Raw genomic sequence first — 55,236 nt, 5'->3', positions numbered from 1 at the left:
CGTCTGGCGCGCTCCAGAAAAGCAGCTCCATCCTCCGTCACCGACAAACGCCGTGTGGTACGATGGAGCAATATCGTACCGACACTCCGCTCCAATTCTCCCAGGCGTTCGCTGACCACCGATTTCGACAGGCGCAGGCTGCGGGCCGCCTCGCTGATCGATCCGGCCTCTGCAACCGCAACGAAGCTTGCGATCCCGTCTAGTTTCATCGTTCGGAAATTCCGGAAGATAGAGCCAACATATGCAGGATACTCCGAACAGAATGATTGCGCCATATTCGCTCCATTCAAAGCATCTCCCATGAACGAGGAACTGCAATCATGAACAGACTCTCAGGCAAGCGTGCGCTCATTACCGGCGGCACCACCGGCATCGGTCTGGAAACCGCCCGCCAATTCCTGGCGGAAGGCGCCCGCGTCGCGGTGACCGGCACCAATCCTCAGACGCTGGAGGCCGCCCGCAAGGAACTGGGCGAAAACGCCCTGGTCATCCAGTCGGATGCCGCCGACGCCGCCGGCCAGAAAAGGCTCGCCGAGACCATCGCCGAAGCCTTCGGCGGGCTCGACATCCTCTTCGTCAATGCCGGCATCGCCCAGCTCAAGCCGCTGGCGGACTGGAGCGAGGCCGCGTTCGACAAGCTCTTCGACATCAATGTGAAGGGCCCTTATTTCCTGATCCAGGCCCTGCTGCCGATCCTGGCCAATCCGGCCTCGATCGTGCTCAACACCTCGGTCAACGCCCATATCGGCATGCCGAATTCCAGCGTCTACGCCGCGTCGAAAGCCGCGTTGCAGTCGCTGATCCGCACCCTGTCGGGCGAATTGATAGGCCGGGGCATCCGTCTGAACGCCGTCAGCCCCGGCCCGATTGCCACGCCGCTCTACGGCAAGCTCGGCTTTGCGGAACAGGACCTGAAGAACGTCGCCGATAGCATCAAGGGCCTGGTGCCCGCCGGCCGCTTCGGCGAGGCCAGCGAAATCGCCAAGGCCGTGGTGTTCCTGGCCTCCGACGAAGCAGCCTATACGGTCGGCAGCGAACTCATGATCGATGGCGGCATGGGCACGCTCTGAGCACCGGCGGCGATCCTATTCTTCCCGCCCGAGGCTCGCCGCCTCGTCTTCCGACAAGGCCGGGGGCTGGATGCCCTCGGCTTCGATGGAGACCGGCCTTCCGGAGCGCGCCGCCTCCAGGATGCCCTCCATGATCTCGAGCACATGCAGCGCAAGCTCGCCGGAAGCCCGGGGCCGCCGCCCTTCCTTGAGGCTGCGAGCGAGATCGGCCACTCCGAGCATGCGATAATTCGCTCGGTCGGGCGCGGCGTAGGGCCAGTTCAGGCCACCATAGGTCATGGCGGCCGTATCGATGTCCTGCCAGGGCTCGCCCTTGCGGCTGAGGGCAAGAGTGCCGCCGAACGTGTCCGGGTCGGGCAGGCTGAGCGAGCCCTCGCTGCCATGCAGTTCGATCGGCTGGTTGGAATGGCGGAAGACATCCCAGCTCATGCCGACATTGACGACAGCGCCGCCGGCGAATTCGACCAGGGCCATCAAGGTGGTGGGCGTACCCACGGCGAAACTCGTGCCTTGGTTGGGTCCGGGCGCGGTGATCAGCCGCTCCGCCTGCCCGGTCGTGGCCATCGCCGCGACCTGACGCGCCGGTCCCAGCAGATTGACCAGCATGGTCAGGTAATAGGGTCCCATGTCGAGGACGGGACCGCCGCCTGGCTGATAGTAGAACTGCGGGTTGGGATGCCAATGCTCCATGCCTCGCGTCATCATGAAGGCCGTGCCGGCAGTCGGGCGGCCGATCGCCCCTTCCGCCATCAGCCGGCGGGCCGTTCGTCCCGCGGCGCCGAGAAAGGTGTCGGGGGCGGAACCGATCGCCAGCTTGCGCCGGCTAGCCTCCTCGACCAGCTTCCGGCCCTCCGCCGCCGTGACGGCAAGCGGCTTTTCGGTAAAGACGTGCTTGCCGGCGGCAAGAGCCGCCATCGACACGTCGAAATGAACGGCCGGAATGGTCAGGTTGAGGACGAGGTCGACTTCGTCGTCGCCAAGCAGTTCCTCCACGCCGAGAGCCCGAATGCCGTATTCTTCAGCTCTGACCTTGGCGGCTTCCGTTGAGATATCGGCACAAGCCCGCAATTCGACGCCGGGAAAAAGCGCGGTGTTGCGCAAATAGGTCATCGAGATGTTGCCGCATCCGATCACGCCGATGCCGAGTTTACCCATGCGTCTCCTCCACCAGCCATTCCAGCTAGCTTGCTCATTTTTGCATTAATTTAGAAAGTAAACACGAGAAGCTTCGCGTTTGAATGAAATTTTTTGAACGAAAATGACAATTTATCCTTGACAGTCGCCAGCCTCAGGCCAAGCATGATCGAAAAATCAGGGTGGCCATTCACCCATGCAGGGAGGAACTGTGATGTCGGACGTTCAGTCACGCGCGACCCCGGCTGCCGGGGCTTCGCAATCCGGATCGGCAGCGCCGAGCCGGCGCAGTTTCCTGCAGGGAGCCGGCCTTACCGCAGGCGCCCTGGCGCTCGGCCTGCCCAAGCGCGCCCGCGCCGCGGACCGCACCGAGATCACCTTCGCCAGCGCCAAATTCTTCGGCAAGCAGACCATGGCACAGGTGGTGGACGCCTATAACCAGTCCCAGGGCAAGATCCACGTCACCTATGTCGAGCTGCCGCCGCCCAGTTCCTCCACCGAAGTGCACACGGCGCTGGTGCAGCAGCTCGCGCGCCGCACCGGCACGCCCGACGTCTTCACCCAGGATGTGGTCTGGATCGCCGAATTCGCGGGCGCCGGCTGGGCCCTGCCGCTCGACGAATATTTTAACGCCTCGGTGCAGAGCCAGTTCTTCCCTGGCCTGGTGGCGGCCTGTACCTACAACAACAAGCTCACCGCTTTGCCCTGGTATGTCGATTCAGGCATGCTGTTCTATCGCAAGGATCTCCTGGAAGGGATCGGCGCCAAGCCGCCGGAGACCTGGGACGAACTCGCTGCGGCCGCGCAGGAGATTCAGAAATCCGGCAAGGCCGATTTCGGCTATCTCTGGCAGGGCAAGCAGGCCGAAGTGCTGGTCTGCGATCTCGTGGAAGCCATCGCCTCCAATGGCGGCTCGATCCTCGCCCCCGACGGCAAGTCGTCGGCACTCAGCGACGACAAGGCGGTGGCAGCCGTCCAATTCCTCTACGACACCATCAACAAGACGAAGATCAGCCCCTCCGATGTGCTGAGCTGGGACGAGGAGCCTTCGCGCCAGCCCTTCACGGCCGGCCGCGCGCCCTTCCTGCGCAATTGGTCCTATGTCTATGCCATCGCCCAGGACAAGGCCGCCTCCTCGGTGGTCGACAAGGTCGGGGTGGTGCCGCTGCCCCATTTCGCCGGCGGCAAGAGCGCGGCCTGCCTCGGCGGCTATCAATATGGCGTCAATGCCAACACCAAGAACCGGGAAGCGGCGATCGAGTTCCTGACTTGGATGTCCTCGCCGGCCACCCAGCTCCAGTTCGCCCTGCAGCTCGGCATCGCTCCGACCCGCCCCGAAGTGTTCGAGGATGCCCAGCTCGGCAAGGAGCAGCCTTTCATGAAGCAGCTCAAATCGGTGTTCACCGGCGCGACGCCGCGCCCGGTCACGCCAAAATATGCGCAGGTCACCCTTGCCATCCAGTCCGGCGTGTCGAAGGCGCTGGTCAGCGGCAACATCAAGGCCGAGCTCGAGGCCGCCAGCGCCAAGATCAATGCGATCGTCGCGGGATGACGCAATGAGTGTGCAAGCCTCCGCGGCCAGCCCGCCCCTCGGGGCTGGCCTGCGGTCCCTGGACCTGGCGCCCTGGCTCTTGATCCTGCCGCTGCTGATCTCGCTCGGCTCGGTCTCGGTCTATCCCATCGTCAACGGGGTCTGGCTGTCACTGACCAACACCTCGCTGGTCACCCAGGAAGACGCTTTCGTCGGCCTGGCCAATTACCGCATGCTGCTGGGCGACGACGCCTTCTGGAATGCCTGGGGGCATACCGTGCTGTTCACGGCGGTGTCGACGGCGCTCGAAACCGTGCTCGGGCTTGGCATGGCCTTGCTGCTCTACGAGCCCTTCGTCGGCCGCTCGCTGGTGCGCGCCGCCATGCTGGTGCCCTGGGCCATGCCCACCGTGGTCACCTCCAAGATGTTCGGCTGGCTGTTCGACGGGCAGCACGGGCTGATCAACTACCTGCTCAAATCCGTCGGGCTGATCGACGGCAACGTCAACTGGTATGGTTCCGTCGACCACGCCCTCAACACCATCATCATCGCCGATGTCTGGAAGACCACGCCCTTCATGGCCCTGCTGTTGCTGGCCGGCCTGCAGACAGTGCCGCGCTCGCTGACGGAGGCTGCCAAGATGGACGGGGCCTCGGCCTGGCGCATCTTCTGGCATGTGCGCCTGCCGCTGTTGCTGCCGACATTGCTGATCGCAGGCATGTTCCGGGCCCTCGATGCCTTCCGCATCTTCGACCTCGTCTATGTCCTCACCGGCGGCGGTCCCGCCGACTCCACCGAAACCCTGTCGACCCTGAGCTACAAGGTGCTCTTCTCCACCCTGCAGTTCGGCTATGGCTCGGCGCTCTCCACCGCGATGTTCATCACCGAAACGCTGATCGCCATCGGCTTCGGCATCTTCATCGTGGCGCGTCTGAGGAGGCACGGATGAACGCTCGCGAGATCCTGCGCCTCGTCATCGTCTATACCGGGGCGGCCCTGCTCCTGGTCTGGTCGGCCGGGCCGTTCTTGTGGCAGTTCTCCACCTCGCTGCAGCTCGACAAGGCGCTGACCGATCCGGTGCCGAGCTTCTGGCCCTCGCCGGCCACTCTCGAACACTATGCCAATGTCTTCTTCGTCAAGAAATTCCAGCTCTACGTGCTGAACTCGGTGATCGTCGCCGGACTTACCACCTTGTTCTGCCTCGCCATCGGGGCGCTGGCCGCCTTCTCGCTGTCGCGGCTGGAGATCAAGGGGCGCTTCGGCATACTCGGAGTGGTGCTGTCGGTCTCGATGTTCCCGCAGATCGCCATCGTCGGCCCGCTCTATCTCACCGCCTCCAATTATGGCTTCCTCGACACCTATAGCGGCCTGGTCATCGTCTATCTGGCACTCGGCCTGCCGCTGGTGACCTGGGTGCTGTTCGGCTATTTCGACACGCTGCCGCGCGAGATCGACGAGGCCGCGCGCATGGACGGCGTCGGGGTCATCGGCCTGTTCCTGCGCATCATCCTGCCGATGTCCCTGCCCGGCCTCGTCACCACCGGCCTGCTCGCCTTCATCGCGGCCTGGAACGAATTCATGTTCGCCCTCGCCTTCACCTCGACCATCGAGCACCAGACGATCCCGGTCGGCATCGCCAATTTCACCAACCTCTATTACGTGCCCTGGGGCGACGTGGCCGCCGCCTCCGTGGTGGTCACCGTGCCGCTGATCGCGCTGGTGCTGTTCTTCCAGCGCCACATCATCGAGGGCCTGACACAAGGCGCCGTCAAGGAATGACATCATGAGCGAGACTGCCAAGCCGAAGGCCGGATGCCAGACCTTCACCTGGGAAATGCTGGGCAAGGCCTGGACCGGCAATGCCGATGACCTGCTCGCCGCCATCGCGACGGCAGGCTATGCCGGCATCGAGATCACCGACACCATGATCCCGCCCTATGCCGACCGCCCGCAGGACTTTGCCAGGGCGTTGGAAGCCCATGGCCTGACGCTGGTCGCCTTCGCCTGCGGCAGCTCTTCCGGCTTCACCGAAGCCGGCGCCGTCGAGGCCGACCTCGCCATGGTCGACCGCGCCTTGCGCTTCACCGCGCATTTCCCCGGCGCCATCCTGTCGCTGGGCAGCGCCACGATCATGAGCCCGGGCCCGCTCGACGACAAATTCGCCGTCGCCGGGCGCTTCTACAATTCAGCCGGCGAACTCGGCCGCGTCGTCGGCGTCGATGTCGCCGTGCATCCGAGCTCGCATCACGACACCCTCTTGAGCTCGCGGGCCGACTATGATCGCATCATGGCCCTGCTCGATCCCGCCCTAGTCGGCTGGGTACCCGACACCGGCCATATCCTGCGCGGCGGCCAGGATATCCTCGACACGCTGCGTACCTATCAGGACCGCATCCGCTATCTGCACCTGAAGGATGTCGATGCCGAGGGCCATTGGCGCATGCTGGGGCAGGGCATCTGCGACCTCAGGAGCGTGGTCGACATCGTTGCATCAGGGCCGAACTTCAATGGCTGGCTGGTGCTGGAGGAAGAATCCGACATCGCGGCCGCCGATCCCGCCGCCGCTGTCAGGGCCAATCGCGAAACGCTGCACCGCGCCGGCATCTGAGCTGCACGCCGGCAGCACGAAACCCGCAAAGGAGAACGCCGAGATGGCCACCGTCAATCTCAGGGGATTGCGCAAATCCTATGGCGCCGTCGAGGTCATCAAGGGCGTCGATCTCAAGGTCGAGGATCGCGAATTCGTGGTCTTCGTCGGCCCCTCCGGCTGCGGCAAGTCGACCCTGCTGCGCATGATCGCGGGGCTGGAGAAGATCACTGGCGGCGACCTCCTCATCGACGGCCGCCTTTCCAACGACATTGCGCCGGCCAAGCGCGGCCTCGCCATGGTGTTCCAGAGCTATGCGCTCTATCCGCACATGACCATCGCCGACAATATGGGCTTTGCCCTGCGCATCGAGGGCGTGCCGAAGGCCGAACGCGCGGCCAAGGTACAGGCTGCAGCTGAAACCCTCCAGCTCGGCCCCCTGTTGCAGCGCCGGCCCAAGGAGCTCTCCGGCGGCCAGCGCCAGCGCGTCGCCATCGGCCGCGCCATCGTGCGCAACCCCAAGGTCTTCCTGTTCGACGAACCTCTGTCCAATCTCGACGCGGCGCTGCGGGTGCAGATGCGCATCGAGCTGATGCGCCTGCACGAACAGCTCCAGGCCACGATGATCTACGTCACCCATGACCAGGTCGAAGCCATGACCATGGCGGACAAGATCGTGGTGCTCAATGGCGGGAAGATCGAGCAGATCGGAGCGCCACTCGAGCTCTACAATCACCCCCGCAACCTGTTCGTGGCGGGCTTCATCGGTTCGCCGCGCATGAATACGCTGCCGGCCCGGATCGTCGCAATCGATGCAGGAGGCCTCAGCCTGTCCCTGCCAGGCGGCAAACGCATCACCCTGCCCGTTGCGGCCGGTGGCCTCAAGGTGGGTTCCGAGGTCACTTTCGGCATCCGCCCCGAACACATCACGCTCCTGAACGGAACTGACGACGCAGGCGACGCCATCGCCGGCACGACCAGCATCGTCGAGCATCTGGGCGGGCTGACCGTGTTTCATACGGCCATCGCGGAGGGGCAGACATTGGTGGTGCAGACCGACGGCAAAAACCCGGTACGAGCCCATAGCGAGGTCAATTTACGGATCGATCGCGATTCAGCCCACGTCTTCGGGCCGGACGGCACAGCCTTGCCGTACCTGGCCGCAAATGCCGCCTGAAATGTCCGGGTCACAAAGGCGCAAAGGACCGCTGCGGACGGTGTAAAACGTCCGTGTCCTCTCCCTACGTCCTGGCCTGTCGCTCAGCCATGCAGCGAGTGGCTGCCACGCAATTCGGTAAGCGGAGCCGCTGTTATAGCGGGGCGTGGGTGCTGCACCATATGGAAGGCCATGCGCCCGGCGCCGATCAGTTCATAATAGCGCAGCATCGCATCCGCCGCCCGAGGCGCATGGCCCTCGAGATTGGCCCGGTGCTGTCCATCCTTGGGCACCACCTTGAAATCGCCATTGGCCGCCATCAGGCGGCGGGCACAAAGGCCTTCGATGATCGGACGGGTCTCTTCCGTCCATACATACCAGCCATAGTCATCGGCCTGCGTGCGCAGGAATTCCAGCTCCTCGACCGAGAAGACGGCGGCACGGCTTTCTTTCATGGCTCCACCCTATCGTTTCTGGCCCCGCTCGATTGAACGCGGCGAGGCACATATGGTTCCGTCAAGGCAGTGCAAAAACTATAGCGCGCATTCGCGTCATTACCTAGGTATAGAAATCGATTCATCTTTTAAATTTTATTCATTTACCTGGATTTCATCGCGTAAAAATTGAGCAAACAAGTCATAATTCGGGCAGAGTTGCATAAATCCGTCATATGGGCATTTTCCGGGCCGGCAGGTCAGCACGAAATTTTGCCGTCTTGAGTCGTCGTCATCCAACGGACAAATCCGTACATCACCGCCGGATCAGCACGCAAAAAGGCGAGTAATGACCTGACCTTGCCGTTCCCGGACGGGGGTCTTGGCCGGCATGATGACGAGAGTGTCGTTCCAACCGGAAAAGCTCTCATGCGCTGCCTTTCAATCGCCTTCGTAACGACCGTCCTGCTCGCGGGTTCGGCCACGGCCGAGACCTTCAAGGACTGGCAGGTGAGCTGCGATACCGGCCGCCAATGCCAGGCCATCGGCCTGGCCGCAGGCGACCCGGACGCGAGGGGCTATGTCAGCATTCGCCGCCACGTCTCGGCACCGATGGAGGTTCGCTTCGCGGTGACCGATCCGACCGGCGCCCTTGCCGGCCGGCCCCATGTCCTTCTGGCGGATGGCAAGCCCATCGGGCCCCTCTCAGGCCCGATCACCTTCTCGGCTCCCGAAGAAGAAGGCGGGCTGGTCGAGGCTACCCTCGTCGTCGATGCAAGGTCATCTCTGACCCAGAGCCTGCAGCATCACCATTCCTTGCAATTGCAAGCCCTGGACGGAAGCCTCGCGGTGAATGTCTCGCTTGCCGGCGCCGCTGCCGCCTGGTTCTACATGGATGAACGGCTCGGAAGGAATGCCCCTCCCGTCGAGCCTGCGATATGAACGGTGGATCGCGGGAGGGGGAACCTTGCGCCCGCCTCTACGCACGTATACTCCTGCGACCCCGAAATCATCGCAGGCGCGGGCATGGCCAGGAAGAAAGCACCCCCTCCCCCCCAATCGAGTCCGGCGCTCCAGGCCAAGCGTCCTCGCAATGCCGCGGCGACGCGCGAAGCCATCCTGCAATCGGCATTGATCGCCTTCTCGCGCGCGGGCTATGACGGCGTCGGCCTGCGCGAAATCGCTGGCGAAGCCGGCGTCACCGCCATCCTGGTGAATCGCTATTTCGGTTCGAAAGAAGAGATGTTCGCCGAGGCGGCCAAGATCGCCTGCGCCGACCCCGGCCTGTTCGAAGGCGATGCCACCACCCTTGCCGACCGCGTGGCGCAAGCGATGGTGGCCAATCCTCCCAGCGAAAGCGCTGGCGTCGATCCGTTCCGGCTGATGCTGCATTCGGCCTCCAACCCCAGGGCCGCCGAAATCCTGCGCGAGACCGTCACTGCGCAATTGGAGCGACCGCTTGCCGCCGGCCTGCCCGGAAAGGACCGGCCGGAACGCGCTGCCCTGTTCCTCGCGCTGATCGCCGGCGTCGCGCTGATGCGGGACGTAATCGCCAGTCCCGCCCTCGCCGAGGCCGACCCGTCGGCGCTGGCCAAGCGGCTCGCCCAGATGCTCAAGCCCCTGGTCGACGACAAGCCGGCCAAGAAAACCGACAAGCCCCAGCAGCTCAGCCTCGGGTTTTGAGACGGGCTCTAAGCGGTCGGCGCAACGGCCGCAAGCACGACCACGGCCGTCCCGACGGGAACGCGCCGATGAAGGTCGATGATGTCCTGATTGAGCAGGCGCACGCAGCCTGACGACACCATGGTGCCGATCGTCCAGGGCTCGATTGTGCCGTGAAGCCGGTACAGCGTGTCACGGCCATCCTTGTACAGATAGAGAGCACGCGGGCCGAGGGGATTACCGGGGCCGCCAGGCAAGCCGGCGGCATATTTGGCATAGCGTTCGGGCTGGCGCCGGATCATGTTGGCCGTCGGCGTCCAACGTGGCCATATGGCCTTGCGGGCTATGGTTGCGCGGCCTTGGAAATTGAAAGCCTCTTCCTTGCCGACACCGACGCCGTAGCGCAGGGCTCTACCACCCTCCAGCACGAGATAGGCATGACGCGCGGCAGGATCGACCACGATCGTGCCGGGCTGCTCCTGCGTCGTATAGGCAACCTCCCGGCGCAGATATTGCGGCTTCACGCGGCGCAGATCGACGGCAGGCACGGCGAAGGGCTCTGACTCGATGGCTCCGTAGAGCAGGGCTTGTTCCGGGTCGACCGGCACCTCCTGCATGCTTAGCTCGGGTTTGCGGTCCTGCGCACATCCAGCAGCCAAGAAAGGCAAACCAATCACAAAACTACGCCTGCTTATCATCATCACGCCTTCCGCAACGCCACTGACACGGCACGGAGGCCATTGAGCCCGATGACACCGCTCGCGTCCATATGTTATGATGCTATAATAATCATAACCAAGAGGCATGAATGGACATCGCGATCGCCTTGCGCGCTTTCGTCCGTACCGTCGAGCGCGCTTCGGTAACGGCGGCGGCGCGTGACCTTGCCGTCTCGCAGCCCGCCGTCACCAAACATCTGCGCAATCTCGAACGGCATGTCGGCGCGAGATTATTGGAACGGTCCTCGCGCATCGTACGCCCGACACCGCAGGGACAGGCCCTTTACGAAGCGAGCCGAGGCGCCCTCGCTACCATCGACGCGGCCCTGGAAGGCGTCCGGCATGACATGGGGACCATCGAAGGCCCGCTCCGGATGCATGCGCCCTCCTGCATCGGCGTCAGGCACCTGCATCCAATCGTCATGGCATTCCAGAAACGCCATCCCGCCGTTACGGTCGATCTCATCCTTGAGAACCGTGATATCGACCTTGTCTATGAAAACTTCGACTTGGCGGTGAGGTATGGACGCCCCGCCGGCCAGGAACTCATCATCCGCCGTCTCGGCTTGATCCGGCGTATCCTGGTCGCGGCGCCGGGTTTCCTCGCCCGGTTCGGGCCGATCGACACGCCGGAGCGACTGTCGGAAATCAGCATCGTCAGCAGTGCCAGGCTGCTTTCGCCGCGCGACACCCTGGCATTGCAGCATCGCGGCGGCGAAACCCTCGACCTGCCCGCCCAGCCTATCCTGCGAACCAATGACGCCGAAGTCATCACCGCTACGCTCTTGCAAGGGCACGCGGCCGGACCGGTCCAGCAATTGCTGGTTAATGGCGAGCTTGCCGAAGGACGTCTGATCCGGATCCTGCCCGACTACGTCGTCCGCCCGACGGAAGCCTTCCTGGCTTTCCCCTCGGTTCGCTATATGCGTCCCGTGGTACGCGCCTTCACCGACTTCACCATTGCAGCGCTGCGCCAGATCGACGGCATCGACTCGACAGAAAACGATGCATTCCAGCTCTCCTTTGGTCCCGATGCCACGATGCCGGCTCCCTGCGGCATAGAGACGACACTCTAAATACGGCTTGATTGCTATCGGTGTGTTTGCGCAGGGGCGATCGGACCTCTCCGACTGCAGGCGCCAAAAGAACATGAATTGTTCCGCCCCCTCATGTCGGGTACCTCTTGGTTCGTTCGTCCTTGGCTCAAGAGGAAGCAGACAATGCGATATACGATCCTTTGCTACAATTACGAAGACGTCGTCGGTGCCTGGACCAAGGAAGAGGACGACGCCGTGATGGCACGCCTGCAGAAGGTGCATGAAAAGGTCGCGGCTGCGGGCAAGCTTGGCCCGGTGGTGCGGCTGCTGCCGACCACCGCAGCCACCACTTTGCGCAAGACCGGCGGCGATCCCCTGGTGATCGACGGCCCCTTCGCCGAGACAAAGGAGCAATTGCTCGGCTTCTATGTGGTCGACTGCGAAAATCTCGAGGAAGCGCTCGATATCGCCCGTGATCTCGCCAAGGCCAATCCCAGCATCGGTTCCTATGAGATCCGCCCGCTTTCGATCTTCCAGCCCGGGGTACTCGGACAGAAGGCGCATGCAACATGACGGATGCGGCCTGGATCAACAGCGCGCTCGCCTCTGCCCGCCCACAGGCCATGGGAGCGCTGCTGCGCTATTTTCGTGACCTCGACACCGCCGAGGAAGCCTATCAGGAAGCCTGCCTGCGCGCGTTGAAGAGCTGGCCGAAAAACGGCCCGCCGCGCGATCCCACCGCCTGGCTGATCTTTGCCGGCCGCAATTCCGGCATCGACGCCAAGCGCCGCGAGAAGAAGCAGGAGGCCCTGCCGGACGAGGACCAGATTTCCGATCTCGGCGATGCGGAAGCCGAACTCGCCGAACGCCTCGACGGCCAGCATTATCGCGACGACATCCTGCGCCTGCTCTTCATCTGCTGCCACCCCGACCTGCCCGGCACCCAGCAGATCGCCCTTGCCTTGCGTATCGTCTGCGGGCTCAGCGTCAAGCAGATCGCTCGCGCCTTCCTGGTTGGCGAGGCGGCGATGGAACAGCGCATCACCCGGGCCAAGGCGCGCATCGCCAATGCCGACGTGCCTTTCGAGGCGCCGGGCGCGGTGGAGCGCTCGGAGCGCCTCGGTGCCGTGGCCGCCATGGTCTATCTGATCTTCAACGAGGGCTATTCGGCCGGTGTCGAGGATGACGGCAGCCGCGCCCAGCTCTGTGACGAGGCCATTCGCCTCGCCCGCCTGCTGCTGCGCCTGTTCCAGACCGAACCCGAGATCATGGGTTTGACGGCGCTGATGCTGCTCCAGCATGCGCGCTCGCCAGCCCGTTTCGACGCCGAGCGCCAGATCGTGCTGCTGGAAGATCAGGATAGGCGCCTATGGAACAGCCAGATGATCGCCGAAGGCCTCGCTTTGATCGACAAGGCCACCCGACACGGCAGCCCCGGCAGCTATCAACTCCAGGCCGCGCTCGCCGCGGTGCACGCCAGGGCAGCGACGCCCGAAGACACCAATTGGCGCCAGATCGATTTCCTCTATGCGTTGCTGGAGGAGATCCAGCCCTCGCCCGTGGTCACGCTTAATCGGGCCGTGGCCGTTTCGAAGACACAGGGCCCCGAAGCCGCGCTCGCCATGATCGAGCCCCTGGAAGCCCGCCTCTCCGGTTATTTCTACTTCCACGGTCTCAAGGGCGGCCTGCTGCTGAAGCTCGGCCGAGGCAAGGAAGCACATCAGGCTTTCGACCAGGCCATTGCCCTCGCCAGTACCGCGGCAGAGGCCAATCATATCCGCCAGCATCTGGACAGGCTGGTGAAGGACGCCGCAGCGCAGGCATGACGCCATAGGAGCCATGCCGCGCGACAACCCTCTCCCCGGAAAGGCCTCCTCACTTTCGTGGGCGCGGCCTCAGATCAGCCCGCCATTGGCCCTCAAGGTCTGCCCATTGATCCAGCTGCCATCCGGGCCGGCCAGGAAGGCGACTGCCGCGGCAATGTCGTCCGGCGTACCGAGCCGCTCGAGCGGCGCCATGCGGGTATAGTGCTCGATCAATTCCGCCGATTTGCCGGTGAGGAAGAGATCGGTTGCCGTCGGGCCCGGTGCGACGGCGTTGACCGTGATCGCCCGCCCGCGCAGTTCCTTCGCCAGTACGCTGGTCAAGGCTTCGATGCCGGCCTTGGTCGCGGCATAGATGCCGTAGCCCGGCTGGCGCAGGCCAACGACGCTCGACGAGAAGTTGATGATGCGTCCGCCCGTGCGCAACCGCCGCGCAGCCTCGCGCATGGTGTTGAAGCTGCCCTTGAGATTGACCGCCACCAGCCGATCGAAACCGTCATCGTCCGTCTCTGCGAGCGGGGACAAAGCGATGATGCCGGCATTGTTGACCAAGACGTCCACGCCGCCGAAAGCCGCCTGCACCGCCTCGAACATAGCGGCCACAGCCGCGGGATCGCTGACATCGGCTTGTGCCGCCAGCGCCCGGCCTCCCGCACTCTCGATCTCGCGAACCAGGGACTCGGCCCGTTCAGTGTTGCCGGCATAATTGACGACGACCGAGAAACCATCATGCGCGAGGCGCCGGGCGATGGCGGCGCCGATACCGCGCGAGGCGCCGGTGACGAGGGAGACTTTGCTGTCATTCATGGTCATTTTGTTCTCCGTGACGTGAGGTTGATCGCTGAAAGGCACTATCCACCTTCTGTCACTTCGGATAATCATGCGAAATTTGATATGACTATTCGGATACAGGGAACAATGGATCGTTTCGACACCATCAGGCTCTTCACCCGCATCGTCGAGCGCCGCAGCTTCACCCGGGCGGCACAGGACCTCGGCTTGCCACGCTCCACCGTGACCGAGGCGATCCGTCAATTGGAGACGCGCCTTGGCGTCCGCCTGCTCCAGCGCACCACCCGCGTCGTCACTCCGACACTGGACGGCGAGGCCTATTATCATCGCTGCCTTGCCATCCTTGCCGACATCGAGGATGCCGAAGCGGCCTTTGGCGACACCAAGCCCCGCGGATTGCTGCGCATCGACGTGCATGGCACGCTCGCCCGGCATTTCCTGATGCCCGGCCTCGCCGATTTCCTGGAACGCTATCCGGGCCTGCAGCTCCATATCGGCGAGGGGGACCGCCTGGTCGATCTCGTGCGCGAAGGCATCGATTGCGTGATCCGCACCGGCGATCTCCAGGACAGCTCGATGGTGGCTCGCCGCGTTGCCATGCTTGCAGAGGCCACCTGCGCTAACCCTGCCTATCTCGCCCGCCACGGCGTGCCGGCCACGCCGGACGACCTCGAGGGTCACCGCATGGTCGGCTTCGTTTCCTCGGCGACCGGTAGCGTCATGCCGCTCGAATTTCAGGTGGACGGCACCATACGCCATGTCAGCCTGCCCACTGCGCTGACGGTTACCGGGTCGGAAGCCCTGTTCGGCGGGGCGCTGGCGGGGCTGGGGCTCATCCAGGTGCCGCGTTACCATCTCCTGCCCTATTTCGCCGACGGCAGGTTGATCGAAGTGCTGCCGGCCCACCCGCCGACACCGACGCCCGTCTCCCTGCTCTATCCGCAGAACCGCCAGCTTTCACCGCGGGTTCGCGTCTTCATCGATTGGGTAGCAAGAAGCTTCGCCGATTGGGCCGATGCCGGGGTGATTTCCCGGTCACCAGGGCCAGCGTGATAGGCTGGCGCCTCCTGTCAGGCGTCAGGTCTTGCGGAAGGTCAGATTGATGCGATTGCGCCCCAGGCGAGGATGCTGGCCTTCCTTCAGCGGCAGGATGCCGTGATAGGCCAGACGCGCCGGGCCGCCCCATACCATCACGTCGCCATGCTGCAGCGGCACCTTGCTCGGCCTGTCGCTGCGTGACAGGCCACCGAACTGGAACATGGCGGGCAGGCCGAGCGAGACCGAGACGATGGGCTTGCTGAAATCGCGCTCGTCCTTGTCCTGATGCAACGACATCTTGGCCCCCGGCTCATAACGATTGATCAGGCAGGCGTCCGGTTCGAAGCCGGGAAATCCTGCCTCCGCCGCCGCCGCGCGTGCGAGGATGGCGAAGGCCCCGGGCATCTCCGGCCAGGGCTGGTCCGTCTCGGGATCTTCCGCCGTGTAGCGATAGCCGCGCCTGTCGGTCACCCAGCCGGCCCGGCCGCAATTGGTCATTGCAACCGACATGGTGAAGCCGCCAGGCGTGACCATATGGCGGAACGGGGCGGCGGCCACCACCGTATCGAGAGCGGCAAGCAGGGCCTCTTCGCTGGCGAGGGCACGGCCGCCGAACAGCACGGCGCCCTCTGCAATGTCGAGGCGGCTGGGCTGGTCGAAGCTGAACAGATCCATCATTTGCTTGTTCTGGCCCATAATCTGGGCGCCTGTGTGACCCAACGGCAGCGTCCCTGCCCTGTTCTCCGACGGCGTTTACAAGCGCTCGATCAAGGCCTTGGCCGCCGTGGGCGCCTTGGGCTTGAAGCCGTTGATCATGAAGACGAAGACGTCGCGGCTGGCCGCCTGGGAGGGTTTCTTGTCCGAGGTCTTGTCGAGATCGGCAGGCTCGCCGCCCTTGGCCCAGGCCTTGGCCCGCTCGGCCCAGTTGTCCAGCGCAGCGGCAGAATAACCGAGTTCCTCATCCTCCTTTGCCGTCTGTAGGCGCGCGTAGACAAAGGGAGCCGTGACATCGTGGATATGCGGAAAATCCGCCTTGTCGGTCAGGACGATGCCGACATCATAGGCCCGTACCAGCTCGATGAATTCCGGCACCTTGAAGCTGTCGTGCCGGACCTCGACGACGTGGCGCAAGGCATGGCCCTCATGGCTCTTGGGCAGGAGCTTCAGGAAGCCCTCGAAATCGGCCGGATCGAACTTCTTGGTGGGCATGAACTGCCAGTTGATCGGCCCGAGCTTGTTCTTCAATTCGACGATGCCGCTGCCGATGAACATGTCGATCGACTTTCCGGCCTCCGACAGCACCTTCTTGTTGGTGGCGAAGCGGTTCGCCTTCATCGCGAAGACGAAATCATCCGGTGTCTCCGCATGCCATTTGGCGAAGCTCTCCGGTTTCTGGGAGCCATAATAGGTGCCGTTGATCTCGATCGCCGTCACCTGGCGGCTGGCATATTCGAGCTCCCGCTTTTGGGTCAGGTCGGCGGGGTAGAAGCTGCCGCGCCAAGGCTCGAAGGTCCAGCCGCCGATGCCGACGCGGATTTGGCCAGTCATGCGAATTCTCCCGATTTGTTCTCGGTCGACAACCGACCATAGCACGCTGAGTCCGGCAACCCGAAACCTCTGGCCTATGAGCGCTCCTTATCCTGCCTGCCCCTGGTTGATCTGCCAGCCCGAAATCCACAATTCACGCAAGCGGTCGCCGTCATGGCGGAAATATTGTCCCGTCGGTATCAAGGACAAGGCACGATCGGCGCGGAAGTTGCGGATTGCCTGGCGAAGTTCGCACCAGGCCACCAGGACGAAGGCCTGCGAATAATAGATCAGCGCGAGCGGGCGGATCGTCCGCCGCGTCTGTTGTCCCTGTTCGTCGCGATAGTCGAGATCGAGCTTCTCCTCGTCGCGGATGGCCCGGCGCACCAGGCCGAGGTCGATGCGCTCGGGCGTCGGCGCGATGTCGCCCCAGGCATGCAGCGTGCGCGAGGAGAACAACTGGCGCAGGGGCTCGGGCACCGCACCCGCCAGTTTCGCGCCGGCTCGCCGCGAGGCCTGCGTCAGTTCGGGATCGCCGGCGCGTTCGATCAGGGCCAGGCCGAGCATCATCGCCTCGGTCTCCTCGATCGAAAACATCAAGGGCGGCAGGTCGAAACCCGAGCGCAGGACATAGCCGATGCCCCGTTCTCCCTCGATCGGCACCCGCATGGCCTGCAGTGCGGCGATGTCGCGATAGATCGAACGCATGGTGACTTCCAGGGCCTCCGCGATGGCGGCAGCCGTGACCGGTTTCCTCGCCAGCCTGAGAATCTGGATGATCTCGAACAGACGTGCCGCCTTGCGCATGAGACCTCTTCACAACTGACACATCCTTGTCAGTTGCCTCTCTCTATAGAGGCAACCAACCCTTTGAAAAAGCGGCGAGGATGTCAGCGAACAGGCCTCGCCCCTGGCTGGCAACTGACATGACCTATACCGACAATCTCTGGCTCTTCCTCATCCTGCTCGCCGGCATCATCATCGTACCGGGCATGGATATGCTCTTCGTACTCGCCAATGCCCTGACAGGCGGACGGCGCGCAGGCCTTGCCGCCACCACGGGCATCATGGCAGGCGGCGTCTGCCATACCCTGTTCGGTACCATCGCCGTCGCCGCCCTCAGCCGGCTGGTCCCGGCCCTCGCCACCGCCATGATCGTGGTCGGTTCGGCCTACATGATCTGGATCGGCATCCGGCTGCTGCGCAGCTCGATCACCGTCGGCGAGGTCGAAACCGGCCGCGCTGCGGCGCTGGCGCGCATATTCGGTCAAGGGCTGATGACCTGCCTGCTCAATCCGAAAGCCTGGCTGTTCGTGCTGGCGGTCTATCCGCAATTCCTCAACCCGCGCTTCGGGCCGCTCTGGCCCCAGGCTGTGGTGATGGGCCTGATGACGGTACTGATCCAGCTTGCCGTCTATGGCGGACTGGCCCTGATGGCCGCCCGCGGGCGCGACGCCCTGACGTCGAGCCCCGCCCTCACCATTTGGGCCGGGCGCAGCGCGGGATTGCTGCTGGTGGCGATTGCGGCCTTCGGCCTCGCCCACAGGCTCGCCAGCCCGTGATACCAGATTGCCGAATTGTTGACCCGTTGGTGTGAAGGACTCTGTCATCCCCGGCGGGGTCTTCGACCCCGGGAAGGGGATCCAGGGGCTAAAGGTCGCGTCCCATGGCCCCTGGATTCCCTTCCCCTCGCCACGCTCGGCCGGGAATGACAGCGCTCCCATTGCAGGCATCGGTCAAACATTATGCGACCTGGTATAAGCGCCGCCTCAGCCCCGGCGCGCGTCCTTCGTCAAGGCGGCGAGAGCGAACTCGACGGTCTGACGCAGGCTCTGCGTGTCCGCACCGGCCTTGCCGCTGACCTTGAGGCCGCGCAGGGTCGCCTGAATGAAACGCACAGCCCCTTTGATGTCCGTGGCCGTACCGATTTCGCCCTCCGCCCTGGCCTTGCGCAGGCTACCCTCCAGCGCCGCATCGAGCGCGGCCTCGTCCTCGGCGAGCATGCCGGCGATTTCTTCGTCGTTCCGACCGAACTCGACGATCGCGCCGACATTCATGCAACCGAGTGCCCGGAAGGAGGGATCGGCTTCCGCCACCGCCAGCAGCATCCGGCGGATCCCGGCGAGGGGCGATGCTTCCGCGTCGAGTTGCGCCAGCTGATTGGCGAGATTGACCGCCTGATAGCGCCCGAGCGCCTCCAGATAAAGGCGGCGCTTGTCGCCGAAGGTGTCATAGAGGCTCTGGCGGCCGATCTTCATCGCCGCAAGCAGATTGTCGGTGGATGCCGCCTCGAAGCCCTTGGCCCAGAACACGGCTGTGGCGCGCTTGAGCGCCTCGTCACGATCGAATTCTTTCGGTCTTGCCATGTCAGCAGAAACACCGTTTCGGACAGGTTTGTCAATAATTTTGTTGCAATGCACAAGAGCAGGAGTCGTTCCTACCGGATCGGTCCGGCTAAGACCCGCTGTCGCCAGCGATATTGCAACATCACCACCGGCTTTCGATCGCCGCAAATGCTGGGAAGGAGACTACTGGCACAAGGAGAACTTGGCGAGATAGTCGGCAATCGGTCCACTCTTCTCGACGGCACACGCCGGCCCCGCCATGGCGGCGGCTCCGCTGGGATCCCCCTTGCTTTTCAGGAGAGCGGCAAGGACGGCCCGGACCCTGTTTTCGAAATCAGGGCCACCAACTTCCGCGATGAGTTCCCGATCCGCCAGCGCCGCGCGCAAGTCTCTCTCGGCGCCCTGAAGGTCATTTCTCCGCAGCAAGACTTGTGCTCGTAGGAAGGACAGGCGTGGATCCCGAGGGTAGGCACGGAGCAGGCTTTCGACGGCCGTATCCGATGGGGTTGTCGCGACCGGTAGATCCGGCGCGAGCAGCATCCGGCGCACATAGTGCTCCCGGATCGGCAGGCACGCCCCTGCAGCGATCGAGAAGAACCCAATGGCGACAAGCACGGCCAGATTGCCCAGTCGCGGCCGTGGCAGGCGATCATGCCACAAGCTCAGCAAAAGGAAGCCGATGGTCGTACCGCCGATGGCGCCGCCGAAATGTGCACCGTAATCGATACTTCCGCCGCTGACCGCCGTGTTCAGGAAGGGCAGCAATGCCGGCACCAGGCCATAAATGGCCTGGCTGATCAGCCGGGCACGGGCAGCACCTGCTGGAATGCGAAAGGATATCACCAGAGCCGCAGCAAGCAGTCCGGTAATGCCTCCCGATGCGCCGACGCTCACCATGTTGACGGGATTGGCAGCCAGCGACATCAGGGAGCCGCTGACCGCCGAGACCGAGAAGGTTGCCGCGGTCCAGCGCCAGCCGATCAAGGTTTCGAGCGGATTGCCGATAAGAAGGAGCACGAGGCAGTTGAAACCGATATGCGTGATGTCGCCATGCAGCAGCGGCGCCGTGAACAGACGCCACCATTCTCCATCCCCGACCACCAGCGGATAGCTCAGGCCTCCCAGGACCTGCAAGGTCTCGATGGTCGGCACGGCCGGCTTTCCGGTCTTGCCGACGGCGAAGATCTGTTCAGCGACAAAAACCAACAGCAGCAGAGCCATCAGCACCCAGACGAAGATTGACCTTCCCGTTTTGACGGCTCGTTCCGGCCCTGACAATTCTGCGGCTGACAACCGCGGCGCGCGAAGGAGCTTCTCCATCTGCCCGGCCGGGCTGAACCTGCGCCCGAACAGGGGCAAGGGCCAGGCCTGGCGCTTCGAAACGTCGACGGCGATCGCCTTGGTGGCATACTTTCTGCCTCGGCTCCTATGGCCGGACAGACGGGACTTGTCGGCTCTTCCGATCGCGCGGGAGCCGATCTCGTAGATCGTGATTGCAAGTCCCGCGGCGGCCGGCAGCGAACCGGCGATATGCTGCGCGAGCCCTGCGAGACCTTGCGCCGGCATGGTGAAGGTCTTGCCTTCGCTACTGTCACAATTGACGATGCCCACGATCGAGATGCGTTTGCCGGCCGATTTGGTCAGCACATAGTCGCAGTGCTGCAGCAACTCCTCCGATTGTGACAAGGCTCCCAGCCTGTAGCCATGTTTGGCGACCAAATAGCGAGCGTAGTAGCGGGAAAAATGTTCACGCTCTGTCGCAGACCCATCCATCGGCTCGCCTTGCCTTTCCCGCCACCCCTCCCCGATGTTTGCATGAGGACTTGTCCGCTTGGCAATGTGGATTTAAGTGCCGAAGAGCGGTCGTGCCGGATTGTTGTGGGCGACAATGCAATCCCGATGGCGCTGCCGTCATGCCGGAAACGCGCAGCAGTATCGCGTGATCGCCCTCGCAATTGCCGATGATTTGCTGTATTGGGCTCCTCCATCAGTGAAATCCTGCAGAAGTGGACGCTGGCGCGCGGACTTTATTCCCGTGGGCGCGCCGCCCCCGACCCGGCATTTCACATGACCGGTTTTCCTCATCGACAGGCTTTCCCCGTGACCCTTCCTTCCCTGAACCCGGCCCTTCGCCAGGCTCTGACCGATCGCAATTACGAAGAACTGACCCCGGTCCAATCGGCTGTGCTGGCCGATGACGCCGCTGACCGCGACCTGCTCGTCTCCGCCCAGACCGGCTCGGGCAAGACGGTCGCCTATGGCCTGGCCATCGCACGCGACCTGCTCGGTGACGATGAGCGCTTCGAACAGGCCGATGCGCCCCTCGCCCTCATCATCGCTCCGACCCGCGAACTCGCCATCCAGGTCGAGCGTGAATTGCTCTGGCTCTACCAGAAAGCTGGCGGGCGCGTGGTTTCCTGCGTCGGCGGCATGGACCCGCGCCGCGAGCGCCGCCTGCTCGCCGACGGCGCCCATATCGTGGTCGGCACGCCCGGCCGCCTGCGCGATCACATCGAGCGCAAGGGCATCGATCTGTCGGCCCTGCGCGCCGTGGTGCTCGACGAGGCCGACGAGATGCTCGACCTCGGCTTCCGTGAGGATCTCGAATTCATCCTCAAATCCACCCCCGACGACCGCCGCACCCTCCTCTTCTCGGCAACAATGCCCAAAGGCATCGTCGCCATCGCGCGCACCTATCAGAAGGATGCGTTGCGCATCGAGGTGAAGACCGCCGAGCGCGGCCATGCCGACATCGAATACCGCGCCATCCGCGTCTCCCCCAAGGAGACCGAGCACGCTGTCGTCAACCTGCTCCGCCTCGTCGCCTCCCCCACCACGATCGTGTTCTGCAATACGCGCGAATCCGTGCGCCATCTGCATGCCACCCTGCGCGAGCGCGGATTTTCAGCCGTTCTGCTCTCGGGTGAACTCGGCCAGCACGAGCGCAACCAGGCGCTGCAGGCCCTGCGCGACGGCCATGCCCAGATCTGCGTCGCCACCGACGTGGCGGCGCGCGGCATCGACCTGCCCAATCTCGGCCTGGTCATCCATGCCGACCTGCCCACCGACGCCGAGAAACTGCAGCATCGCTCGGGCCGCACCGGTCGCGCCGGCCGCAAGGGCATTAGTGCCCTGCTGGTACCGATGTCGCGCCGCCGCAAGGCCGAGATACTGCTCAGCCAGGCGGGCGTGAAGGCCCAGTGGATGGGACCGCCGACCGCCGATGAAATCCGCGTGCTCGACCAGCAGCGCATGCTGGAAGATCCCCTGCTGACGGAGACCCCCGGCGAGGAAGACCTGGCCATCGCCAAGCTGCTGCTGGAAAACCGCAACGCCGAGGACATCGCGGCGGCACTTGCCCGCGTCTACCGTTCGCGCCTGCCCGAGCCGGAGGAGGTCAGCGACCCCGGCGAACGCTTTGAGCGACGCGACCGCAAGCCCTCGCGTTTCGAGCGCGACGATCGCTATGGCCGCGACGAGCGTCCTTCCCGCTTCGAGCGCGAAGACCGGCCCGAACGCCCCGATCGTCCGCGCCGCTTCGAGCGCGAGGAAACGCCTGCCGATCCCAATGCCGTGCTGTTCCGCCTGTCCATCGGCCGCCGCAACAATGCCGATCCCAAATGGCTGCTGCCCATGCTCTGCCGCCGCGGCGGCGTGAAACGCCGCGACATCGGCAACATCAAGATCCTCGACAATGAGACCGTGGTGGAGATCGCCAAGGACGCTGCCGAGCACTTCGCCGCCAATGCCCGCCGGCCGGACGAGGAAAACATCCGCATCCAGCCCTATCGCGACCGCGGCGGCGAGGACGCCCCGCGCGAGCCCAAGCCGCACCGCAAGGGTCCCAAGAAGCCTTGGTCCGATGAGAAGAAGCCTTGGTCCGACGAGAAGAAGCCTTGGTCGGACGAGAAGCCCGGCAAGCGGCGCGGGCGGGAAGGCTAAGCCCGAACAAGTGAGGCACGACTCCCTCTCCAGCTTCGTGGGGAGGGAGTCGTGCCTCATCCTGCAAGTCTCCTTTCAAATCTCCCCTTGCATTTCCCGCCGCAAACTCCTATTTGCGCCATCCCTATCGTCATCCCGCCACAAGGCACCGGACCCATGCGGACGTCATCGTCGATATCGCTGATGATCCCGAGGAACATCGATTCCTCGGCCGCACGCGCTTTGCCCTAGGCCGGACCGAAATCACCTGAGATCGAGCCAGCCCGGACGCAAGAGCGGTTCCGGGCACTTTTTTGGCTCTCGTGGTGCCCTGAGCCGTGCAACCTCCCCAAGCGAGGGCCGGAGAAGCACCACAGGTGTAGCATGACCAAGCAGAAGTTCACCCGGACCAAGCCCCATTGCAATGTGGGCACCATCGGCCACGTCGACCATGGCAAGACGACGCTGACCGCGGCGCTCACCAAGGTCTCGGCAGACCGAGGCTGGGGAGCTTTCGTCTCGTATCAGGACGTGGCCCGCGCCTCCGCCGTCCAGGGCACGCGTGATGCCTCGAAGATCCTCACCATCGCCTCCGGGCATGTGGAGTTCTCGACTGGGAATCGCCACTACGCCCATGTCGACTGCCCCGGCCATGCCGATTATGTGAAGAACATGATCACCGGCGCGGCGCAGATGGACGGCGCGATCCTGGTGGTCTCGGCCCTGGATGGCGCCATGCCGCAGACGCGCGAGCACATCCTCCTGGCGCGCCAGATCGGCGTGCCCCGCATCGTGGTGTTCCTCAACAAATGCGATGCGGTGGAGGATCCTGAGCTGATCGACCTGGTCGAGCTCGAGATCCGCGAGTTGCTGACGCGGCAGAACTACGAAGGCGACAAGGTGCCCTTCATCCGCGGTTCCGCCCTGCAGGCCCTCAACGGGGTCAGGGGCGAACTCGCGGATGAGGCGATCCTCCGGCTCTTCGAGGCGCTGGACAGCACGATCGAGCTGCCCGAGCGCGCCGAGGACAGGCCCTTTCTGATGCCGATCGAGAGCGTGCGCACCATCTCCGGCCGGGGCACGGTGATCACCGGCCTGATCGCGCGCGGTGCGGTCAGGCTCGGGGACGAGGTCGAGCTCGTCGGCTTCGGCGCCCGTCGCAAGACGGTGGTCACCTCCATCGAGACCTTCCAGAAGATCCTGGACCAGGGTCTCGCCGGGGAGAATGTAGGCTGCCTCCTGCGCGGCGTCGAACTCAAGGAAGTCCGGCGCGGCCAGGTCCTGGCGAAGCCGGGCACGGTTGAGCCGCATGCCCGCTTCGAGGCCGAGGTTCACGTCCTCAGCAAGGAAGAAGGCGGGCGGCATACGCCCTTCTTCGGCCATTACCGGCCGCAGTTCTTCTTCCGGACGGCCAACGTCACCGGCAGCATCGAACTGCCGCCGAACGTCGAGATGGTGATGCCCGGCGATACCGTCGTGCTCACCATCGCCCTCAACCAAGCCATCGCGCTCGAAGCCAATACGCGCTTCGCCATCCGCGAGGGCAACCGCACGGTGGGGGCCGGCGTGATCAACCGGCTGCTCGACTGAGGGCAGCAAAGCGGAGGGCGGGCGACTGCCCTCCGCATTCAACGTGGACTTGGACTTTCAGGACAGAGCGCGACCGGCCTTCTCTCCTTGCAGGACCTGGCACTTCCTTTTGAAGTGCCTCGGGTGGCCGAGTGCAACGAGGCCGGATGAGGGGTGTTAGCAAAAAGCCCGCAAGGCAGTGTTTCTCCCCTCATCCGGTGCTTCGCACCACCTTCTCCCGCAAGGGGAGAAGGCTGGTCGCGCCTCATCCGGCCCGCTCCTGACCCGCTCCGATCGCCGACTCCAGAAGGGTGCGCACCGAGGTTTGCAGATGCTCTTCGAGCCGCATCTGCGCTTCTTCGATCACGCCGGATTTCAGGGCAGTGAGGATGCTCAGATGCTCGGCCAGCGCCGTGCGGTAGCGCTCGATCTCGTCGTCCTTGCGCCACTGATAGTGGTAATGGAAGACGAAGGACACCACGTCATAGAAGCTCGTCACGAAGCGATTGTTGAGCTGATCCACCAGGAAGCGGTGGAAGCGACGGTCGAGTTGCGGAAACTGGCGGATGACCTCGTCCCCTCCCCGGCTCATGGCCTCGTGGGTCTCGATCAGCCGGCCGATCTCCCGCCACACCGGATCAGCGCTGCTGCGTTGCGTGAAAAGCCGGATAGCCTCGATCTCGAAAGTGCGCCGCGTTGCCGCAAGCTCACGGGCGAAGGGGGCATCGAAGGCGCAGAGCCGCCAGCCTCCGCGCGGCGCCTTCTCGACCAGGCCGTAGCGTGAAAAACCGATCAAGAATTCGCGCACGCTCACCGTACTGGCGCCGAAAGTCCGTGCGAGTTCAGCCTCCGAGAAATTGCGTCCAGGCATCAGATCCCCGGCGACAGCCATTTCGAGGAAGCGCCGTTCCACCAGATCCGAACGGCTCTCGGTTTCGGCCACGCCGAAATAATCCGAGGCCAACGGCAGTCGGTGCAGCAAGGTGCGCCGGCCGTCGCGCCGGACCAGCCCCGCTTGTTCCAGGCCTTCGAGGGCCGAACGCATCGCCGTACGGCTCACGCCGACCTCACGCGCCAGCACCGCCTCCGGCGGCAGCAGCGCGCCGGGCTGCAGCTTCGCCATGATGTCGAGGGCCAGATTGGTGGCCTTCATCGAGACATTGCGCGGGCGCGGCATCGCCGTTCCTCAGGATTACAGTCGCATTTCGTTGTCGCTCGACGTCTGGTCGTCGCTGCGTGGCCCGCATAGATGCGATTCACGGCTGCACAATCAAGCAAGAGCTGAGATAGCCGGCCCAATGCGGTCGCGGCGCTTTGTGCCCTTGTCGCCCCCAGCAGTGCATGCTAGTGTTCTCTATAAATAAAAGACACCTATACAACAAGGGTGTCCGAAGCAAAGCGCGTTTTGGCTAAACCGCGCTTTGGCTCGCACTTCGGTTCGACGCGTCTTTGCGATTCGAGGCGATGCCCTCAAATCGCAAAACACTTTTGGAAACGCACAATGCTCGCCACCCGGCTCGAACCGAGTGATGCCGCGCTGGAAGCGCGTGGTATCTCCAAGCGGTTCGCAGGCGTCCCCGTCCTTGATGATGTCGACTTCTCGGTCGCGGCCGGGGAGGTGCATGCGCTCGTGGGCGAGAACGGCGCCGGCAAGTCCACCTTGATGAAGATCGTCAGCGGCATCCTGACAGAGTTCGACGGCAGCCTGTTCAGTCGCGGTCTCGGCCTTCGCTTCACGTCGGTGCGGGAAGCCCAGGCCGCCGGCATCGCCATAATCCATCAGGAACTCAACCTCATTCCCGAGATGACCGTGGCCGAGAACATCTTTCTCGGCCGCGAACCGCGTATCGCCGGACTGTTCGTCGACCGCCGCGGCCTTGCACGCGCTGCTGGCGACCTGCTCACGGGCTTCGGCGTTTCCCTCGATCCCGAAGCGCGCGTGGGATCGCTGCGGGTGGGCGAGCAGCAACTGGTCGAGATCGCCAAGGCGCTTTCGCTGGAAGCCCGGGTCCTGATCATGGACGAGCCGACCTCGGCCCTGTCGCCGAGCGAATGCGAGCGCCTGTTCGGCATCATCCGCAAGCTTGCCGCCTCGGGCGTGGCGATCGTCTATATCAGCCACCGCATGGACGAAGTTTCCCTGCTCGCCGATCGCGTCACGGTGATGCGCGACGGGCGGCGCGTGCTGACGGCTGCCATGGCGGAGCTGACGCCCGAGCGCATCATCGCCAGCATGGTCGGCCGCGATCTCAGCCTCGCCACGCCGCCGCACACGCCTGACCGCTCGGCGGAGGCCCTGGCCGTGCATGGCCTCGGCCTCAGCCTGCCCCAGGCGCGGGGCGGCTGGAAACGCGTGTTGCGCAACGTGTCCTTCGGCCTGCATCGCGGCGAGATCCTCGGCATCGCCGGCCTGCTCGGCTCCGGCCGCACCGAGATCCTGGAAACCATCTTCGGGGCCACCACGGGGCGCCGTGAGGGCCGGATCCTCGTCGACGGTGTCGAGGTCCGGACCGACAATCCGCGCCAGGCCATCCGGCACGGCCTCGCTCTGGTGACGGAAGACCGCAAGGCGACGGGGCTCCTCTTGCACTCGGCCATCCGCGACAACGTTTCGCTGCCCTCCCAGCCGCTGCTGCGACGCTTCGGCCTGCGCGATGACCGGCAGGAAACCCGGCTTGCCCGCGAGGCGATCGCCAGCCTTTCGGTGCGTTGCCGCTCGCACGAGCAGGTCGTGGCCGAACTTTCCGGCGGCAATCAGCAGAAGGTGGTGATCGGCAAATGGCTCGCCATCGGTCCGCGCATTCTGCTGCTCGACGAGCCGACACGCGGCATCGACATCGGCGCCAAGAAGGAGATCTATGACCTCATCTTCCGCCTCGCCGGACAGGGCATGGCCATCCTCGTCGTCAGCTCCGAACTGCCCGAACTGCTGTTGCTCTCCGATCGCGTGCTGGTCATGCAGGAAGGGCGCCAAGCCGGGATCCTCGAACGCCGGGAGGCCAGCGAGGAAGCGATCATGACCCTTGCCTCGCCTCGACGGTCGGCCGCCCTGCCCGAGCCCACCGGCATTCCACCTCGCCCGCCTGCCCCCAATATGCCGTCAATGAGCCGTCAATGACCTTTCTGAGACTTCTGTCGCGGACCAAGCTGTATTGGGGCCTCGCCGCGCTCTTTGCGATCGGCGTGGCCTTTTCGCCGGTCACTTCCAAGGGGCGGAACATCTTCCTCACCTCCGGCAATCTCTCGGACGTGCTGCGCCAGGTCTCGATCACCGGCCTGGTCGCCGTCGGCATGACCATGGTGATCCTGATCGGCGGCATCGATCTGTCCGTCGGCTCGATCCTGGCCCTGGGCACCGTGCTGGCGGCATTGCTGCTCACGCAGCCGGGCTTCACCGTGGCTGCAGGCATTGCTCTGCCCATCACCTTCCTGGTCGCGATGGTCGGGGTCGCCCTGATCGTCTCCTTCATCTCCGGGCAGGTCGGCACGGGCAGATCGGCCGCGACGTCAACGCCGATCCACCCAAGCCGCCGTAGATCGGCGCTCTCGGCAGTCTGGCTCCCTGTCGCGGCTGGCATCGTCGTCGCCGGCCTGTTGACGCTCTGGCTGGCCTCCCAGGCTGGCAGCCAGTTCGGCATGCCCGGCGTCCTGATTGCCGTCTCCTGCGTCGGGCTTGCGGTCGGCGCGCTCAATGGCGCGATCATCGTCAGCGGTCGCCTGCAGCCCTTCATCGTCACCCTGGCAATGATGGTCACCATGCTCGGCCTCGCCCGCCTGGTCGCCGGCCAGGACAGTGCCGTGGTCGCGGTCTATTCCGGTACCAACGCCACAGCCGACATCGATCTGCTGCGCGCCGTGCTCTGGGGCGTGTTGCCGGTGCCGGGCCTGTTCTTCCTGGCAGCGCTTGCGCTCTTCATGGTGGTGCTGAAATTCACCGCCTTCGGCCGTTATGTCTATGCCATCGGCGGCAATGAGGAGGCGACGCGGCTGTCCGGCATCGCCGTCACGCCGGTGAAGATCTCCGTCTACGCCTTTTCCGGCATGCTCGCCTGCATCGCCGGCGTGCTCTATGTGGCGCAATACCGCCAGGGCAAGCCCGATGCCGGCGTCGGCCTCGAACTCGACGCCATCGCGGCCGTCGTGATCGGCGGCACCAGCCTGATGGGTGGGCGCGGGAGCCTGGCCGGCACGCTGGTCGGCGTGCTCATCTTCGGCCTGCTCACCAATATCCTGCAGCTTCACAACATCTCCACCAACGTCCAGTTGGTGATGAAGGGGCTGATCATCATCCTCACCGTGCTGCTGCAGGAACGCAATCTTGGCCAGATCTTCGCGTCGCTCCGGGCGAGCCCGCAAGCCGAGGCGCAGGATGAGAAGACCTATAACAAGCTGGAGGAAACCCCATGATCAACCGCCGGAACTTCATCCACGCCGCGCTCGCCAGCGGCGGCGCCATGCTGGTCCCCTTGGGCTGGGCGCCGCGCGCCCTTGCCGACGACAAGAAATATACGATCGGCTTTTCGCAGGCGACGACGCTCGAGCCCTGGCGCGTGCAGTTCAACAAGGACTTGAAGGCCGAAGCCGGGAAGCATCCGAACGTCAACCTGCTGATGGCCGACGCCGAGGACAAGACCGAAAAGCAGGTGGCCGACACCGAGAGCTTCATCACCCAGGAGGTCGATGCCATCCTGATCAGCCCGAAGGAATCGGCCGGCCTGACCGCCGTGGTCGAGAAGGCGATGGACGCCAAGATCCCGGTCTTCGTGCTCGACCGCAACGTCAATTCCGAGAAATACACCCAGTGGATCGGCGGCGACAACGTGGTGATCGGCCGGGCGGTCGGCGACTTCGTGGTCAAGACGCTGGGCGGAGCCGGCAAGGCCAAGGGCAATGTGGTCGAGATCTGGGGCGGCCTCGGCACACAGGCAAGTCATGACCGCTCCAACGGCTATCACGAGAAGGCGGACAAGGAGAGTGGCATCAAGCATCTCCTGAACCAGCAGTCGGCCGACTGGAAGCAGGCCAAGGCCTATGAGGTGATGTCGACGGCGTTGCGCAATTTCGAGGACATCAATCTGGTCTACGGCCACAACGATCCCATGGCCTATGGCGCCTATCTGGCCGCCAAGGATGCCGGCCGTGAAAAGAACATCCTGTTCGTCGGCGTCGACGCCCTGCCCAATGAGGGCGTCAAATACGTCCATGACGGCGTGCTCGCGGCGACCTTCGTCTATCCCACGCCCGGCGCCGAGGGCCTGCGCCAGGCCCTGAAGGTCCTGGGAGGCGGGACGGTCGAGAAAAAACTGGTGCTGGATACCCAGACCATCACCAAGGACAATGCCGACACAATCCTGAAGGCGAACGGATTGCTGTGAGGTAGTCTAGGCGGAGAAGGCCTCGCCTTCTCCGCGCCGGCAACGCCAAGGCTGGGACCGCGGACGTCTCGTCCGCCTCTTGGAACCACCGCATATGCAGGAAAGCAAGAAGCGGACGAGACGTCCGCGGTCCCAGCCGCTCTGCCTGCCTACCCCAGCCGCATCAGCACCAGTCCGCCCAGGATCAGCAAGGCCGAGAACCCGCGCACCGGCGTGAGGGGTTCCTTCAGGAAGACCATGGCGATCAGGCCGCCGAACAGCACGCTGGTCTCGCGCGTGGCGGCAACCAGGGCGATGGGCGCCACCGTCATCGCCCAGATCACGATCCAGTAGGCGGCGAGGGACATCGCTCCGCCGGCAAAGCCCGGCACCAGGAATTTCAGGGCCGGCCGCACGCCCGCCCAGCCCTTGCGCCACAGGCAGATCACCAGCATCGGATAGGCATCGAGCGCAAACAGGGCGGCCGCATAGGAATTCGGGCTTCCCGCAGCGCGGGCACCGATACCGTCCACGATGGTGTAGAGCGAGATGGTGACGGCGGTGAGCAGGGCGTAGATCACGGCTGTCCGGCTCGGGACCAGCGAACCGCGCTGCCCCTTCAGCGAGATCAGCAGGACCCCGAGCCCGAGCACGGCAATGCCGGCGACATTGCCCCAGGTCATGGGATCATGAATGAAAGCCAGGGAAATCGCCGTAGTGGCCAGCGGTGCCGCACCGCGCGCGATCGGATAGACCTGGCTCATGTCGGCCCGCCGATAGGCCTCGGCCAGAAACAGGTAATAGGCCAGGTGGAGGGCGGTCGACAGCGCCACCCACACCCAAGCCTCCTCGTTGGGCAAGCCCGTGATCGCCAGGGCCGGCAAGGCGATGATGCCGCAGGACACAGCGATCAGCGTCATCGCCAGGAAAGGGTCGAGCTTGATCTTGACCAGCGCATTCCACCCGGCATGCAGGGCCGCCGCAGCAAGCACGGCCAGGAAGACGGGGAGTTGCAATTCCATGGGACAGCGACTTCGAGACGAGGGGCACCGACCGGCGACGGCAATGGTGCTGGCCGGTGGCGCACGATAGAGGGACGGGCAAAACGCCAAGCGAATTTCACCAGCGCTTTCAGTGCCCTCCTTCTCATCATGACAGTTTGATGTCAAAGCCGCTTCACGGGGTGCGACGTTTCGCGTGCGCCTTCAGGCCGCAACCCAAACCAGATTGTCGTTGGAGAGAACGGATTCGCCGGACCAGCGATAAGCCGTCAGCACGCCACCCTTGGCGACGCTGAAATCCAGGCACGACGCGGTGGGCGACAACAATTGCGGCCGGCCCGACAGCCAATAATGGCCGAACATCACGGGTATGGCTTCTTCATAGCGGCATTCGGCAGGCACGGGATCGTCCAGCAACTCGCTCCTTCGATCCTCCAGCCCCAGGGCCGCCAGCCGGAAAGTCGTGGCCTCCCGATCCCACCAGCGCAGGCGAGCCTCATGCCTGGTGTGGCCGTCTTTGTCGCGGAAAGAGTGCCCGCTTGGCAGCCGCACTTCCGGTCCCTTGAGCAGGACATCGGCGGCGAGATGCTCCGGCGTGCCGCTGCGATAGGCTTTGCGCAGGCCCTCCCCATGAAAGCGTCCGGCCGAGTCGAGGCAGGTTGCGGCAAGGCAGGCCTGCGAAGCGGCGTGCCAGCACGCATGCACGATCCGCAATCCGCCGAGATCGAGCCACACCGGCAGCGAGGCAAACCAGGCCAGCGCCTCGTGGTGGCCCCGCGATCCCTCCCCGATCTGCGCCAGAAAGGCAGCATGCTGCTTTTCGTTCTTTTCGGAATGGGACCGCAGGAAGCCGCCTGCGCCGTCCGGCGTGGCCCAGCCGAGTGCATTGAACTCGTGATTGCCCATGACCGCCCGAGCCGTGCCCGCCCCCGCCATGGCACGGACGACGCGGAGAACCTCGACCTGTTCCGGTCCCCGATCGATGAAATCGCCCAGGAAGATCACCGAGCGCGAGGCATGCCGATGGGCGCCGTCCCGTTCGCGATAATCCAGCCTCGCCAGTAGCCTGTGCAGCGCATCAGCATGGCCATGAATGTCACCGATCACATCATAATTCTTTATCAAGTTATTGATTTTCCTTGTTCATATCGAGACACAAGCGATTACTCGCTTGCCCCCTTCTCCTTCCTGGGACGCCACGCCCACTCTCTCCGGGCGGGCCATGACCGCCGCTTGACAGGGAATGGCTGCCCGCGCCAAGGTAAGCCATGGCCATCTTGCGCATCACCTTCGCCGTTTCCAAACAGCGCCTCCACATCGGGGGCAGGTGATCGCGCGCGCCATCAACAGCGAAGTCAGATCGAAAATGTACCCCGCCGGTTCGACGGGGTTCTTTTTTGCTGCCGTCTCCGGCCAATCGGAGATGATCCATGGAAATCCCCTTTTCCTCCGCGCGTTCCCATGCCTCCCCGCAGGGCCTGTGGCTGCCCTTGATCACGCCATTCCGCGACGGCGCGCTCGATGAGGTTTCGCTCAGGCGTCTCATCCGCCATTACGGCGAGCTCGGACTGGACGGCCTCGTTCTCGCTGGCACCACAGGTGAGAGCCTCACGCTCGACGAGGGTGAAACGCTGCAGCTGGTCGAGGTCAGCGCCGACGAGCTTGCCCGGCAAGGCTACCGACTGCCGCTCTATCTCGGCCATTCCGGCAGCGATACGCGCAAGCTCGCCAAGCAACTTCACCGCCTGGCGGACTGGCCGATCGCGGGCCACCTGATTGCCTGCCCCTATTACAGCAGGCCCTCCCAGGCTGGGCTGGTCGCCCATTTCAACGCACTGGCGAACAGCACCCGGCACTCGATCCTGATCTACAACATTCCCTACCGCACCGGCGTCAATCTGGGCAACGACGCGATGCTCAGGCTCGCCGAACGGCCCAATATCGTCGGAGCCAAGGATTGCTGCGCCGATCCGGCCCAATCGGCCGAATTGCTCCGGCGCCGGCCGCCCGGCTTTTCCGTGCTGACCGGCGAGGATGCCTTCTACCACGCCGCCCTGGCTGCCGGCGCGGACGGTGCCATCCTCGCCTCCGCCCATGTCGAGACCGCCAGCTTCATCGCCCTCCGCGATGCCTTTGCCCGCGGCGACGAGCCGGTCGCCGACGCTGCCTGGCGCGCCCTCGCCGAACTCGTGCCTCTGCTCTTTGCCGAACCCAATCCGGCCGCGATCAAGTACTGGCTCTGGCGAACGGGCCTGATCGACAGCGGCGAATTGCGGCTGCCGATGACGCCGGTGAGCGCCGCGCTCGCCGCCCGCCTCGACGGCACGATAGACCGCCTGAAGCTGGCGGCTTAGCCCTCAACGCCATTCACTTGAGGGGGAAACACTCCGATGCGTCGTAGCCGGGTCAAGCCTCGGCTATGACAAAGGCCTGCGAAATGGAGAACTCTTAAATGGCATGCATTGGACTTAGCCTGCCCCATACTCAGAAGGCCGCCCGCAGGATTGACGGGTCGCGGCGCGGGTGTAGGCTCCATTGCGGATGATGGAGGGGGACAGGATGATGAAACTGGCATCGTGCATCGTGGTGGCAACCGCCCTGATGTCCATCATCCCGGCCTTCGCCCAGGCTCCCAAGAGCACGGTTGCATCCGCCGCCGTGCAGAAGGAATTCAGCGGCTTCATCACCAAGTTTCGGGCTGCGCTGAAGGCCAATGACGCAGCGGCCGTCGCCGGCCTGACGAAACTGCCATTTCAGAACGACAGCGCCATCGCCGACGCCGCGCAGTTCCTCGCCAAGATCTACCGGCCCGATTTCACCGCAAAGACCCGGACCTGCCTGCAACGCGAAAAACCCGTTTATGATCGCGATGGCGACGGCAACGACACCTATTCCATCGGTTGCGGCGAACAGATCTTTGTCTTCACCAGGACGCCAACGGGCTTCCTCCTGAGTGACATCGCCATGAACGATTGACAGGCCCGGCCGGATCAGGCCGCAGCCGACCTTTAGCGCGCCAATGCCGCCTTGCCGCGCTGGCGCCATTTCGGCCAGATCAGCAGCCAGCCGACCAGGACGAGATTGACGACATTCCACAGGAAGCCGTGCAGGAAGGCGAGCCGGTAGGACTGGGTGGCGTCATAGATGAAGCCCGAGGCGAGACCGCCGCAGGCCATGCCGAGCACGGTCGCCATCAGCACCAGGCTGATGCGCGCGCCCGCTTCGCGCGGCGGCAGGAACTGGCGGATGATCACCGCATACATCGGTACGATGCCGCCCTGGAACAGGCCGAACAGGCCCGAAATCACCCAGAGCGAGGAGAGGCTGTTGAAGAAGAGATAGAGCAGCAGCGCTGCCCCCTGCATGGCGGAGCCGATCAGCAGCATTGGCCCGGCACCGATGCGATCGGCGACAAAGCCGGAAGCAAGGCGGCTTACCACGCCCAGGCCCAGCATCAGGGAGATGATCTGGGTGCCGATGGCCACGCCATAGCCGAGATCCCCGCAATAGGCGACGATGTGGACCTGCGGCATCGACATCGCCATGCAGCAGGCAAAGCCGGCTACCACCAGGATCGCCTGCAGGGCATTCGCCGACAGCCCGAGCTCGCCGCGTGCGGCCTCGGTGGCGGCCTCGGCCGCGGCATAGGTGGTGGTGGCAGGACGACGCGTCAGGGCCAGCGCCAGCGGCAGCATGGCGGCCGGCGCGAACAGGCCGATGCCGACATGGGTGGCGCGCCAGCCATAGGCGGACTGGAAATGCTCGATTACCAGCGGCCAGACGGCACCGGCAAGATAGCTGCCCGATGCGGCGAAGGTCACCGCCAACGCCCGGTGCTTGCGGAACCAATGCGAGAGATCGGAGATCAGCGGCGCGAAACCAGCGGCCGAGCCCAGGCCGATCACGGTCGAGAGAGCAGCGAACTGCCAGATATTGGAGGTGGAGGCGGCAAGCACATAACCGGCGCAGAGCAGAGCGGCACCGATCACGATCGGCACGACGATGCCGAGCCTGTCGGCCAGGCGGCCCATCACCACCCCGCCGAAGGCAAAGCCCAGCATGGTGCAGGTATAGGGCAAGGAGGCCCCGCCGCGCAGCGTATCGAACTCCACCTGCAAGGTCGGCAATACGACCACGACCGACCAGTTGCCGACGCAGGCGACCGTACCCAAAATCAAGGTGAGAACAAGACGCAGCCAGGAATAGGCGGAATCGACATCGCCAGGCCTTTTGGCCTCACGGGGCAAAGCTGACACGGGGAGTTTCCTCGTTCCGGAATATTATCCTGAATATGCATGTTTCGCCGACCGGACGGCGTGCAATGGTCAGGCTATAGCAGCTTCCTCCCCGGCTTCGCCAGATCGATCCAAGCATGGCTGGCCTTCCGGATGGATGCCTCATGCGCTCCCCTGCTGCAGGGCCCGCAATACGAATGCCGCGCGCTCGCCAACGGGCCGCAGCGGCAACGGCACCAGCTCGTAACCGAGACCGGCATAGACCTGCATCATCGCCTCATGCGTTGCCTGTGCCTCTTCCAGGCTCTGCTTGCGCTCGGCATCGCCGGCATAGATCGCCGGCCAGGGTGGGGTGATGAAGACCTGCCGCCGGTAACGGCAAAGCGCTGCAGCCTTGCGAGCCGGCCCAGGCACCGGCAAACCGCAGAGGTGGAGGTAACCGATCACATCGGGGATGCCGCGATCGAAAACCACGAGCCCCTCGGCTGCCTGCGCCTCGCGATAGGAGCGCATGTCGGCGGCAAGCATCAGATCGGCGAAGGCAGCGCGGTCGGCCCATGGCAGGGCATCGCCGCCGATGGCGACCTGGTCCTGGATGATCGCGCGGCCGGCCTCCGGCATGGCCTGGATTCCCTGGGCAACCAGGGCTGATATCAACGTAGTCTTGCCGGATCCGGGACCACCGGTCAGGACGACGAAACGATCGATCTGAGACAAGGCTCGATCTCCTCTTGTGATAGCGCTGCAGTCAGGGGGACCCAGCAAGCATGGCAGGACCCCGTGCGAACGGGGTGCAAGCGGCAGGTCAGGAAAAGGAATTGGAGGGATAACGTCGACCGGCCACTGTCCGGGATGTCGACCTCGAGCGCATGGGCAGAGCACGCCATCGGCCCTGCGACTCACGCGTTAACGCTACACCGCCGACGGTTCGACCGAAACCGCTGCCGCCTCGCCGGCTTTCGGCGCGCTACCTCAACGGCCCAGGAAATCAGGAAAGCGTCGCCTCTCCCATAGAGAGTGTCGGTTGCAGGTCATTTGCTCGACGCCCGAGGCAACACGATGCAGATGAAGAGGGGTACGCCGCTCATGGCGCAACATCACAGGGGACAGTCAGGCATGACAGACAGGATCGGCAGGGTGGGTGCGCAGGGCTTGATCGTGGATCGCCGCGAGCTGATGAAAGGAGCCGCTGCGCTCGGCCTCGGCTACGGCCTGACCGGCATTCTCGGAGGGCCGGCTCTGGCTGCGGAGACGCCCAAGAAGGGTGGCACGCTGCGCATTGGCATGGAGGGCGGTTCGGCTTCCGACACCCTCGATCCGCGCTCCTTCGCCGATTCCATCCCGCTCAACTACGGCTATCAGATCTGGAACGGCCTGATCGAGATCGACAATAACGGCAATGCCGTCGGCGAACTCCTGGAGAGCTGGGAAGCCAAGCCCGGCGCCAAGGAATGGATCTTCAACGTCCGCAAGGGCGTCACCTTCCATTCCGGCAAGACGCTCGATGCCGATGACATCATCTATTCGATCAACCTGCATCGCGGCGACACCAAATCGGCGGCCAAGGACCTTCTGTCGGGCATCACCGAGATCAAGAAGCTGTCCCCGACCCAGATCCAGATCAGCCTGAACGGCGGCAATCTGAACCTGCCCTACAACCTGACCGATTATCACATTCTCGGCGTGCCCAACGGCTTCACCGATTTTTCCAAGCCAGACGGCACCGGCGCCTACAAGCTGGAGACCTTCGAGCCGGGCGTGCGCATCGTAACCAAGAACACCGGCAATTACTGGAAGCCGGGCTGCGGCAATTTCGACTCGGTCGAGCTGCAATATATCGGCGACTCCTCCTCGCGCCTGCAAGCGCTGATCGCCGGCCAGGTCGACGCCATCAACCGTCTCGACCCCAAGACCATGGATCTGGTGACATCCTCGCCCGACGTGAGCGTGGTGCAGACCAAGGGCACCGGCAACCGCTATGCCTTCGTGGCGCTGTGCGACACCGATCCCTATTCGAATGTCGATCTGCGCTGGGCGCTCAAATATGGCATCGACCGCAAGAAGATCGTCGACACCGTCTACCAGGGCTATGCCACCGTCGGCAACGACACCACGATCAGCCCGATGAACAAGTATTTCGCCAAGGACCTGGCGCAGACGCTCTACGATCCGGAGAAGGCCGCCTTCCACTACAAGAAGGCCGGCAGCCCCAAGCTGGAAGTCAAGGTCTCGGAAGGCGCCTATAGCGGCGCCACAGACGCCGCCCTGCTCTACCAGGAATCGATGAAGCAGGCTGGAATCGAGCTCACCGTCACCCGCGTCTCGGCCGACGGCTACTGGTCGAACATCTGGCTCAAGGATCCCTTCTGCGCCGTCTATTGGGGCGATCGTCCCGCCATCGACCTGCAGCTCTCGCAGACCTATCTCTCGGACGCGGCCTGGAACGACACCCATTGGAAGCGGCCGGACTTCGACAAGCTCGTCCTCGCCGCACGCGTAGAGGAAGACGAGGCCAAGCGCAGGGAAATGTATTTCGAGGCGCAGAAGATGATCCATGACGATGGCGGCATGATCTGCTTTGCCGTCAGCGACTATCTCGACGGCTATGCCAAGAAGATGATGGGGACCGCACCCCATCCGCGCTACGACATGTGCGACCAGCGCATTGCCGAAAAGGCCTGGTTCGCCTGAGCCCGAACGCCCCAGCTAGGGCGCCGGTCAGCGCCCTAGAGCGTTTTTCAGAAAAGTTGATAGACTTTTCGATTAATAAAACGCGTTAAAACAAAGAGTTAGAGAGAAAGTGCGGTTCAGAGAAATCGCACTTTACTCTAGCCCCACCAGAAAATGGCGGCGATGATGACGTAGAGGCCGACAAGCGCAGCGCCATCCGCCATGTCGGCCCGGCCATCCGCCGTGACGACCACGCCGATGATGGCCGACAGCATCAGGGCCACCGCCAGCATCGGCGGGATCACCAGGGTGAAGGGCGTCCCACCCATGGCATAGCTGACGAAGACCAGCACCGGGATAAGGGCGAGCGCAACCTGCAGCGACGAGTTCAGGATCACGCTGATGGCGAGTTCGGCCTGGTTGCGCAGAGCGAACTGGATGCCCACGACATTCTCCACTGCGTTGCCGACGATGGCCACGATGACGAGGCCGGCGAAGGCCTGGGAAATGCCGAGCGTCTCGATCGCCGGGTTCAGTGCCTCGACGAACCAGTCCGACACGAACAAGGCGGCGACGCCGGCGAGCGCCAGGATCGTCAAGGCCAGCCAGAGGGGCCAGCCCCCCTCCTGCTGGCCATGCGCCTCGGCCGGCACGGTGCGTTCGCTGCCGCCGAGCATGACCCTTACGGAAACCAGGAAGACGAGAAGCAGGACGCCGGCGCAGACCAGGGCCAGCTTGTCCTCATGGGCGCCCGCCGGCAGGTGCATCACCGAAGCGAGCGTCGGCAGCATCAGCGCGGAAACCGCCAGAAGCAGAAGGGCCGCGATCATGCGCGGTCCTGCCGCATCGAACACCAGCACCTTGTGGCGGACACTGCCCGCGATGAAGGCAATGCCGAGCACCAAGAGGCTGTTGCCGAGAATCGAGCCGATCAGCGAAGCCTGCACCACCTCGATCAACCCGGCGCGCAGCGCGAAGATACACACGCACAGTTCAGGCAGGTTACCGACCGCCGATTGCACGATGCCGGTGGCGGCCGGGCTGAGATAGCGCCCGAGATGGTCGGTGGCCTCGCCGATCAGCGAGGCCAGCCCGGCAAGAGCGACGGCACCGATGACGAAGACGAGGATGTGAGAGGCGCCGGTGTAGTTCGCGATACCTGTGGCGGCCGATGCCCCTCCCGCGATGGCGAGCGTCACGAAATCGCGTTTCGACAGCATGGAACCTCCTGCGAAGCCGTATAGGTTTCATAGCCCGGCGCGGAGACGCAAGGGAAGGTCAATCTTGCCCCGAAGAACAGGCCCCCAGATTGAAGAGCCGTCGCCATTCGCCTGGAAGCAGTGGAGCCGTGCACGGATTTTCCACGCCATGCGGGCTCGACAGGCAACATTCCCGCGCCCTACCTTCCATACCACCATGCCGGAGGGTCCATGCGCGCAACAGTCCTTTTCCCGATCGTGCTTGCGCTGACGGCCGTCCCGGCCCAGGCGGAGAGCCTGCCTCCCCTGCGCCAGGGCGACCTCGTCTTCCAGCAGTCGAAGAGCCCGCAAAGCGAGGCGATCCGCCTGGCCTCGGGCAGCGCCTACACGCATTTGGGCATCGTCGCCCTCACACCCTCCGGGCCAATGGTGATCGAGGCAGCCGATATCGTCCGGCAAACGCCGCTCGAGGCCTTCCTTGCCCGCGGCATGAAAGGCCGCTTCGCCGTCTATCGGGTACGCGGGCTCGATCAAGCCAGGGCAAATGCCGCCATTACGGCGGCACGGACCTATCTCGGCCGCCCCTATGATCTCTATTTTCGCCTCGATCCGAGCGCCATCTACTGCAGCGAACTGCCCTACGAGGCTTTCAAGAGCGCTGGGATCACCCTCGGGCGAATCGATCGTTTCGGTGATCTGTCGGTCCGAAACCCCGCCGTGAAGGCGCTGTTCGCCAGGCGCTGGGCCAGCCATCCCGATTGCAAGGGCAAGGCGGCGAATGCCACGGCCTGTTGGGCCCGGATCCAGGATCAGGGGATCGTCACACCGATCAGCATCGCCCGTGACAACCAGGTCGACCGTGTCGGCGGCAATCTCTAGAGCAAGGCGCGTTTAGACGGAAACGCTGCATTGCTCTAACTCTTTGGTTGACGCGTCTTTGCGATTCTTGGCGATTCCGCCAAATCGCAAAACGCTCTAGCGCGCTCCGGGGCAGGAGATCGTCACATTTCCGGCTTGCCGGACGGCTCGGCTGCAATAGGATGTCATAAAAGCCGTCGTCACCATCGGGAGAAAGCGCTGCCATGGCCCTCTTCGCCGATCGTTTCAAAGGCCGAAGTGCCGTCATCACCGGCGGGGCTTCCGGCATCGGCCTCGCCAGCGCCAGGCGCATCGCCGCCGAGGGCGGCCGGATCATGATCTGGGACGTCGACGCCACGCGCATCGACACCGCGAAGGCGCAGATCGGCCCCGGCACGTTCGGCCTGGTGGTCGACGTCACCAATCCGGAGGCTGTCGAGGCTGCCGCCAAGACCTCCGAGCGCCATCTCGGCCAGATCGACGCCCTGATCTGCTCGGCTGGCGTCGCCGGGCGCAACGCGCCGGTGATCGACTATCCGATCGAGGAATGGAAGCGCATCTTCGAGATCAATGTGAACGGGCTGTTCTATGCCAATCGCTTCATCGCGGCGATGATGAAGAAGCGCGGCTATGGCCGCATCGTCAACCTGGCCTCGATCGCCGGCAAGGAAGGCAATCCCACCGCTTCGGCCTATTCGGCCTCGAAGGCCGCGGTGATCGGCTTCACCAAGGCGCTGGGCAAGGAATTGGCGAAGAGCGGCGTCACTGCCAATGTCATCGCACCGGCCACGATCGACACGCCCATCCTCAAGCAGGTGGCGCAGGCCCATATCGACTACATGCTGTCCAAGATCCCGATGGGCCGCTTCGGCCGGGTCGATGAAGTCACCGCCATGATCGCCTGGCTCGCCAGCGAGGAATGCTCCTTCGCCACCGGTGCGGTCTTCGACGCCTCGGGTGGCCGGGCAACCTATTAAGGCCAAGGCATCGGGTTCGATCAGCCCGCCTCAGCGCCAACGATAGTTGAAGCTCACGCTGATTCGTTCTTCGTCCGCCTGGTTGACCGGCACTTCGTGCCGCAACCAGCTCTCCCACAGCAGCACCGTGCCGGCCTGCGGCGCCTCATAGACGAAGGACCGCTGCTCCTGGGCCGCCTTGGCCTTGCGCGGGGGCGCCGCCATCATCAGGCCGAGCCGCGGATCCTCGAGCTTGAGCGCGCTGGAGCCCTTGGGCGTGGCGACATAATAAGTGCCTGATATCACCGAGCGCGGATGGATGTGCGAGGTATGTACCCCGCCTTCCGGCAGCACATTGACCCAGATGTCGTCGAGCTTGAGCTTGTCGCGGCCGAGATCGAGCTCGAGCTCCTTGGCAAAGGCGGCAACATGGCCATCCAGCACCTTCACCAGTTTCTTGATTGCCGGAAAACGCCAGGGCAGGTCATTCAGCGATGCGTAGGACGTATAGCCGGGATAGCCATGCTTGTAGCACCAGGCCTGCCCGGCCTCATCATCCTCGGCGAGGGAACGGCAGGTCGCGTCGATCTCGGCGAGCGGCGCTTGCGCCTCGTCGAGTTCGGCACGATAGAGCTTGGTGACGAAAAGGGTCTTGATCTCGGCCATGGCCAGGGAGTTGCCGGGCAAGCGCGCGCCTGTCAAGCCACTTGTCGCTTCGTCTTGCGTTCGGCAGCGAAAGCTCGCAAGCCCAACGCCCTGCCGCAATGCCGAAGCCCTCCCCTATTTCTGCCAGAAGGGCTTGGCGATCTCCTCCTCGACCTGCCACTTCTTCATGCCGATATCTTCGATCAAATGGGGATTGGCTTTAGCCATTTCCTCAAGGTCCCTGCGAAAATAGATCCGCTGACGCCAGATCGTGATCATCCCTGGCAGGATCGCCAGACTGCAGAGCCGGCGCAATGTTTTGCTCTCTCCAGGCCATTCCTGATGGTGGCAGGCCGACCCAAGGGCGGGAAAATCGTTCATGGCAACCTCCATAAAGTTCGAGGTCCAAGAGGGTCCCCGATCTGATTGAGGCTGGATTGTGCAAGACACGAACGGCGCCGTACTTAAGCTCTCCCAAATAGTTCTCAAAACTTCCAAATGGGCTATAGATTGCGCCCCATGCAGGGATCGCGCTTTACCTTTGGCCCGTTCGTGCTCGATTCAGGCGCGGGAACGCTTCTTCGGGACGACGCTCCCGTTGCCGTCGGCTATCGGGGGTTGAAGCTGCTTGCGGCGCTGGTCGAAAAGCCGGGCGAGATCCTGGGCAAGGCCGCGCTGATGGATGCAGCCTGGCCCGGCACGGCGGTCGAGGAAGGCAACCTCACCGTCCAGATCGCACAATTGCGCAAGCTCCTCGGCCCGGCCACCGATGGCGGTGAATGGATCGTCACGGTTCCACGCATCGGCTATCGTTTCACCGGTGCCGTCGAAGAACTCGGCCGCGACCAGCCAAAGCCGTTGCCGCTGCCCGGCAAGCCGTCGATAGCGGTGCTGCCTTTCGTGAATGTCAGCAACGATCCCGAGCAGGAATCCTTCGCCGATGGGCTGACCGAAGACCTCATCACCGATCTGTCGGGGATCTCGGGCTTGTTCGTCATCGCCCGCAACTCGGCCTTTGCCTACAAGGGCAAGGCGATGAATGTGCGCGGCATCGCTCAGGATCTTGGCGTACGCTATCTGCTGGAGGGCAGCGCCAGGCGCGCTGCCGGGCGCGTCCGCATCAATGCGCAACTGGTCGACGCGGTGAGCGGGGACCATCTGTGGGCGGAGCGCTTCGACCGCAGCCTGGACGACATCTTTGCCGTCCAGGACGAGGTCACCGGCAAGATCATGGAAGCGCTGCTCCGCCGGCTCCGTACCCCTCCGCCCCGCAATCCGCCCCGGAACCTCGAGGCCTACGACCTGTGCCTGCGCGCCCGCAGGCTGATGGACGATTCACCACAGACCGCGCAGGAAGCCCATCTCATGCTGACGCGCGCGACTTTGCTCGATCCCGATTATGCCGAGCCCTATCGCTGGCTTGCCATGAATCACTGGATGGGATGGGTGCATTCAGGTGGTCCGACCGAGGCCTCCCGTAGCGTCGCGCTGGAGCTGGCGCGCAAGGCGGTGGCGCTCGATCCAAACGATGCCGGCTGCCGCTGGGTCCTGGCCTATCTGCTGGCCTATGACCGCAGCTTCGCCGAATCGGACACGCAATTCGCCAAGGCGATCGAACTCGATCCGAACGAGGCCGACATCTGGGCGGTCCTATCCGACATCTCGGTCCTGGCCGGCCGGGTCGAGGAAGGTCTCGAGCAGATCCGCAAGGCGTTCCGGCTGAACCCGTTTCCGGCAAGCTGGTACTATCTGACGCTGGGGCAGGCGCAATATGCGGCCGGCGACTATGAAGCTGCCGTCGAGACGCTGCGCAGGGACGAGACCTATCGTACGAGTTCACGCCGTTTCCTGGCGGCAAGCCTGGCTCAGCTGGGCCGGCTCGACGAAGCCCGCATAGAAGTCGAACTGTTCCTCGTCGGCAACCCGCATTTCACGATTCGGCACTGGGCCGAGACGGAACCCTTCCGCGATGCCGCCACGCTCGAGCATTTCGTCGACGGCTGCCGCAAGGCCGGCCTGCCAGATTGAGAAACACGATTCGAGAAAATCGCCTCTTCTCTAATCTTCAGTCCGGTCCGTAGCTTCACGATCGCGTTCGTGGTGGCTCTTGAGCGGAAACGGCGGCAACCACGATTCGCGGCGGATGATCCAGCTTTCATAGGTGGGCATCAACTGATCGGGGGCATCGAGGGTGCCCAGATGCACTTCGATTTCGTCAGCGCTGCGTGCGAAAACAGACGAGCCGCAACGGGGACAGAAAAACCGGCCGGCATAGTCGCGTGTCTGGCCCTCGATCGTCACCGCCTCTTGGGGGAACACTGCGGAGGCATAGAAGAGCGCCCCATGATGCTTGCGGCAATCGAGACAGTGACACAGGCCGACCCGGTATGGGCGCCCCGATGCCACGAGCCGGACATCACCACAAAGGCAGCCGCCAGTGAATCGGTCCATGCTGCGCCTCCCCTGCGATCAAGCGATCAAATGGTTACAACGAACCGGCCCTTCATTGCCACGATCCCGCGGGGGATCCTGCGGCCGATTCGCCTTTTTGCCGATCCCCTGTCTCGCTGCATTTTCATACGTCGAAAAGTCAGCTGGCCTTTCGAAGGGCACCTCGAACCGCTCAGTCCCATGCTGCTTAAAACCTGATCCTGCTGCCAACGTATTGGCCAGATCATCGTCTTGCCGAGACCGTCCGGCGGTATATGGATGCCGTCCCGTTCTCAGGCGGCGGTATTCTCTCCTCGACATGAAGAGCCCGAGCTCAGCTGGATCGGCGCTCGCACCTCCGTAATCGGGACTTAGCCCGGCAACACCGGAAGGAAAAACTTTCCCTTTCAGCGTTGTTACAAAGTTGTCATGTAGCATCGTGTCGATGAAGCAGGCTGTAGAAAACTACCGCCTTGCACTCTGGACAAAAAAAGACGGCCGGGACGAACCCGGCCGTAGCTTGGACAAAGTCCAAAAGTCACCATCCAGAGGGGAACGTCAGATGCTCCAGGTCGCCACCGGGAGGATGATGGCCCGAACGTCTGACAAGGCTGAGATTATATTTGCCGGCCCCCTGCTGCAACGTTTTCTTTCACATGCCGGCCCTGCGTGCTGCGCATAGATGCAATTGCTGCCAAAATGCACACCCTTGTCGCCCAATCCTTGATCATGCGGGCACATTACGCGCCCCTGCTGCCAAAACAGGCAGGCGGCCGCCGAACGCCACCTGGAGCAAGGAAATTGACCCGGGTGGGAAATGCTCCGACTTTGATCCGGCTGCCCGGAGGCCACGCGCATCGCAATCAGCAAAACACTCCCTTGCCGCGCCATGCCCGACAAAGACATGCCCCGTGCAAATCTGATGGCGCCTAAACGAACCGCAGGGGCGCCACGGCATCCGACCCGTTTCCGAAATCAGGCCTGAAGCCGTGAGTCATGGTTGCTGCAGCGTCTTTTGCCGAAAAGCGGGGTGTCCCCTTCTCGGCACGGTGCTTTAGAAGGCCCAGCGCTGGGCCTTGCTGACCAGGAAATCCCGGAGAACCTGGATGCGTGCCAGATTCTTCATCTCCTCGGGATAAACGAAATAGGTCTCGAGCTGCGGCATTTCCGCATCGGGCAGCACCTGCACCAGCGTCGACTCACGGCCGACGAGATAATCGGGCAGCACGGCGAGGCCGACGCCCCTCTCCACTGCCGTCTTGACGCCGCCGAGATTGTTGACCTCGAATACCGGCTCGCGCGGATCCTTGGGATCGCGCCCGACGGTATTCAGCCAATTGATCGCCTGCAGGAAGCTGCCGGCCGTGCCGCCGAAGCTGATGATGCGGTGGCGGTCGATCTCCTCGATGCTGCGCGGCTGGCCGAAACGCTTGATATATTCGGGCGCGGCATAGGCATGGAAATGCACCGTGAACAGCCGGCGCTGAATGAGGTCGCCCTGCTCGGGCTGGCGCATGCGCAACGCGACATCGGCTTCACGCATGCCCAGGTCGAGCTCCTGCTCTGTCAGCAGGAGCTTGAGCCGCATGTCGGGATAAAGATCGAGAAACTCGCCGATGCGCGGCGTCAGCCAATAGGTCCCGAGCCCCACAGTGGTGGTCAGGCGCAATTCCCCGTTCGGCTTTTCCCGGCTGTCGCTGAGGGCGCCCATCGCCGCTTCCAGCTTGAGCATGACGTCCTGGGTGGTGCGGAACAGCATCTCGCCCTGTTCGGTCAGGATCAACCCGCGCGCATGGCGATGGAACAGCGGCGTGCGCAGGTCCCCCTCCAGAGCGGAGACCTGCCGGCTGACGGCCGACTGCGACAATCCGAGCACGTCGCCCGCATGCGTGAAGCTGCCGGCCTCCGCAGCCGCGTGAAAGACCTTGAGCTTATCCCAATCCATGAAGCACCCAGTTCAGCCCCGCTCCAGATTCTGCGCTTCGACCCTTGCTTTGCTTCGGTTCAACGTCGGCCAAGTTCAACGCGTATTCGGCGACGCGCGAAGATCTGATTTGCGCAGAGTATATGATGATTGCCTAAAAGTTTGAAACGGGTGGCAAATTTAGGGCGGAAATCGATTTATTCCGCAGCTTCCCTGTGGACTTCCTCAGCTGCCAGCCATTTCTCCGCCTCGAGCGCCGCCATGCAGCCCATCCCGGCCGCGGTAACGGCCTGGCGATAGACGTCGTCGGCGACGTCGCCGGCGGCGTAGACACCCGGAACGCTGGTCGCCGTCGTGCCCGCGACGGTCTGGATATAGCCGCCATTCTTGAAGGTTAGCTGTCCGGCGAAGAGTTCGGAGGCGGGCTTATGCCCGATGGCAATGAAAACGCCGTCCGTGTCATGCTTGGTCACGACGCCGGTTTCGACATTGCGCAGATTGACATGCGTAACACCCAGCGGGATCTCGTTGCCGCCGATCTCGTCGAGCGCGCTGTTCCAGACCACCTCGATATTGGGATGCTTGAACAGGCGATCCTGCAGGATCTTTTCCGCCCTGAAATGATCGCGCCGATGCACAACCGTCACCTTGGCCGCGATATTGGCTAGATAAAGCGCCTCTTCCACGGCCGTGTTGCCGCCACCGACGACGGTAACGTTGCGATTGCGGAAGAAGAAACCATCGCAGGTCGCGCAAGCCGAGACGCCGAAACCGCGGAACTTCTCCTCCGACGGCATTTCCAGCCATTTGGCCTGGGCACCGGTGGCGATGATCAGGGCATCGGCGAAATAGATGTCACCCGTATCCCCTTCCAGGCGGAACGGGCGCTGCGATAGGTCGACCTTGGAGATATGGTCGGAAACCATGCCCGTGCCCATATGCTCGGCCTGCTTGCGCATTTCCTCCATCAGCCAGGGTCCCTGGATCACCGAGGAGAAGCCAGGATAATTCTCGACATCCGTGGTGATGGTGAGCTGGCCGCCCGGCTGGATGCCGGAGATCAGCAGGGGCGACAAATTGGCGCGTGCAGCGTAGATCGCCGCGGTATAGCCCGCCGGGCCCGAGCCGAGGATGATGAGCTTGGAGTGACGGGTAGCCATACCGAGGTTCCAATTCAGGATGCCGCGCGAAGGCGCGCGAGGATTTCTTGAGCAATCAAAGGGGTTGAATCTAGGGGTTCATAGGGGTGGTTTTCAAGATGCCCGTCGAACTTCACCACAGCCCCGTGCGCAATCAGGCCGTCGACGAGGCGCATGATCTTGGCTGGAACGCCCTTGGGCAGGTAGACATGGACGGTCTTGCCGGTCGCCGCTGCCTCGCTGAGCATGTTGGCTGAATCGGCGGTAACCACGAAAGCATCCGCCAACCCCAGCATCTGCGCATAGGGATTTGGCCCCTGCCCGTCCCAGATCCACGCCGGTTTGCCCTCCAGGGCCCGCGCGATCGCCTGTGCCATCGCGGGCGGCGTGCGGCGCGATGGGGTGACCATCAGCCCCACCCCGCTATCGGCCAGCCGCGACAATGCCGATACGAAGCCGTCTACATCATCGGGAGCAAAGGCGACGTCCTTGGAGGGACCGCCCGCCAACACGGCGACACGCGGTTGCGGCAGGGCCGTGAGTTCGGCACGAGCCCCCGCGCGCGCTGCCGCCAGCACGTCCGGCGTTTGCCGGTGCGGCGAGGTCAGCGTCGCCAACACATTGGGCCCGCGCAGACGGTCATGCGCCGGCACCCAGATGAAATCCGCCGCTTTGGTTCCGGTGCGAGGATCCTTGAGAAATACGGTCAGCGTCTCAGGCGAGCGCCGCTTGAGCCAGGACAGATAGCTCACGGCGCGACGGCCGGAGGCGATCACCAGGTCGGGCCAGGGCGGAGCCAGGTTGCGCAGGTCGGCCGGATCGGGCGGCCCCCAGGGCATGGCAAGGGCATAGAGGCGCCGCGGCGATACCTTGTGCTCCACAATGCTGCCGCCGGCTTGCGCCAGCACCGCCTCGGCAACGCCGAGGCACTGCAGGGCATCGCCCGCCTTGCCGTCCGTGAGGGTCCAAATCAGAGCCATGACGGCGGTCTTAACATGTCCTTTCCCGAGCACGCCACCTGGGTTCAAATCCGGCGTGTTTTTTGTCTGGAAATCCAGTCCAGATTAGCTCTCCGGAGCGCTGACAACAGAGTTAAGTCCTTGAGTTCATCGGGTCTTTTTTGTCAATCATATTGAGAACACAATTCACCTTATAACCCGGCGCATCCCCAACTATTGAGAGCTTGACTGAATGACGTCTAAAACGACGAACGCTACATTTTTTGCCGCAGCAATTACTCTACTAACGATGACGGGAACTAGCTATGCTGACTCCGTCGGTGTGGCCTCCTACTACGGCAAGGAATTTAGCGGTCGCCGCACTGCCAATGGCGAACGTTTCAACCCGGGCGGCCTGACTGCCGCGCATCGCTCCCTGCCCTTCGGAACCAAGCTGCAGGTGACGAACCTGCGCAATGGCAAGAAGGTGGTGGTGCGCATCACCGACCGGGGTCCCTTCGCCAAAGGCCGTGTCCTCGATCTCTCCTATGGCGCCGCCCGCGCCGTCGGCATGGTGTCTTCGGGCACCGCCAAGGTGAAGATGGAGCGGCTCGCAGCCCGCTGAGCGAGACAATAAAGAGAAGACGAGCGAATTGGGGCGGCCTCCGGGCTGCCCTTTTTCTTTGCGCCCGCCGGCCTTTGAAGCCGGCAGCGATGCCGTCTCATTCCACGCTCTGGTTCAATTTGGAGAAGATGCGAACCAGTTCCGCCAGGTCGACCGGGGCGAGCGCTGCGACTTCGCGCGGCGTGCGATAATATTCTTCCATCAACTCCTTGCGGGTGACCTCTCCCTTTTCGGTGAGCCGCACCAGCTTCACCCGGCGATCGCCCGGCGCTGGCGAGCGCTCGGCAAGGTCCGCCCGCTCCAGCCGATCTACCAGCCAGGTCGCCGTCGAGGGATCGGCACCCCATTGCCGCGCCAGCGTGCCGATCGGACGCGCCTCTTCCCGATCGAGGGTGAACAGGACCCTGGAATCGTTGGGCGTGAGGCCGCGGCTTTGCAAGCTCTCCAGGCGCTGCGGCGAGGAGCGCATCAGATAATCGAACATCAGCCGCCAGGCCGTCGAAGCGGGGTCGGGGCTGCGATCCGGCGGCGTCATCAGGGCATCCTCGGGCACATGGAAATTCGTTCGCTAAAAATATTTGACTATTAAAATATTTTAGTCAATCAAAATAATAATGAATGGAGATGGCAGCCATGGGAACGACCCCGCAAACCAGAACCTCGGTGCTCATCATTGGCGGCGGCCTTACCGGCCTGACGGCAGCCGCGCTGCTCGCCCATCGGGGCATAGACTGCCTGGTGGTAGAGCGGCATGCCGGCACCTCGATCCAGTACAAATTCACGGGTATCTCGCCGCGTAGCATGGAAATCTTCCGCAGCATCGGGCTGGAGACCGAGATCCGCGCCGAGCAGACCGGCGATCAGCAGGGTGGCGGCATTGCACGGGCAAGAAGTCTCGCCGATCCCGACATCCACTGGAGCGATCTCGGCTGGCCGGATGCCTCCCCTTTCAGCCCCACCCAGCCCGCCACCTGCGACCAGCACGCGCTGGAGCCGATCCTGCGTCGTCATGCGGAACGCCATGGCGCCGACATCCGTTTCAACCACCAGCTCGAAGGCTTCGGTGAGGACGCCACGGGGATCCGCGCCCGCATCCGCAACCTGGCCAGCGGGCGGGAAGAAATCGTGCTCGCCGACTATGCGATCGCCGCCGACGGCGGCAATGGCGGCATGCGTGAGCGGCTGGGCATCGGTCGCAGCGGCCCCGGCCCCCTGCAGCACTGGATCAGCATCATCTTCGATACCGACCTGCCGCCAATCCTGCAGGGTCGGCGCTTCACCTCCTGCTTCATCACCGACCTCAACGGCACCGTCACGCCGCGCGCCGGTGGTCGCTGGCTGCTGGCATTGCAGTATTTTCCGCAGAAGGGCCAGCGCCCGCAGGACTTCGACGCCGCCCGCTGCCGCGAACTGGTGATCCGCGCCGCTGGAAGCCCTGCAATCAAGGCAGAGCCGGTCGACATCAGGGCATGGGAGGTCGCCGCTGCCATCGCCGACCGCTTTCGCGAGGGCCGTGCCTTCCTCATCGGCGACGCCGCCCATCTGATGCCGCCGACCGGGGCCTTCGGCGGCAATACCGGCATTCACGACAGCCACAACCTCGCCTGGAAGCTGGCCATGGTGCTGAAGGGCAAGGCCGGGCCGAGCCTGCTTGACAGCTATGACGCCGAGCGCCGCCCCATCGTGCAGGCAACGCTGGCCCAGGCCCTCGCCCGGCTGCAAAGCTGGTTCAAGGATCCCTCCAACCGCCTGCCGCCAGCCGTGCCGCTCGTGCCGGATTACGACGTCGTGCTCGGCCAGCGCTTCGACGCCGGCGCCTTTCTGCCTGCCGGCCCTGCGCCGGACGCTCCCTTCGAAGCCCATGCCACGCTGGCGGCGAGGCCCGGCACCCGTGCCCCGCATGTCTGGCTCAGACTCGATGGCCAGCGCCTGTCCAGCCTCGATCTTCTCGGCGGAGATTTCCTGCTGCTGGCGAGCAAGGCCATCTGGCGCCAAGCCGCTGTAGAGGCCCGGGAGCGCCTCGACCTGCCGCTCGCCTGTGAGATCATCGGCGAAGATAGCGACCTCGTGGATGTCGACGGCCGCTGGCCGGCTGCCTATGGTCTGGATCCGGACGGAGCCGTGCTGGTACGGCCGGACGGCTTCATCGCCTGGCGTTCTTCCCAGGATGAAGGCAAGCCCGCCGAAGCCCTGCATGACGCCCTGCATCGTCTTGGCCTGGGCACGAGCGGAAATGCGGGGCAGGCATCATGACCGCTCGGATCGCATGCCTGCTCGCCTCCGAGATTGCGCTCTTTGCCTGCGCTTCCACGGTGCATGCCGGTCTCTTGCCTTTTGGAGAGCCTCATTCGAGAGCTGCGACCGCGGAGGCGATCATCGCTGTCATCTTGGCGCTGGGCCTCGTCACCGGCCTTGTCCGGCCATCCCTGGCGCGGCGCGCCGCCCTCGCCGCACAGGGCCTTGCTCTTCTGGGGACGCTGGTCGGCGCCGTCACGATCGCCATCGGCATCGGACCGCAGACGGACGGCGACAAGGCATTCCATCTCGTGCTGGTGGCCGTGCTGGTATTCGGCCTGTGGCTCGCGGGCAGAATCCGGCGGCGTTGACGGGACTTTTGCCATCGGACAGGGGTTTCTGCCGCAGCCCGGTTGCCCCCGAACGGCCGGCGCTCGGACACAGGTCGCAACAAGCACGCTTTGCGTCGCTTCCCGCCTCCTGTGCAAGGCAGCGGCAAGCGTAGCCTCCTCAAGCTATGACGGGCAAACCAAGGGGCATCACCATGGGCAAGCGCGTTCTGATCACGGCGGGCGGCAGCGGCATCGGCCGGGCCATGGCCGAGGCGTTCCACAAGGCAGAGGCGCGCGTATGGGTCGTCGATATCGATGCAGATGCCCTCGCCTCCTGTCCGCCGACCTGGGAACGCGAACAGCTGGACGTCTGCGATGAAGCGGCGGTTGAAGCCTTGTTCGCGCGGCTCCGCGCCGCCTGGGGCGGGCTGGACACCCTGTGTGCCAATGCCGGCATCGCCGGTCCCACGGCTCCGATCGAGACTATAGAGGTCGCGGATTGGCGGCACTGCCTGGCGGTCAATCTCGAGGGCCCCTTCCTGTTCGCCAAGCATGCGACGCCCCTCATGAAGGCACAGCGCTCCGGCGCCATCATCCTGACATCCTCGACCGCCGGAATTTTCGGCTATCCCAACAGGGCGCCCTACAGTGCCTCGAAATGGGCCATCAACGGCCTGATGAAGACGCTGGCAATGGAACTCGGCCCCTTCGGCATCAGGGCCAACTCGATCTGCCCCGGTGCGGTCGAAGGCCCCCGCATGGAAGCCGTCATGGCCAGGGAGGCTGCGGCCAAGGGTACGACGCGCGATACGATCTATCGAGGCTATGCCGGCGGAACCTCGATGCGTTCCTTCGTCGGCGCCGAGGATATCGCAGCCATGGCCCTGTTCCTGGCCTCCGACGCCGCCAGACTCGTGTCGGGCCAGGTCATCGCCGTCGACGGGCATACGGAAAACCCGGATCCGAAGGCGTGACCGCGTCGGGCCAGGAAGTGGTGGTCATGCCTCAATAAAAGGCCCGCCCCATCAGGGGCGGGCCGGATAACGTCCAGATCCCCGACGATCAGACCAGCGTGTTGCAGAAGCGCTGGATACGGCGGCCGGCCTCCTCCAGCGCCTCGGTCGAGGTCGCGTAGGAGATGCGGAAATTCGGGCCGAGGCCGAAGGCCGAGCCATGCACCACCGCCACCCCTTCGGCCTGCAGCAGTTCGGAGACGAAATCCTCGTCCGTCTCGATTACCTTGCCGCTGGGCGTCTTCTTGCCGATCGTGCCGGCGCAGGAGGGGTAGACATAGAAGGCACCTTCCGGCGTCGGACACTGGATGCCCTTGGCCTGGTTGAGCATGCCCACGATCAGGTCGCGGCGGCCCTCGAAGATCTTGCGGCGCTCGGGGATGAAGTCCTGCGTGCCGTTGAGCGCTTCCACCGCCGCCCATTGGGCGATGGTGCAGGCGCCCGAGGTCTGCTGGCCCTGGATCATGTCCATCGCCTTGATCAGCTTCTCGGGGCCGGCGGCATAGCCGATGCGCCAGCCGGTCATCGAATAGGCCTTGGAGACACCGTTGATGGTGAGGGTGCGGTCATAGAGCTTGGGCTCGACCTGGGCCGGTGAGTAATAGACGAAATCGCCATAGACGAGATGCTCATACATGTCGTCGGTCATCACCCAGACATGGGGATGGCGCAGCAACACGTCGGTGAGCGCCTTCAGCTCGTCGCGGCTATAGGCGGCCCCGGACGGGTTGGAGGGCGAATTGAAGATGAACCATTTCGTCTTCGGCGTGATCGCCTTCTCCAGCGCTTCGGGCGACAGCTTGAAATTGGTGGCCAGCGTGGTTTCGGCGAAGACCGGCGTGCCGCCGCACAGGGCCACCATCTCCGGATAGGACACCCAGTAGGGCGTGGGGATGACGACCTCGTCGCCGGTGTTGAGCGTCGCCATCAGGCCGTTGAACAGGATCTGCTTGCCGCCGGTGCCGACGATGGTCTGCGAGGGCTTGTAGTCGAGCCCGTTCTCGCGCTTGAACTTGGCGGCAATGGCCTCGCGCAGCTGCGGAATGCCGGAGACCGGCGGATACTTCGTCTCCCCGCGCATGATGGCGTCGACCGCGGCCTTCTTGATATTGTCGGGCGTATCCATGTCGGGCTCGCCCGCACCGAGACCGATGATATCGCGTCCCGCCGCTTTGAGTTCGCGCGCTTTCTGGCTCACCGCGATGGTCGCGGAAGGCTTGATGCGCGAGAGGGCGTCGGCGAGAAAAGCCATGGCTGGAAACTCCTGTAAGCCGTGGGAAATGCGGGTTGAAGCGGAACATGGCGGTAGCCCGGCGGGCGGCCCCCTACCCGCCCCGCAAGGCGCGCCTCTGCTTAGGCGCCGCCCGGCCTGCATTCAAGCGCAAAGATTACGTCCAATGCACAACTTGCCGGAGAGGTCCCGCGAGTTCATTGCTTGATGACATCGACACAACAATGCCGCGAAACTTCCTCACCGCCGCCCGAGAACGTGCAAAAGGCCGCCGTGATCGGCAGCGATGCTTTGATCGTAGCCGATGCGCTTCATGGCCACGCGAGTTCCTGGTGGTATGAGGCACAGTTGGAAGTAACCGAGTTAAGTGCCGCGTGCGTTTTCGCACTTCGTCCCGCCGGGCGAAGTTCTAGACGGAAGGACGTTAGAGGTTTTCCAGTCGAGCGTTTCGAGGAGATCACGATGGCCGTCAACCAGGCAACCGCACGCATGTTCAAGGCCGACACCCGCGCCATGCGCGTTTCGGCAGCCGAAGCGGAACGTCAACTGACCTTGGCGCTCTGGCTCGTCGGACTTCTCGCGACCGCAACAGTAGTAACAGCGACCATTGGGTTCTTCGCCTAGTCCCCCCGCAAGCGAATTGAACGGGTCGCTCAACGCGCCGGATGGTCCCCCCGCCATCCGGCGCATTTTTTTGGTACAGTCCTTCACACAATTCTTGGCACTTTTCGCTGGTCCCATGGCGCGGCTATTTCAGAACCGATCATTCTGAGACGAGGTCAGCCATGTCCCGAACCACTTCACCGCGAACCATCTTTCTGGCCGGTGCGACCGGTGCCATCGGCGCGCCGCTCTCGCACCTGCTCCTTCGCGCCGGTCACAGGGTTGTCGGCACCACGCGCACGCCTACCAAAGCCGATGCGTTGCGCAAGCTGGGCGTCGAGCCGGTCGTGGTCGATGTCTTCGAGCGTGACGCGCTGATCGCCGCGGTGACGGCCGCCAAGCCCGAAATCGTCATCCACCAGCTCACAGACCTGCCCCCGGCCCTCGACCCGGCCCGCATGGCCGATTTCGTGCCGCGCAATGCCCGCATTCGCCGGGAGGGCACCGCCAATCTGGTCGCGGCCGCTCATGCGGCCGGAGCCCGGCGGATCATCGCCCAGAGCATTGCCTGGGTCTACGCGCCCGGGCCGCTCCCGCATGCCGAGGCCGATCCACTCAACCACGGCGCCGAGGGCCCCGGCGCCGTCAGCGTGCAAGGGGTGATTGCCCTGGAGGATGCCGTGCTCCAGGCGCCGGTCGAAGGCGTCGTCCTGCGCTACGGCTATCTCTATGGTCCCGGCACCGGCAGCGACGGTCCGCGCCGTCCGATGTCCGTGCATGTCGATGCCGCGGCACAGGCGGCGCAGCTCGCGATCGATCACGGCAAGCCCGGCGCCTACAATGTCGCCGAGGCGAGCGCCGAGCTCTCCACCATCAGAGCTTTGGACGAGCTCGGCTGGCGGGCCGATTTCCGCCTTCCGGCCTGAGCGGAGCATGGTTTGCCGGGCGGCATAGGCTTTGCCGCCCTCGGCGACGCTTGTCACTTTTCCCTTGCCACGGCCTCCAATCGGCGCGACGGTTCCGATCAGCCGCCCAAAAGAGCGGCGGCCAGAACAGGAGGGACGCGACAATGACGCAGAACACTCCAAACGGCAGACGATCCAGCGGGCCGCGCTGCATCGCCCTGGTCGGCCCGTTCCAAAGCGGCAAGACGACCCTTCTGGAAGCCATCCTCGCACGCATGGGCGCCCTGCAGCGCCAGGGCACCGTGGCGGCCGGCTCCACCATCGGCGATGCCAGCGCCGAGGCGCGTGCCCACACCATGAGCGTGGAGGCCAACATCGCCTCCGTGGATTTCATGGGCGAGACCTTCACTTTCATCGATTGCCCCGGCTCGATCGAATTCCTGGCCGAGATGCGCCCCGTTCTGCCGGCGATCGATGCCGCCGTGGTGGTCTGCGAGGCCGACGAGAAGAAGGTTCCGGCCCTGCAGCTGATCCTGCGCGAACTCGAAGACCAGAAGATTCCGCGCTTTCTCTTCCTCAACAAGATCGACAATTCACA

The 55,236-nt window shown here is 64.0% G+C and carries 55 protein-coding genes (2 of these 55 running past the window's edge); 31 read left to right on the top strand and 24 right to left on the bottom strand.

The window, feature by feature from the left end; all coding sequences use genetic code 11:
* Nucleotides 1-209, bottom strand: the 5' end (the start) of a protein-coding gene (locus BA190_RS20585) for a LysR family transcriptional regulator (RefSeq protein WP_068291475.1). It extends 712 nt beyond the left edge of the window; only the first 209 of its 921 coding nucleotides appear in the window; it begins with the start codon at nt 207-209; its stop codon lies beyond the left edge, outside the window.
* A gap of 111 nt (nt 210-320) precedes the next feature.
* Here BA190_RS20585 and BA190_RS20580 point away from each other — a divergent pair, with 111 nt between their 5' ends.
* Nucleotides 321-1,070 carry an SDR family oxidoreductase gene (locus BA190_RS20580; RefSeq protein WP_068291472.1) on the top strand — a complete coding sequence of 250 codons (750 nt, stop codon included), beginning with the start codon at nt 321-323 and terminating at the stop codon, nt 1,068-1,070.
* Nucleotides 1,071-1,085: 15 nt separating this feature from the next.
* Here the strand turns inward: BA190_RS20580 and BA190_RS20575 are convergent, their stop codons facing one another.
* Nucleotides 1,086-2,225 carry a Gfo/Idh/MocA family protein gene (locus BA190_RS20575; protein WP_068291470.1) on the bottom strand — a complete coding sequence of 380 codons (1,140 nt, stop codon included), beginning with the start codon at nt 2,223-2,225 and terminating at the stop codon, nt 1,086-1,088.
* A 193-nt stretch (nt 2,226-2,418) separates the two neighbouring features.
* Here BA190_RS20575 and BA190_RS20570 point away from each other — a divergent pair, with 193 nt between their 5' ends.
* The 5 genes from BA190_RS20570 to BA190_RS20550 are packed head-to-tail and all read left to right on the top strand — an operon-like array spanning nt 2,419 to nt 7,499.
* Complete coding sequence (locus BA190_RS20570) at nt 2,419-3,756, top strand: ABC transporter substrate-binding protein (RefSeq protein WP_068291467.1); 1,338 nt, start codon at nt 2,419-2,421, stop codon at nt 3,754-3,756.
* Between the two features lie 4 nt (nt 3,757-3,760).
* On the top strand, nt 3,761-4,684 hold the full coding sequence (locus tag BA190_RS20565; protein WP_068291465.1) for a carbohydrate ABC transporter permease: 924 nt from the start codon (nt 3,761-3,763) through the stop codon (nt 4,682-4,684).
* Nucleotides 4,681-5,514, top strand: a complete 834-nt coding sequence (locus BA190_RS20560; protein WP_068291463.1) for a carbohydrate ABC transporter permease — start codon at nt 4,681-4,683, stop codon at nt 5,512-5,514. Before BA190_RS20565 ends, BA190_RS20560 begins: the two co-directional genes overlap by 4 nt.
* Before the next feature lie 4 nt (nt 5,515-5,518).
* Entirely contained in the window at nt 5,519-6,343 is an 825-nt protein-coding gene (locus BA190_RS20555) for a sugar phosphate isomerase/epimerase (RefSeq protein ID WP_068291462.1), read from the top strand.
* 43 nt (nt 6,344-6,386) lie between these two features.
* Nucleotides 6,387-7,499, top strand: coding sequence for an ABC transporter ATP-binding protein (locus tag BA190_RS20550; protein WP_068291460.1), 1,113 nt, complete (start codon nt 6,387-6,389; stop codon nt 7,497-7,499).
* A gap of 83 nt (nt 7,500-7,582) precedes the next feature.
* On the opposite strand, the gene BA190_RS20545 is transcribed toward BA190_RS20550, so the two are convergent.
* Nucleotides 7,583-7,933, bottom strand: a complete 351-nt coding sequence (locus BA190_RS20545; RefSeq protein WP_068291458.1) for a hypothetical protein — start codon at nt 7,931-7,933, stop codon at nt 7,583-7,585.
* 408 nt (nt 7,934-8,341) lie between these two features.
* Between BA190_RS20545 and BA190_RS20540 the strand changes: the two genes are divergently transcribed.
* Together BA190_RS20540 and BA190_RS20535 are read left to right on the top strand one after the other, a co-directional pair.
* Entirely contained in the window at nt 8,342-8,854 is a 513-nt protein-coding gene (locus BA190_RS20540) for a DUF1176 domain-containing protein (protein ID WP_068291456.1), read from the top strand.
* A gap of 84 nt (nt 8,855-8,938) precedes the next feature.
* Nucleotides 8,939-9,595, top strand: a complete 657-nt coding sequence (locus tag BA190_RS20535; RefSeq protein ID WP_068291454.1) for a TetR/AcrR family transcriptional regulator — start codon at nt 8,939-8,941, stop codon at nt 9,593-9,595.
* An 8-nt stretch (nt 9,596-9,603) separates the two neighbouring features.
* Here the strand turns inward: BA190_RS20535 and BA190_RS20530 are convergent, their stop codons facing one another.
* Nucleotides 9,604-10,191, bottom strand: coding sequence for a L,D-transpeptidase (locus tag BA190_RS20530; RefSeq protein WP_371260359.1), 588 nt, complete (start codon nt 10,189-10,191; stop codon nt 9,604-9,606).
* A 191-nt stretch (nt 10,192-10,382) separates the two neighbouring features.
* On the opposite strand from BA190_RS20530, the gene BA190_RS20525 reads away from it, so the two are divergent.
* From BA190_RS20525 to BA190_RS20515, 3 genes are all read left to right on the top strand, one after another.
* The gene (locus tag BA190_RS20525; protein ID WP_082979915.1) at nt 10,383-11,369 is read left to right on the top strand and encodes a LysR family transcriptional regulator; all 987 of its coding nucleotides are present in this window, start codon (nt 10,383-10,385) and stop codon (nt 11,367-11,369) included.
* Nucleotides 11,370-11,513: 144 nt separating this feature from the next.
* Nucleotides 11,514-11,903, top strand: a complete 390-nt coding sequence (locus BA190_RS20520; protein WP_068291451.1) for a YciI family protein — start codon at nt 11,514-11,516, stop codon at nt 11,901-11,903.
* The gene (locus tag BA190_RS20515; RefSeq protein WP_068291449.1) at nt 11,900-13,156 is read left to right on the top strand and encodes an RNA polymerase sigma factor; all 1,257 of its coding nucleotides are present in this window, start codon (nt 11,900-11,902) and stop codon (nt 13,154-13,156) included. Before BA190_RS20520 ends, BA190_RS20515 begins: the two co-directional genes overlap by 4 nt.
* Nucleotides 13,157-13,225: 69 nt before the next feature.
* On the opposite strand, the gene BA190_RS20510 is transcribed toward BA190_RS20515, so the two are convergent.
* A complete protein-coding gene (locus tag BA190_RS20510; protein ID WP_068291446.1) occupies nt 13,226-13,966 on the bottom strand; it encodes an SDR family oxidoreductase in 741 nt (246 codons plus the stop codon).
* 105 nt (nt 13,967-14,071) lie between these two features.
* Between BA190_RS20510 and BA190_RS20505 the strand changes: the two genes are divergently transcribed.
* The gene (locus tag BA190_RS20505) at nt 14,072-14,998 is read left to right on the top strand and encodes a LysR family transcriptional regulator (RefSeq protein WP_068291444.1); all 927 of its coding nucleotides are present in this window, start codon (nt 14,072-14,074) and stop codon (nt 14,996-14,998) included.
* Between the two features lie 24 nt (nt 14,999-15,022).
* Here the strand turns inward: BA190_RS20505 and alkB are convergent, their stop codons facing one another.
* The 3 genes from alkB to BA190_RS20490 form a co-directional block, all read right to left on the bottom strand.
* Nucleotides 15,023-15,661: a DNA oxidative demethylase AlkB gene (alkB, locus tag BA190_RS20500; protein WP_068291558.1), complete on the bottom strand. Its 639-nt coding sequence runs from the start codon at nt 15,659-15,661 to the stop codon at nt 15,023-15,025.
* 75 nt (nt 15,662-15,736) lie between these two features.
* On the bottom strand, nt 15,737-16,531 hold the full coding sequence (locus tag BA190_RS20495) for a DUF72 domain-containing protein (protein ID WP_068291442.1): 795 nt from the start codon (nt 16,529-16,531) through the stop codon (nt 15,737-15,739).
* 87 nt (nt 16,532-16,618) lie between these two features.
* Nucleotides 16,619-17,317, bottom strand: a complete 699-nt coding sequence (locus tag BA190_RS20490; RefSeq protein WP_068291439.1) for a YafY family protein — start codon at nt 17,315-17,317, stop codon at nt 16,619-16,621.
* Between the two features lie 119 nt (nt 17,318-17,436).
* On the opposite strand from BA190_RS20490, the gene BA190_RS20485 reads away from it, so the two are divergent.
* Nucleotides 17,437-18,072 (top strand): LysE family translocator, encoded by a 636-nt coding sequence (locus BA190_RS20485; RefSeq protein ID WP_068291437.1) that lies wholly within the window; start codon nt 17,437-17,439, stop codon nt 18,070-18,072.
* A gap of 207 nt (nt 18,073-18,279) precedes the next feature.
* Here the strand turns inward: BA190_RS20485 and BA190_RS20480 are convergent, their stop codons facing one another.
* Nucleotides 18,280-18,876, bottom strand: coding sequence for a TetR/AcrR family transcriptional regulator (locus BA190_RS20480; RefSeq protein ID WP_068291435.1), 597 nt, complete (start codon nt 18,874-18,876; stop codon nt 18,280-18,282).
* 162 nt (nt 18,877-19,038) lie between these two features.
* On the bottom strand, nt 19,039-20,628 hold the full coding sequence (locus BA190_RS20475) for a rhomboid family intramembrane serine protease (RefSeq protein ID WP_068291432.1): 1,590 nt from the start codon (nt 20,626-20,628) through the stop codon (nt 19,039-19,041).
* A 327-nt stretch (nt 20,629-20,955) separates the two neighbouring features.
* Between BA190_RS20475 and BA190_RS20470 the strand changes: the two genes are divergently transcribed.
* Both BA190_RS20470 and tuf read left to right on the top strand, forming a co-directional pair.
* Nucleotides 20,956-22,797, top strand: a complete 1,842-nt coding sequence (locus tag BA190_RS20470) for a DEAD/DEAH box helicase (RefSeq protein WP_082979922.1) — start codon at nt 20,956-20,958, stop codon at nt 22,795-22,797.
* A 363-nt stretch (nt 22,798-23,160) separates the two neighbouring features.
* The gene (gene tuf, locus BA190_RS20465) at nt 23,161-24,366 is read left to right on the top strand and encodes an elongation factor Tu (protein WP_068291430.1); all 1,206 of its coding nucleotides are present in this window, start codon (nt 23,161-23,163) and stop codon (nt 24,364-24,366) included.
* Between the two features lie 244 nt (nt 24,367-24,610).
* Here the strand turns inward: tuf and BA190_RS20460 are convergent, their stop codons facing one another.
* Nucleotides 24,611-25,522: a GntR family transcriptional regulator gene (locus tag BA190_RS20460; protein ID WP_068291428.1), complete on the bottom strand. Its 912-nt coding sequence runs from the start codon at nt 25,520-25,522 to the stop codon at nt 24,611-24,613.
* A 324-nt stretch (nt 25,523-25,846) separates the two neighbouring features.
* On the opposite strand from BA190_RS20460, the gene BA190_RS20455 reads away from it, so the two are divergent.
* From BA190_RS20455 to BA190_RS20445, 3 genes are read left to right on the top strand one after another with little or no spacing between them, the layout of a single operon-like run.
* Nucleotides 25,847-27,463 (top strand): sugar ABC transporter ATP-binding protein, encoded by a 1,617-nt coding sequence (locus BA190_RS20455; protein WP_068291426.1) that lies wholly within the window; start codon nt 25,847-25,849, stop codon nt 27,461-27,463.
* Complete coding sequence (locus tag BA190_RS20450) at nt 27,460-28,752, top strand: ABC transporter permease (RefSeq protein ID WP_068291424.1); 1,293 nt, start codon at nt 27,460-27,462, stop codon at nt 28,750-28,752. Before BA190_RS20455 ends, BA190_RS20450 begins: the two co-directional genes overlap by 4 nt.
* Entirely contained in the window at nt 28,752-29,720 is a 969-nt protein-coding gene (locus BA190_RS20445) for a substrate-binding domain-containing protein (RefSeq protein ID WP_068291556.1), read from the top strand. The genes BA190_RS20450 and BA190_RS20445 overlap by 1 nt, the downstream gene beginning before the upstream one ends.
* A gap of 149 nt (nt 29,721-29,869) precedes the next feature.
* Here the strand turns inward: BA190_RS20445 and BA190_RS20440 are convergent, their stop codons facing one another.
* Nucleotides 29,870-30,721, bottom strand: a complete 852-nt coding sequence (locus BA190_RS20440) for an EamA family transporter (protein WP_082979914.1) — start codon at nt 30,719-30,721, stop codon at nt 29,870-29,872.
* 183 nt (nt 30,722-30,904) lie between these two features.
* Entirely contained in the window at nt 30,905-31,825 is a 921-nt protein-coding gene (locus BA190_RS20435) for a metallophosphoesterase (RefSeq protein WP_202908495.1), read from the bottom strand.
* 305 nt (nt 31,826-32,130) lie between these two features.
* Between BA190_RS20435 and dapA the strand changes: the two genes are divergently transcribed.
* Nucleotides 32,131-33,054, top strand: coding sequence for a 4-hydroxy-tetrahydrodipicolinate synthase (gene dapA, locus BA190_RS20430; RefSeq protein ID WP_068291422.1), 924 nt, complete (start codon nt 32,131-32,133; stop codon nt 33,052-33,054).
* Between the two features lie 205 nt (nt 33,055-33,259).
* On the top strand, nt 33,260-33,676 hold the full coding sequence (locus BA190_RS20425; protein ID WP_245314859.1) for a hypothetical protein: 417 nt from the start codon (nt 33,260-33,262) through the stop codon (nt 33,674-33,676).
* Nucleotides 33,677-33,708: 32 nt separating this feature from the next.
* Here BA190_RS20425 and BA190_RS20420 read toward each other — a convergent pair whose 3' ends face one another.
* Together BA190_RS20420 and BA190_RS20415 are read right to left on the bottom strand one after the other, a co-directional pair.
* Complete coding sequence (locus BA190_RS20420; RefSeq protein WP_068291420.1) at nt 33,709-34,956, bottom strand: MFS transporter; 1,248 nt, start codon at nt 34,954-34,956, stop codon at nt 33,709-33,711.
* Between the two features lie 141 nt (nt 34,957-35,097).
* Nucleotides 35,098-35,652 (bottom strand): AAA family ATPase, encoded by a 555-nt coding sequence (locus BA190_RS20415; RefSeq protein WP_082979913.1) that lies wholly within the window; start codon nt 35,650-35,652, stop codon nt 35,098-35,100.
* 399 nt (nt 35,653-36,051) lie between these two features.
* Between BA190_RS20415 and BA190_RS20410 the strand changes: the two genes are divergently transcribed.
* Nucleotides 36,052-37,626: an ABC transporter substrate-binding protein gene (locus tag BA190_RS20410; protein WP_082979912.1), complete on the top strand. Its 1,575-nt coding sequence runs from the start codon at nt 36,052-36,054 to the stop codon at nt 37,624-37,626.
* 137 nt (nt 37,627-37,763) lie between these two features.
* Here the strand turns inward: BA190_RS20410 and BA190_RS20405 are convergent, their stop codons facing one another.
* Nucleotides 37,764-38,825 carry a calcium:proton antiporter gene (locus tag BA190_RS20405; protein WP_068291418.1) on the bottom strand — a complete coding sequence of 354 codons (1,062 nt, stop codon included), beginning with the start codon at nt 38,823-38,825 and terminating at the stop codon, nt 37,764-37,766.
* A 210-nt stretch (nt 38,826-39,035) separates the two neighbouring features.
* Here BA190_RS20405 and BA190_RS20400 point away from each other — a divergent pair, with 210 nt between their 5' ends.
* Together BA190_RS20400 and BA190_RS20395 are read left to right on the top strand one after the other, a co-directional pair.
* Nucleotides 39,036-39,683: a YiiX/YebB-like N1pC/P60 family cysteine hydrolase gene (locus tag BA190_RS20400; protein ID WP_068291417.1), complete on the top strand. Its 648-nt coding sequence runs from the start codon at nt 39,036-39,038 to the stop codon at nt 39,681-39,683.
* Between the two features lie 203 nt (nt 39,684-39,886).
* The gene (locus BA190_RS20395) at nt 39,887-40,639 is read left to right on the top strand and encodes an SDR family NAD(P)-dependent oxidoreductase (RefSeq protein WP_068291415.1); all 753 of its coding nucleotides are present in this window, start codon (nt 39,887-39,889) and stop codon (nt 40,637-40,639) included.
* Between the two features lie 30 nt (nt 40,640-40,669).
* Here the strand turns inward: BA190_RS20395 and BA190_RS20390 are convergent, their stop codons facing one another.
* Both BA190_RS20390 and BA190_RS20385 read right to left on the bottom strand, forming a co-directional pair.
* Nucleotides 40,670-41,305, bottom strand: a complete 636-nt coding sequence (locus BA190_RS20390; RefSeq protein ID WP_245314856.1) for a TIGR02466 family protein — start codon at nt 41,303-41,305, stop codon at nt 40,670-40,672.
* Nucleotides 41,306-41,398: 93 nt separating this feature from the next.
* The gene (locus tag BA190_RS20385) at nt 41,399-41,644 is read right to left on the bottom strand and encodes a DUF1127 domain-containing protein (protein ID WP_068291413.1); all 246 of its coding nucleotides are present in this window, start codon (nt 41,642-41,644) and stop codon (nt 41,399-41,401) included.
* 138 nt (nt 41,645-41,782) lie between these two features.
* Here BA190_RS20385 and BA190_RS20380 point away from each other — a divergent pair, with 138 nt between their 5' ends.
* Entirely contained in the window at nt 41,783-43,291 is a 1,509-nt protein-coding gene (locus BA190_RS20380) for a winged helix-turn-helix domain-containing tetratricopeptide repeat protein (RefSeq protein WP_068291411.1), read from the top strand.
* A gap of 30 nt (nt 43,292-43,321) precedes the next feature.
* On the opposite strand, the gene BA190_RS35420 is transcribed toward BA190_RS20380, so the two are convergent.
* The 4 genes from BA190_RS35420 to BA190_RS20360 form a co-directional block, all read right to left on the bottom strand.
* On the bottom strand, nt 43,322-43,714 hold the full coding sequence (locus tag BA190_RS35420; protein ID WP_082979911.1) for a GFA family protein: 393 nt from the start codon (nt 43,712-43,714) through the stop codon (nt 43,322-43,324).
* Between the two features lie 1,033 nt (nt 43,715-44,747).
* A complete protein-coding gene (locus BA190_RS20370) occupies nt 44,748-45,638 on the bottom strand; it encodes a LysR family transcriptional regulator (RefSeq protein ID WP_068291406.1) in 891 nt (296 codons plus the stop codon).
* A 176-nt stretch (nt 45,639-45,814) separates the two neighbouring features.
* On the bottom strand, nt 45,815-46,777 hold the full coding sequence (gene trxB, locus BA190_RS20365; protein WP_068291404.1) for a thioredoxin-disulfide reductase: 963 nt from the start codon (nt 46,775-46,777) through the stop codon (nt 45,815-45,817).
* A 14-nt stretch (nt 46,778-46,791) separates the two neighbouring features.
* Complete coding sequence (locus BA190_RS20360; protein WP_068291402.1) at nt 46,792-47,736, bottom strand: mitochondrial fission ELM1 family protein; 945 nt, start codon at nt 47,734-47,736, stop codon at nt 46,792-46,794.
* Between the two features lie 211 nt (nt 47,737-47,947).
* Between BA190_RS20360 and BA190_RS20355 the strand changes: the two genes are divergently transcribed.
* Nucleotides 47,948-48,319 carry a septal ring lytic transglycosylase RlpA family protein gene (locus tag BA190_RS20355; protein ID WP_082979910.1) on the top strand — a complete coding sequence of 124 codons (372 nt, stop codon included), beginning with the start codon at nt 47,948-47,950 and terminating at the stop codon, nt 48,317-48,319.
* 97 nt (nt 48,320-48,416) lie between these two features.
* On the opposite strand, the gene BA190_RS20350 is transcribed toward BA190_RS20355, so the two are convergent.
* On the bottom strand, nt 48,417-48,854 hold the full coding sequence (locus tag BA190_RS20350) for a MarR family winged helix-turn-helix transcriptional regulator (protein ID WP_068291540.1): 438 nt from the start codon (nt 48,852-48,854) through the stop codon (nt 48,417-48,419).
* Between the two features lie 98 nt (nt 48,855-48,952).
* Here BA190_RS20350 and BA190_RS20345 point away from each other — a divergent pair, with 98 nt between their 5' ends.
* From BA190_RS20345 to BA190_RS20335, 3 genes are all read left to right on the top strand, one after another.
* A complete protein-coding gene (locus BA190_RS20345; protein WP_068291398.1) occupies nt 48,953-50,572 on the top strand; it encodes an FAD-dependent oxidoreductase in 1,620 nt (539 codons plus the stop codon).
* Nucleotides 50,569-50,925 (top strand): hypothetical protein, encoded by a 357-nt coding sequence (locus BA190_RS20340; protein WP_068291396.1) that lies wholly within the window; start codon nt 50,569-50,571, stop codon nt 50,923-50,925. The genes BA190_RS20345 and BA190_RS20340 overlap by 4 nt, the downstream gene beginning before the upstream one ends.
* Before the next feature lie 173 nt (nt 50,926-51,098).
* A complete protein-coding gene (locus tag BA190_RS20335) occupies nt 51,099-51,860 on the top strand; it encodes an SDR family oxidoreductase (RefSeq protein ID WP_068291394.1) in 762 nt (253 codons plus the stop codon).
* 88 nt (nt 51,861-51,948) lie between these two features.
* On the opposite strand, the gene BA190_RS20330 is transcribed toward BA190_RS20335, so the two are convergent.
* Entirely contained in the window at nt 51,949-53,151 is a 1,203-nt protein-coding gene (locus BA190_RS20330) for a pyridoxal phosphate-dependent aminotransferase (protein ID WP_068291391.1), read from the bottom strand.
* A gap of 186 nt (nt 53,152-53,337) precedes the next feature.
* Here BA190_RS20330 and BA190_RS36055 point away from each other — a divergent pair, with 186 nt between their 5' ends.
* The 3 genes from BA190_RS36055 to BA190_RS20320 form a co-directional block, all read left to right on the top strand.
* Nucleotides 53,338-53,754 carry a hypothetical protein gene (locus BA190_RS36055; protein ID WP_156771615.1) on the top strand — a complete coding sequence of 139 codons (417 nt, stop codon included), beginning with the start codon at nt 53,338-53,340 and terminating at the stop codon, nt 53,752-53,754.
* Between the two features lie 161 nt (nt 53,755-53,915).
* A complete protein-coding gene (locus BA190_RS20325; protein ID WP_068291389.1) occupies nt 53,916-54,659 on the top strand; it encodes an NAD(P)-dependent oxidoreductase in 744 nt (247 codons plus the stop codon).
* A 143-nt stretch (nt 54,660-54,802) separates the two neighbouring features.
* Nucleotides 54,803-55,236, top strand: partial view of an elongation factor G gene (locus BA190_RS20320; protein ID WP_068291387.1) — the 5' portion only. It continues 1,624 nt past the right edge of the window; the window shows 434 of its 2,058 coding nt (coding positions 1-434); it begins with the start codon at nt 54,803-54,805; the stop codon falls past the right edge of the window.

Source organism: Labrys sp. WJW (assembly GCF_001676615.1).
In the GTDB taxonomy this organism is placed as follows: Bacteria; Pseudomonadota; Alphaproteobacteria; order Rhizobiales; family Labraceae; genus Labrys; species Labrys sedimenti.
This window is presented reverse-complemented; position numbering and strand designations above follow the sequence as displayed.

What these genes read in the sequence shown, in the direction of transcription:
- BA190_RS20580 (WP_068291472.1), top strand. Translation starts at nt 321, where the DNA reads ATGAACAGACTCTCAGGCAAGCGTGCGCTCATTACCGGCGGCACCACC.
- BA190_RS20575 (WP_068291470.1), bottom strand. Translation starts at nt 2,225, where the DNA reads ATGGGTAAACTCGGCATCGGCGTGATCGGATGCGGCAACATCTCGATG.
- BA190_RS20570 (WP_068291467.1), top strand. Translation starts at nt 2,419, where the DNA reads ATGTCGGACGTTCAGTCACGCGCGACCCCGGCTGCCGGGGCTTCGCAA.
- BA190_RS20565 (WP_068291465.1), top strand. Translation starts at nt 3,761, where the DNA reads ATGAGTGTGCAAGCCTCCGCGGCCAGCCCGCCCCTCGGGGCTGGCCTG.
- BA190_RS20560 (WP_068291463.1), top strand. Translation starts at nt 4,681, where the DNA reads ATGAACGCTCGCGAGATCCTGCGCCTCGTCATCGTCTATACCGGGGCG.
- BA190_RS20555 (WP_068291462.1), top strand. Translation starts at nt 5,519, where the DNA reads ATGAGCGAGACTGCCAAGCCGAAGGCCGGATGCCAGACCTTCACCTGG.
- BA190_RS20550 (WP_068291460.1), top strand. Translation starts at nt 6,387, where the DNA reads ATGGCCACCGTCAATCTCAGGGGATTGCGCAAATCCTATGGCGCCGTC.
- BA190_RS20545 (WP_068291458.1), bottom strand. Translation starts at nt 7,933, where the DNA reads ATGAAAGAAAGCCGTGCCGCCGTCTTCTCGGTCGAGGAGCTGGAATTC.
- BA190_RS20540 (WP_068291456.1), top strand. Translation starts at nt 8,342, where the DNA reads ATGCGCTGCCTTTCAATCGCCTTCGTAACGACCGTCCTGCTCGCGGGT.
- BA190_RS20535 (WP_068291454.1), top strand. Translation starts at nt 8,939, where the DNA reads ATGGCCAGGAAGAAAGCACCCCCTCCCCCCCAATCGAGTCCGGCGCTC.
- BA190_RS20530 (WP_371260359.1), bottom strand. Translation starts at nt 10,191, where the DNA reads ATGCAGGAGGTGCCGGTCGACCCGGAACAAGCCCTGCTCTACGGAGCC.
- BA190_RS20525 (WP_082979915.1), top strand. Translation starts at nt 10,383, where the DNA reads ATGGACATCGCGATCGCCTTGCGCGCTTTCGTCCGTACCGTCGAGCGC.
- BA190_RS20520 (WP_068291451.1), top strand. Translation starts at nt 11,514, where the DNA reads ATGCGATATACGATCCTTTGCTACAATTACGAAGACGTCGTCGGTGCC.
- BA190_RS20515 (WP_068291449.1), top strand. Translation starts at nt 11,900, where the DNA reads ATGACGGATGCGGCCTGGATCAACAGCGCGCTCGCCTCTGCCCGCCCA.
- BA190_RS20510 (WP_068291446.1), bottom strand. Translation starts at nt 13,966, where the DNA reads ATGACCATGAATGACAGCAAAGTCTCCCTCGTCACCGGCGCCTCGCGC.
- BA190_RS20505 (WP_068291444.1), top strand. Translation starts at nt 14,072, where the DNA reads ATGGATCGTTTCGACACCATCAGGCTCTTCACCCGCATCGTCGAGCGC.
- alkB (WP_068291558.1), bottom strand. Translation starts at nt 15,661, where the DNA reads ATGATGGATCTGTTCAGCTTCGACCAGCCCAGCCGCCTCGACATTGCA.
- BA190_RS20495 (WP_068291442.1), bottom strand. Translation starts at nt 16,531, where the DNA reads ATGACTGGCCAAATCCGCGTCGGCATCGGCGGCTGGACCTTCGAGCCT.
- BA190_RS20490 (WP_068291439.1), bottom strand. Translation starts at nt 17,317, where the DNA reads ATGCGCAAGGCGGCACGTCTGTTCGAGATCATCCAGATTCTCAGGCTG.
- BA190_RS20485 (WP_068291437.1), top strand. Translation starts at nt 17,437, where the DNA reads ATGACCTATACCGACAATCTCTGGCTCTTCCTCATCCTGCTCGCCGGC.
- BA190_RS20480 (WP_068291435.1), bottom strand. Translation starts at nt 18,876, where the DNA reads ATGGCAAGACCGAAAGAATTCGATCGTGACGAGGCGCTCAAGCGCGCC.
- BA190_RS20475 (WP_068291432.1), bottom strand. Translation starts at nt 20,628, where the DNA reads ATGGATGGGTCTGCGACAGAGCGTGAACATTTTTCCCGCTACTACGCT.
- tuf (WP_068291430.1), top strand. Translation starts at nt 23,161, where the DNA reads ATGACCAAGCAGAAGTTCACCCGGACCAAGCCCCATTGCAATGTGGGC.
- BA190_RS20460 (WP_068291428.1), bottom strand. Translation starts at nt 25,522, where the DNA reads ATGCCGCGCCCGCGCAATGTCTCGATGAAGGCCACCAATCTGGCCCTC.
- BA190_RS20455 (WP_068291426.1), top strand. Translation starts at nt 25,847, where the DNA reads ATGCTCGCCACCCGGCTCGAACCGAGTGATGCCGCGCTGGAAGCGCGT.
- BA190_RS20450 (WP_068291424.1), top strand. Translation starts at nt 27,460, where the DNA reads ATGACCTTTCTGAGACTTCTGTCGCGGACCAAGCTGTATTGGGGCCTC.
- BA190_RS20440 (WP_082979914.1), bottom strand. Translation starts at nt 30,721, where the DNA reads ATGGAATTGCAACTCCCCGTCTTCCTGGCCGTGCTTGCTGCGGCGGCC.
- dapA (WP_068291422.1), top strand. Translation starts at nt 32,131, where the DNA reads ATGGAAATCCCCTTTTCCTCCGCGCGTTCCCATGCCTCCCCGCAGGGC.
- BA190_RS20425 (WP_245314859.1), top strand. Translation starts at nt 33,260, where the DNA reads ATGATGAAACTGGCATCGTGCATCGTGGTGGCAACCGCCCTGATGTCC.
- BA190_RS20410 (WP_082979912.1), top strand. Translation starts at nt 36,052, where the DNA reads ATGACAGACAGGATCGGCAGGGTGGGTGCGCAGGGCTTGATCGTGGAT.
- BA190_RS20405 (WP_068291418.1), bottom strand. Translation starts at nt 38,825, where the DNA reads ATGCTGTCGAAACGCGATTTCGTGACGCTCGCCATCGCGGGAGGGGCA.
- BA190_RS20400 (WP_068291417.1), top strand. Translation starts at nt 39,036, where the DNA reads ATGCGCGCAACAGTCCTTTTCCCGATCGTGCTTGCGCTGACGGCCGTC.
- BA190_RS20395 (WP_068291415.1), top strand. Translation starts at nt 39,887, where the DNA reads ATGGCCCTCTTCGCCGATCGTTTCAAAGGCCGAAGTGCCGTCATCACC.
- BA190_RS20385 (WP_068291413.1), bottom strand. Translation starts at nt 41,644, where the DNA reads ATGAACGATTTTCCCGCCCTTGGGTCGGCCTGCCACCATCAGGAATGG.
- BA190_RS20380 (WP_068291411.1), top strand. Translation starts at nt 41,783, where the DNA reads ATGCAGGGATCGCGCTTTACCTTTGGCCCGTTCGTGCTCGATTCAGGC.
- BA190_RS35420 (WP_082979911.1), bottom strand. Translation starts at nt 43,714, where the DNA reads ATGGACCGATTCACTGGCGGCTGCCTTTGTGGTGATGTCCGGCTCGTG.
- BA190_RS20370 (WP_068291406.1), bottom strand. Translation starts at nt 45,638, where the DNA reads ATGGATTGGGATAAGCTCAAGGTCTTTCACGCGGCTGCGGAGGCCGGC.
- trxB (WP_068291404.1), bottom strand. Translation starts at nt 46,777, where the DNA reads ATGGCTACCCGTCACTCCAAGCTCATCATCCTCGGCTCGGGCCCGGCG.
- BA190_RS20360 (WP_068291402.1), bottom strand. Translation starts at nt 47,736, where the DNA reads ATGGCTCTGATTTGGACCCTCACGGACGGCAAGGCGGGCGATGCCCTG.
- BA190_RS20355 (WP_082979910.1), top strand. Translation starts at nt 47,948, where the DNA reads ATGACGTCTAAAACGACGAACGCTACATTTTTTGCCGCAGCAATTACT.
- BA190_RS20350 (WP_068291540.1), bottom strand. Translation starts at nt 48,854, where the DNA reads ATGACGCCGCCGGATCGCAGCCCCGACCCCGCTTCGACGGCCTGGCGG.
- BA190_RS20345 (WP_068291398.1), top strand. Translation starts at nt 48,953, where the DNA reads ATGGGAACGACCCCGCAAACCAGAACCTCGGTGCTCATCATTGGCGGC.
- BA190_RS20340 (WP_068291396.1), top strand. Translation starts at nt 50,569, where the DNA reads ATGACCGCTCGGATCGCATGCCTGCTCGCCTCCGAGATTGCGCTCTTT.
- BA190_RS20335 (WP_068291394.1), top strand. Translation starts at nt 51,099, where the DNA reads ATGGGCAAGCGCGTTCTGATCACGGCGGGCGGCAGCGGCATCGGCCGG.
- BA190_RS20330 (WP_068291391.1), bottom strand. Translation starts at nt 53,151, where the DNA reads ATGGCTTTTCTCGCCGACGCCCTCTCGCGCATCAAGCCTTCCGCGACC.
- BA190_RS36055 (WP_156771615.1), top strand. Translation starts at nt 53,338, where the DNA reads ATGACATCGACACAACAATGCCGCGAAACTTCCTCACCGCCGCCCGAG.
- BA190_RS20325 (WP_068291389.1), top strand. Translation starts at nt 53,916, where the DNA reads ATGTCCCGAACCACTTCACCGCGAACCATCTTTCTGGCCGGTGCGACC.